Source organism: Pseudorhodoplanes sp. (assembly GCF_050250235.1).
Taxonomy (GTDB): domain Bacteria; phylum Pseudomonadota; class Alphaproteobacteria; order Rhizobiales; family Xanthobacteraceae; genus Pseudorhodoplanes.
The window spans coordinates 1-57671 of the sequence record NZ_JBFWPA010000003.1 but is presented as its reverse complement, the minus strand read 5'-3'; the positions used below and the strand labels follow the sequence as shown (position 1 = coordinate 57671).

The following is a 57671-nucleotide window of genomic DNA, read 5'->3' as shown; positions in this document are numbered from 1 at the left end:
CCATCGAAGGCAATTGTCCCGCAATCTTGTTGATCTCGGCAAGATAGTCGGGCGCCTGCCCGGGGGGCGTCATCTTTGCATTGAAGACGCGCGAGACCACAAAATACAGGCTCGCGAAGCTGTCGATCTCGACCAGCCTGAGGTGCTTCGGCAGTCCGGCAAGGAACGCTTCCTGGTCCAGATAATGATTGTGCCAATGATATGGAATCGGCGTGAGGCCGACCGCCCCGCGCATCGCGTTCAACCGGTCCTGACCCTGCCTGGTGGATTCCACCAGCACGAGACGCCCACCGGGATCAAGGATGGCATCAATGTTGCGGACCGCCTGGAGTTGATGTTCCAGCGTCGGCAGATTGATAAGGCAGCGCACGGTAAATATCTGCGAGAAATGCCCGAGCGGTGCCATGTCCTTCATGATGTCGCCGACATCGACGGTGACTCTCCTGCGGTCGGCTTCGTCAAGCTCGGAAACGGTCTTCCTCGCCGCCTCGATCATGTCCTCGGCATAGTCGATGCCGACGACGCGCCCCCGCAGATGATCGAGCAGGCGAAGAATATCGGTTCCGTTGCCGCAGCCAATTTCCAGCGTGTCGGGCGCCGGGTCGAGATGCCGTTTCAGCGCACCAATTTCGAGATCCTTTGCAATCGGATCCGGCGTCGTGGCAGCCAGTCCGGTGCCGTGTTTGCGGGCCTGCTCGTTCCAGAATCCCTTGACGGCCGTCATCTGCTCCGCCGGATCGGCCGGCGCGGGAGTTGAACCATTCGCCATTACTGATTCACCGCTCTCTGCCTCGGTTTCGCGATCGCTGCGACGGCCTTGACCGCACGGAACGCACCTTCTCCGTCGCACAATGCTGCTGCCCGTATGCTCATCGTCCGACGACGCTCACTATCATCAAAGAGCGCGGTCAACGCGAGCGCAATATCCCGCACATCCAGTGAGCTGAGCCGATCGACAGCTCCGGCTGCGACCAGCGCATTCGCGAAATCTGCCTGATTGCCGGCGGTGACTGCGATCAGACTGGGCAAACCCACGCAGCAGCGCTCGAAACTGGTCTGTCCCGCAGCGCCGATCGCAATGTCGCTCGCGCTCACCAACGAAGCCATATCGGCGGTATCGACATGAAGCGTGGCAGGGACCCGCAGTTCCGCGATCAACGCACGCACGGCGGCAAGATGCGGGGCAACGCCACCGAGCACGACATCGACCGCGAGTGGAAGTCGGCTCGCCGCAACGCTGCGCAACACACGGGCTGTAACGTTTTGCGGGTCCGTCATCCCCATGCTGACAAGAAGCCGTCGCGGCGCAACCGGCTTCTCACGTCGCGCGAGTGCGGCCGCACGCGCCTTCGCGAATTGCGGCCGCAACAGCGCGTAACGCGGCCCAATCAGCAGCCGGCAGGCAGACGGCACGGCGGCGCGATAGGCGGTGTCGTTCGGCCGCGGCGTTGCATCCAACAGGATATCCGCGTCATGCCGCCGGCGCGGCTGATCGTCGAGGACGAGAATCCAGTCTGCGAAATCCCGGCAGCGTGTCTCGAAACTCGCGCTGCGCTCGTAATGGTCCACGATCAGGAGATCGCAATTCGTGCCCAGACCGTGTTGAATTTCGGATGGCTCATCGTCGATGGGCCCGGACAGCGGCAACAATCCGTGCGAACCCGCCTTCAGCGCCGGCACGGCCTCCAGCGTGCCATCACGAAACGCGAAACTGCAGCTCCAACCTTCATTCGTAAAGGCATCGGCGAGCGTCAGGCAGCGCTGAATGTGCCCGCCGCCGATCGCCGGGCTCGCATCCGCGCGGAACACAGCATGCATCAGGAAACGCGCCCCACGACCTTCGCCAGAGCATCAACGACCCGGTTGACATCACTGTCGGACATGTCGGGGAACAGCGGCAACGACAGCTCCCGCGCGTAATACGCGTCGGCTCCGGGCAGATTCAGATCACCGTAGCGGCGGCGATAATAGGGCTGGCGATGCACCGGGATGTAGTGCACCTGCGTGCCTACGCCCTGCTCCCGCAGCAGCTGCATCACAGCGGCGCGATCGATCCCGATCGCTTCGAAGTCAATCAGCACCGCATAGAGGTGCAGTCCCGGATTGCAACTCGGCACATGGGGCACCGGCCGGACCACCGGCGCGAGCTGCTCGAGCGCGCTGTCGTAACGCTCGGCGAGCACGCGGCGACGCGCGACCAGGCGATCAAGCTTCTTCAGCTGGCTCAGCCCGAGCGCACAATGCACGTCACTCAGCCGGTAGTTCGGCGCCGGCTCATGCATCTCGTGGTACCAGGGATTGGGTCGGCCGCTTGCGTCGAATGCGGCGACGCGCTCCAGGAATTCCTCCGGCCTGTGGGTGATCCCGTGGCTCCGCAATCTCCTCAGCCTTGCTGCAAGATCGGAGTCGTTGGTCGTCACCGCTCCGCCCTCGGCGGAGGTGATGGTCTTGACCGGATGAAAGGAAAAAATCGCCATTTTCGACTGCGTGCAGGCGCCGACCGGCACGTTCCTGCCGTTCTCTGTCACCGTCGTGCCGATCGCGTGCGCGGCGTCTTCCAGAAGCGTGACGCCATGCTTCTCCGCGACCGCATTCAGAGCCTTCATGTCGCAGGCCCATCCATTCAACTGTACGGGTATAGCAACCTTGACCCGGCGGGATCCGGCACGCCGCAATGCTTCCTCGAGATTTTCAGCCTCCATCAACCCCGTCTTTGGGTGCACATCGGAAAAAATGACTTCGGCACCCGTGAGTCGCATCGCGCTCGCGGTACCCATGAATGTCATCGACGGCACCACCACGTTGTCTTCGGGCGAAAGGTCGAGTGCCATCGCCATCATGTGCAGCGCCGCGGTTCCGCTGCTGCAGACGACCGACTCGCGCGCCCCGGTTACATCGCAGAGCATTCGCTCGAAGGCTTCGACCGCCGGCCCGGTGGTGAGGAAATCACTCCTCAACACGTCAATGACCGCATCGATGTCGTCCTGGTCGATGCTCTGCCGTCCGTAGCGCAGCATGGGAAGCGACATGATCAGTGCCTGCCTTCCGCCGCGAGGACGTCGCGAATTGCCTCGATCGAAAGAAACTCGGGATTGTCGTCGCTGCCGTAGCGGAAACTTTCCGCAACCGGATGGAAGCCGTTCGCCGCATGGCCTTTCTGTCGCCAACCGGCCGCGAAGGCCGGTTCGATAATGTAGCGGTCGTCGGCCTCAACGGTTGAACGTGCGTCGTCCTCGGTGATCATCAACTCATGCAGCTTTTCGCCCGGACGAATTCCGACGACGCGGCGAGGCTTGTTTGGGGCCATCGCTTCGGCAAGATCGACAATCCGGATACTCGGAATTTTCGGGACGAAAATCTCGCCTCCTTCCGCCATCTCGAGCGTCGAAAGCACGAAATTGACGCCCTGCTGCAGGGTGATCGAAAACCGGGTCATGCGAGCATCGGTGATCGGAAGGTCCGCCACGCCTTCGCGGATCAACCTCTCGAACAACGGCACGACGCTGCCCCGGGAGCCGATGACGTTGCCGTAACGAACCACGGAAAAAATCGTTCGGCGCGCCCCGGACAGATTGTTGGCCGCGACGAAAATCTTGTCGGAAGCCAGCTTGCTCGCGCCGTACAGGTTGATCGGACTCGCCGCCTTGTCGGTCGACAGGGCGATTACTTTCTTCACCTCGCCGCGCAACGCTGCGCGCACCACATTTTCAGCGCCGTGCACATTGGTATTGATGCACTCGAACGGATTGTATTCGGCGGTCGGCACCTGTTTCAGCGCCGCGGCATGGATCACGATGTCGATGTCGCGAAACGCCATCTCCAGCCGTCCGAGGTCGCGTACGTCGCCAATGAAATAACGCAAAGCAGGAAATTCAGCAGGCGAGAATCGCTGCGCCATCTCGTACTGCTTCAGTTCGTCGCGTGACAGGACGACGAGCCTTCTCAGCTTGTAGCGTTCGAGCAGTGTACGAACCATCTGCTGGCCGAACGATCCCGTACCGCCGGTGATCAACACCGACGCATTGTCGAGATCGGCACCGCCGTTCTTGAAGTCGCGCAACATGAAAGCCTTTGCGTGGTGAGTGTTTTGGAAGGCGGCGGAGCAAGAGAGGGGCGGTTCAGCCGCCACTCGCTGCCAGGCTGGGGGACGGCGCAATCGGATCGACGCTGCCACGCTGGATATTGTGTGCGTCTGCGTACCAACCGCCGGCGGCTATCAGGTCTTCATGAGTCCCGGACGCAGCCAGTCTGCCCTGGTTGAGCACAACGATATGATCGGCATCGGCCACCGTCGAAAGCCTGTGGGCGATCACAATAATCGTCAGCCGGGTCTCCAGCCGCAGCTGCCGCAGCGCGTCCCGGAACGCGGATTCGGCCTCCGCGTCGAGCGCGCTGGTTGGCTCGTCCAGGATCAGGATCGGCGCCCTGCGGACCAGTGCACGAGCAATGTCCAGTCGCTGGCGCTGGCCGCCCGACAAGCGCTTTCCGCCATCACCAAGCAAGGTGTCGAAGCCCTGAGGCAGTTTCTCGATGAAGGACAACGCTCCGGCGAGCCTCGCCGCCTCCCTCACCTCGGCGTCTGTCGCGTCTTCCTTGCCGTATCGAATATGTTCGGCCGCCGTGATGTTGAAGATTTGAGGTTGCTGCGGAACGAAGGCGATGCCGCTACGGACGCTCGGGACGGAAAACTCCTCGATCGGCACGCCGTCGAACAGAATTTCGCCGGACGACGGATCGCGAACACGCGGCAACAGATCGATAAATGTCGACTTGCCGGCACCGGAAGGGCCTACCAGCGCAGTCATTCGGTGCGCCGGAACCACCACGCTTATGTCGTTGAGCGCGGGAGTATCGCTTGTCGCATAGGTGAAGGAAACGGAGCGCAGTTCGATGCGGTCGTTCAGGTCGTCGAGCAGGCGGCTGCCACCCTTCGGTTCCCGCCGCTGTTCAATCCGAACCAGGTACTTGCTCAGTCCTTCCGCGGACGGCCACTTGCCGATAATCGTGCTGTAATTGGTGATGATGCCCCGGACGACCGGCATCAGCCGGGTCAGCACGATGACAAAGAGCCCAAGCCGGTCGAGACCGAGGCCGAGTACCTGCCCGCCCACGAAAATGACGATATACGCAAAGCCGATCGCGATGGGCTCCGGGATCAGTGTAACCTTGGCGGAAATCAGCTCCTGACTGACGGTCTGGTTGGTATGCCTCTCGCTGATCTCACCGAATGCCCTGGCTTCGGCGCGCTCGGTTCCCGACAGTCGGATCAGGCGTGTGCGCTGCAATCGTTCGATCATGAAGGTGGTCAGATCGAGGTTGGTCTTGGAAATCTGCCTTCCCGTGGTCTTCACCGATGTGAGAAGCCCTCGCATGAAGTAGCCAACCATGCCGATCAGTGCGAGGCACAGCACCGTCATCGGCGCCGAAAGCAGGAACAGGCCGGCGACATACACCGCCATCTGCAGCAGGATTCCGATAACACGCACAGCCGAGAACAAGGTCGCAAGCGCACGATTGAGTTCGACCGTCAGATTGCTGGACATTGCGCCGGTCTTTGCCTTGTCCTGCAGAGACGTTTCGGTCCGCAGAAAACCGATGAATGCGCGCTGACGGATCTCGTTCGCAAGCTTTCGTCGCGCCACGCCGTAGCTGACCACCGACCAATAGCTGCAGAGCTGCCGCAGACAGATGAAGATGAAACTGACGCTCAGCAGCAATCCGAGCGTGATCGGAATTCCCGTCATTTCCGAAAACTGTCGAATCAGGCGCCAGTGCGACCCGGTAAGCTTTTCGAAATCGACCGTACCTCCGATCTGCAGGATTTCGAAAACCGGCGCCAGCATCAGGATTCCGGACGCCTCAAGCACGATGCTGACGAGATTGACACCGAGCAGATAGGCCATCAGCCGCTTCGAAAACCCGAGCGTTCGGGAAATCCGGAAGAATGATCTGATTTTTCCGATTACCATTTCTGTTCCATGCGCCGGAGACCGGGACTCAGGTCAAGCTGCGCGGTCGAGGGCTGCCGCCTGATCGTAGAGCGACATGCATTGTGCCTCTATTGCTGCGCGCTCGTCGGGGGAGAGAAGCGCCTCCCGCTTCAGTGGCGCTCCAGAGACACCCTTGTCGCTCACCTCGAAGCTGGAATTCGCCACCATATTGCGCCCGTTGAAGGTCGGCTGGAGAAGCGCCGGGTCCCACGGGATATCGAGCTGAGTTGCGAGCGAACGAAGCGCTCCCTCGGTATTTCCGACGAGATGCTCGAACCTCAGAACAATCACCTTGTCGCCATAGCGCGACTTGTTTTCGAGAATCGAATTTGCCGACGACATCCAGAGCGCGAGCAGGCCCTGAACGTCATCCGGGTCTGATCGCTTGAGATTGCTGTTGTGATGTTTCGCCGACGGGTACCAGGTTCTGGGATCTCGGACGATCTGGATGAGGCGGCCATCCGGGTAGCAGCGAAAAAATTCCGACACGCTCAGCTCCCGCTGGGCGAAACGGGGTGCAAAGGCAGTGATCCACTTCTTCTGCGACAAATCACCCTGATAGTTGAGCCATGCGTTGAAATAGGCCGTGAAATAAAGATCGATGATTTCCCGCTGGCTGCGCGGAGGATTCGCGGCGAAGCTCGTTGTAAAGATTCGGTGGTGAAGTGCGGGAACGTTGAAGAATGGCAGGCGTTCGACGCTACGCTCGCCCTTGACATATCCCTTCCGCACAAACCGGACGTCCCGCGGCTCATAGAGCATCAGGAAACATTTCTCGGCGCCCAGTTCGGGCTCAAGCGGAGGCCAGTCTTCCGGTGTTGGATGTCCGATCTTCAGCTCGTTGGGGTAGGCCGCCAGCGCCGGATGACCATCGAAGAGCTGGCTGAGCAACGACCCGCCGGAGCGATGCACTTGCGAGATCAGCGCCAGCGGCCCCCGAACCGGCACGACATGGGCGAGAATGAAATCGCCGATGTCGTCAAGATTGGAGGTCCGCCCGCGCAGCGCGGACGCGAGTTCATCGGCCGGGCGCTGACCGTTCAACAGCCGTGTCAGCCGATTGTGGCGCGACCACTCAATCAACTGCGAATACATCATCAACTCCGGATTTTATGCAGTTTGCCGAAGGCGCGCGTCAAATGGACGGCTTGGCCGCCAATACGCCGTGCATTCGGCAAATATTGACTCTACGCGGAGCCATGCTTCCAAATCCCAAGTCCCGCATCGGCAGATCCGGCGGCGATCAGAATTGAGAACGCGTTCCACAGCCGCGCGATGTCCTCGGCGGAATCAAAATTCATCGAAAAGGTCGTGTCGTATTCGCCGTCGATCATATAGCCGAGGCTCGCTTCATGAGCAGCCTGGTCCGCTACTGCTGGTCGCGACAGCGACTGCAGAATCATGGGCCCGAGTTGCCTTGGCGTTTCGACCCGTATCGGCAGCCCCACTCCGTCATAGAAGGTGCAGTCGAGCGTCAGTACGCGGCGGCCATAGAGCAGACCCTCCCAGCCGGAAGAGCCGTTTTCAGTAACGATCAGATCCGCGTTACGCAGATACTTGAACTGGGAATCCTCACCATCCACCAGAACGATATTCGGAAGCTTTGCAAGATCGCGGTAATAGCTCGCCGGGCGATAGCCAAAATTGGACCGGTGTTCACGGACGATCAGCTTGTAGCCTGCGGGCAGATGGCTCGCCAGCAGACCGGCGGTATGCCGCTGATCGAACCACGGCGACGCCTGGAAGATCAATGGAATGTCCGCTTCCTTGTGCAGGGGGAAATAGATGTATTTCATCTCGGCCAGTTCCGCCTCCTCAAGTCGGCGCAGATATCCGCGCTGCAGCGGACCTGAGATCAGCGGCCGGTTGTACCGCACGAGCGAATTCGAAAAGCCCTTGCTCATTCTCCTGGCGGGCTCCTTCACGGTCTTCTTCAGAAGCCGGTAGTGCAACGTGAACCAGTTGATCGAACTTCGCTTTGCCTTCTTGCGCTCCTGGTATTTCACAATTCGGGGACCGGCCAGGAACTGCTGAATATGCGCCTTAGCCGCCTCACTGATAGGAGTCCTGGCCTGCTGCCGTTCTTTGGACCGCTGCAGGCCAAGAACATTGTAAAGCAGACGATCAGTTGTAAAATAGAAATGGTCGGACCGCATCTTCGACTTGCGCAGTGCGATGCAGGGAATGCCCCGGCCTTGAGCCGCGAGCCAGAGCGCCGATCGAAACGGATCGATGGCATCCAGCGTATAGACGACATCGGCTCGTGACTTCGCGAGAACGTCGTCAGCGATCGCAAATAGCCGCTGAAATATCTTCAGTGCGAGTCCGGTGTCGTGAAGCACACGCCGGGCCGTATCGTTTTCGCGCAGGCGCAGCACCGGATAGGCAAATCCATGACCGACGGACAATTCTCCCGCCAGCAGCAATTGGCCGACCGGCACACCGGCCGCCAATTCGGCCTGCCACAGGCGCCGCTCGAGGTCGGCGACCGCGTCGGGATCCTTCTCCCACTCGCCCTCGGGCAGCGTCTCGATATCAGGGCGGCGGAAGATCAATCCGGCGGGTGCCGCCAGATCGGAATAGTCGTTCTTCTCGCCATGGGAGGCGATGTTGATCTGCCAGCCGAGTTGCGCCTTCGCATATTCGAGCGGAGCAAGCGCATAACGAAAGCCGGCGCGTTTGCTCGGCAGCAAGGCAAGCACCCGCAGCCCGTTGAGGCTCCCAAGCGAACATTCGCGTGGCGTTGCATTCAGCATAGTCTCTTCGATCTGTTCTCGGCGCATCAAGGCGCAAACTCTGTCCCCGGTCACGGGCCGCAATCGCGCGCCGGCTGGTGGCGGATATCTGTGGGATAGTCAGGCCTGGGCGCGGCGCTCAGCCTGCGGTGGTCTTACAGCGGATAGCCGTGATCCTTCAGCGGCAAATGATACTCGCTTGCCAGCCTGCGGTTGTCCGCGACGTAATGGTCCCTGATCCGATCCATCCAGCGCGCCGGCAATTCCACCCTGGCGCGCTTTCCGCCTTCCAGATAGCTTCGCCAGGCATCACGGATTGGCGCAGGCAACAGCGCTCCGAAAGAAACGCGCGGGAAAAGCGAACTGCGGAACTTCGCATAGGCCTGCGTGCGGCCGCTCTTGCGCACGTTCTCGTGCTGGTTCAGCAGCAGCGGCACGCCAATTCCGGCATCGATTCCAACAAAGTCACACAGACGCCTGCCGAAACTGGCGGTGTCCTTTACCATCTCCTCGAACATGAAGACGCCGACATTGTCCCGTCCGACCACCCTGCCCCACGCGTCGGCCACCTCGCCAAACCGGAAGCCGAAGGCAAACCAGTCGGGCTGGCTATCGAGCCATGCTTCGGTATCGAGGAAGTTTGCCGAATTCGCCTTCTGCAGATAGAGCGACTCGATCAGTCGCAGCTGATGGCGCACGATCAGCACGACCCGTACCGGCCCCGCCATGTCGACGATTGCGCGCGGCAGGCGTGTCGCATCCGGTTCGCCATAAAGATAATAGCGAACCAGTTCCTCGCGCGAGAAAACCGGCAAGCGTCCGTTGGCGCCGCCAATCGCGTTCTGCCAATTCGCACGCAGAGCCTCGCGGTCGAGCGGCGCTCCGTCTTGCTCGCGTGAGTCGCAGTGGTCGTGGATTGCGCTCACGGCCTTGAGCGCTGCCTCGACCGGCTCCGGCTTGCCAAGGCTCAGCACACCGGGATGGCGCGCAAACAATGCCTTCTGCAGGGTGGTCGAGCCGGCTTTATTGGCTCCGATGTGAAAGACCGGCAATCTATCGGACATCGCGGAAAACCAATCACCCCTTGCGGAACTGCGCGCCCGCCAGAACGAGCTTGCGCAATTCGTCTTTCGGTTCCGCGATCAGGTCGAATAGCGGACTGCGACGGTCGCGGGCCTTGTGCGGCAACAGGAACGAAACCGTCAGCATCTTGCGTTCGCCCAGCGATGTCCTGCTGCCGAAATGCAGGCAATTCGAGGTATCCGCAATCACACCGGTTCCCGCAGCGCCGCCGAGGACGACCTGATCGGTGGGAGAGCAGATTTCGAACACCTTGTCGTCTGCGATGCGCCCGTCGTCACGATAATAGATTGCCTCGTAGTTCGTCGCCCGCCGCACCTTGCTTGAAACATCCGCCGGCAGAATGGTCAGCGGACCGCTGCTCGCATCGTGGTCGTCCAAATTGATGAACAGCTTGAGCAGTTTTCCTTCAGGCTTGTCGAGATGATAGAGCTGGCTGCCGAACTGACGCGTCTGCGGCGGTGTCAGCCAGATGCCGATCTCCTTGATCTGAGGCACCATGCCGTAATAGTCGGTTGCCATGTGCAGCAATGCATCGCTGAGCGCGAACTCGACCAGTGCCGGGTGATTGAGAAGGTCTTCCGGACGCTCGCATTGAATGAACGGGTTGCTCTTCTTTGCCTTTGCACCCTGCTTGCGCCGCTCTTCGATTACCGCACGCGCCGCCTCCATGGCCGCCTTGGTACCGGGTAGCGTATCCTTTCCGATCAACGCATAGCCGCGCTCCTTCGGAATAGTGCCTTGCCAAGGAGAGTCCTTCAGCACCTGCTCGGCAACCCGGCGGCGCTTCCCGATGTCGGACGCATTCCGAATTTCATCCACCGCATTGGCGATGGAATTGACGGCATTATAGGGAATGCCCGCGCCGAGAGCGTAATAGTAGAGCCTCGTTTCCATAGTCATGTCAGTTCCCCGCGTACCTTGGTCCTTGACGGCAATGTCCGATCGCCGCGCGTCAGCCAGACCGATCCAATGCGACAGCCTCGTGGTAGAGCTCCAGACAATTGCGCTCGATATACTGGCGCTCGGCGTCCGTCAGCAATTTCTCCCGCTGCAGAGGCGCGGTGACGATCCCCGCACCTGCAACCGGAAAACTTGAATTCGCTGTCATTTTACCACCGTTGAAAGTGGGCTCAAGGAGGATCGGGTCGTAGTCGATACCCAGTTCGCGTGCAAGAAAGCGCATCGTTCGGTCCGGCTGCGCGACCAGATTCTCGAACCCAAGCAGGATCACCCGTCCGCCGTGACGCCCCTTGTTCCGCAACGCCGACCGCGTGGATGACGTCCACGCCGCGAGCAGCCCCGAAATATCATCCGGGTCGATACCGGCGCGCCCATGGTTCTTGGCTGACGGAAGCCAGCCATGCGGATCGCGCACGATCTGAATCAGCCTCCCGTCAGGATAGCAGGCGAAGAATGACTCCACGCTCGCTTCATTGTCAGCAAATCGCGGAGCAAATCCCGAAAGCCAGCGCTTCGCGCCGAGGTCGCCCTGATAATTGAGCCAGGCGCGGAAATAGGCGGTGAAGAAAATGTCCAGAATCTCCCGCTGCGTCGTTGGAGGATATGTCGTGCAGAGCTTTGCGAAGATCTGCCGCTGCAAACGCGGCACGTTGAAGCAAGCCTGGCCGTCGCTGTCCTGTTCGCCCTTGGTATATCCGCGCTTGAGAAAGCGAATGGTGCGCGGCTCGAACAGCATCTGGAAATTGGCGTCGGCAACGAGTGCGGGGTCGATCGGCGGCCAGTCTTCCGGGGTCGGGTGCCCGATCTTGAGCTCGTGCGGGTGTGCCGCAATCGCCGGATGTCCGTCCAGCAACTGGCTCAGCAACGTTCCGCCGGATCGCTGCACCTGCGAAATCAGCACAAGAGGCATGCGATATGGCACGGCCTTGGCAACAAGAAATGCCTCGATGTCGCTCAGATTTGCGGTGTCGCCGGCCAGCGCGGCTTTCACCGTACCCGCCCGCTTCGACCCGCCGAGTGCTCGCAAGAAGTTGCGGCGCTTCTGCGGCTCGACCCAATCGAAAGCGCGGCGCGCGATCGGATTGTGGCGGGACCACTCGATCAGTTGACGATACATGCGCCGGCCGTTGATGGACTTTGCGCTGGATCAAAACCCGTTCGTTTCGATCTGGAACCCATCCAGCCTCGACCTTCGAGTTGAGACGGAACGGTTTTTGACATAGGAATATCGGACGCTTTAGACATAACCAACTTCGTCCAAGCTTTCCGCTGCCGGGATCGGCACAAGACCATAAACAAGGAGCATAGCCTATGTCCGTCATGGCCCTGTCGCGACAGCCCGGCGTCGAGCGATTGATCGAGCGGGTCCGGCGCACGGCGCGGTCGTTCCGCATGCGAGACGAACAGGCGGAGCGCCGTCGGCTTGTTTCCCGCCTTCCGCGCAAGCCGGAACTGAGCAACGTGATGGACCAAAAATCCGGCTATGCGATCCTGCCTGCCGGCAGCCTGGACGGCGTCGAGACCGCAGCTGCCTTCGCGCGCCAGTATCGCGACGAGCATCGTAACGACGTTGCCAAGAAGAAGGCCGACTACAATCCGACCATCCTTGAGGTGAAGTGCTACGAGGATGCGCCGGCGATCGTTGATTTCGTGCTGTCCGACAACGTGCTTCAGGTCGCCGCCGATTACCTCGGCGAAATCCCCGTCCTGATGGGCATCAAGCTCTGGTGCACGCCGCCGAACCAGGAGGCCGGAAAGCTCAAGGGAAGCCAGATGTATCATCGCGACGGGCAGCGCTGGCTGTTGCGGCGCGTCAAATATCTGATCAACATGGACCAGGTCGATTCCGAATGCGGCCCCTTTACCTTCCTGCCCGCAGACATTTCGGAACGTCTGTCCAACTCCATCGGCAGCATCAAGGAACAGGGCCGGGTCAAGGACGACGTGGTGTTCCGCACCGCCAAACCGACTGACACAATCTCGTTGATCGGACCGGCCGGAACGGCGGCTGCCGTCGATTCGTCGCGCTGCTTCCATTGCGGGGCGCGTGTGCAGAAGGGTGAGCGGCTGCTGCTGCAGTTTCATTTTCTGCCGCGAGCCGATGCCCTGCATGGCGGTGCACTGCGCAGGACGCCAGCGTTCACCGCGCGCTACGGAGACGATCCGATCCGCAATCTGGTGATGCCGCGCAGAAGCGAGCATTTCGTGGAACATCCCGACGACTAGACCGGATAGCCGTATTTTTCGACCGGGATTCCCCAGTCGCGCGCAAGCTTGCGATTGTCGTCGCGAAAATAGTCCTCCATTTTCGCAACGAAGGTCGCCGGCAATTCGATCCGCGCCTCACGTCCGCCCGCAACGAATTCGTTGAAGCTTCGCCGCATCGCCTCAGGCATCATGCGACCGATCGGAATATAGAGCCCGAATGCCTTGCGGATCTTCGAATAGGCAAGATAGCGCTGACTGACCCGCTGATTGCGGCGCTCACCCGCGATCAGGTCGGCGCCGTGCTGCGAATCCACGCCGATGAAGTCGCAGATACGACGTGCGAAACTCTTCGCGTCCGTTTTCATGTCCTCGAACGGGAAAATCGCGACATTGTCCCGGCCGAACGCTGCGACGAAGGACTGCGCGACCGTATGAAAGCGATATTGGTGCATCTCTTCCTGTCGCGCGTCGAGCCATTGCTGCGCCGGCTCGACATGCACGCCCTTTGCATGAAACAGGTACAGTGACTCGATCAGCCTGATCTGGTGGCGTGTCACGATTACGATACGCGCGGGTCCGACCACCGCGCGCAAGCGCTCCGGCAGGTTCGGGTCATCGGGCGCCGCGTAAAATTCCGGTTGCGTCAACGATTCCTTGGAGAATACGGGCACCAGTCCCGGGGCCACATCGGAAAGCGCCTCCTGCCAGAGCGCGCGGCTGCGTTCCGGATCGAACCGGATGCGCTTTCGTTCTTCCACATAACAGGAATCGCGCACCAACCTGATTGCCTCGGTCGAGCGCGGCTCCTCGCGCGGCTCGCCGAGATAGTCAATCTGCGGGTGCCGGCCGAACAGCGCGGCCTGAAGCGTGGTCGAGCCACATTTGTGGAACCCGACATGAAGAACAGGCAGGGTTGAGGACATGGCCATCACGACTACGCTGACCGCAACCGCAACAGAGCGGGATCATCCAGGCGCGGCACATCTGCGTCGGAATCCGCTACAGGCCGCCGGCCGCGGCTTCGCGCTGCGAGTATGGCGAAGCGCGATTCCAGCATGTCGAGGCAAGACGGTATGCCGGTCGGGTTCATCAAGAAGGTGGTCTCGAATTCCGCATCGATCATCGATGCCAGCGCATGATCGTGACCGTCCATGTCCACGACCGCCGGCCTGGACAGGAGATCGAGTATGGTGGCGTTGAGCTGATCGGGATCCGTGACCACGGCTCCCTGGCCCGCACCCTGATAGAAAGTGTTCTCGGCCAGAATCAGCGTGCGCCGGGCCAGCAGCAACCCTTCCCATCCCGACGACCCGTTTTCAGTGACCACGAGATCGGCATTCCGCAGATACTTGAACTGCGAATCGAACGGATCGATCAGTGTGACGTTTGGCAATTGCGCCAGCTCCCGATACGAGCGGGTGCGGCGGCGCCCGAAATTCATGCGGTGTTCGCGGACCAGCAGGCGATAGCCGAATGGCAGCATGCTTGCGAGAATGCGAATGGTGTTGCGCTGATCGTGCCAGGTCGTCGCCTGGAATGTCTGCGCAAACTCCGCTTCCTTGTGCATCGGAAAATAGATGTACTTGGTGGCGGCGAGCGTATTCTCGTCCAGCGTCGCAAAAGCGTGCTGGTGATAATAGGTCAGGAACAGCGTGCGATAATAGCGCAGGAAGCGCGCGAGCTCGCCTTCGCGCGCGGACATGTCCTGACCACGGAATCGGTCCGGGATCTGCGAGAGCACGATGCGCGCATATTGCATATGCCACCGGACGAATCCGAGATTCATCCGGTTGCTCCACTTGCTCGCGATATACTTGATCATGCTCGGCTGATCGCGAAACGTTCGAATTTTCTGCTGTGCCGCCTCGCTGACCGGCGCATTCGTCCGCCGCTTCAGCCGGGCGCGCTCGAACGCGTCGACGTTCAGCAGGAACGGATCGCTGGTCCAGTAGGCGTGGTCGGACCGAAGCTTCGAGGGACGTAAGGCAATGCACGGGATACCGCGGCGATGCGCTGCGAGCCACACCAGCATGTTGAGCGGAATGAGCCAGTGAAAAAAGAAAACAAAATCCGGCTTGGTGCGATCGAGCAGGTCATCTGCGAAGCGGAAAAAGCGCCGGGCGATACGCAAGGGTTCTTCGTTGTCCTTCAGCACCCGCTGAATCATCGGATAGCGGTTGAAATGCTGGAACGGCAAGCTGTATGCCCGTCCGATGCTGTGGCCGGCGGCCAGGATCACGCGGCCGACCGGGAAACCGGTCCTGGTCTCGGCTTCGCGAATTCTGCGCTCGACTTCCGCCACGGATTTCGGATCGCGTTCCCATTCGGCCTCGCGCAGGAAATGCGGGGGCAGGACCACCTCGCCATCGGCTCCGGCCAATGCTTTGAAAGGCCTGGTGTCGACCGTGGGCGCCAGTACCGAGACGCTCCAGTCGAAACGTTGTTTTCCCGCCGCAAGCATGGCGACCAGATACTTGCCGAGGTCCTTGTGACCCAGCGGCGGCACCGCCAGTACGCGCTTGCCGTTCAGCCCGTGATCGGAGAGCGGTCCGTGATCGCGGGCGGTCACGATATCGCCTCCGGGCGCGGATGCGCGGCGTTACCAGCCTCCATGAAGCGGTCGAGGAACTGGCGGAGCAGTTCGGTCACCGCCGCATGGTCCTCCACTGGCGCCGTCGTCTCCCATTCTGCATCCAGTATCCAGCCGGTCCTGCTTTCGTCATCCGTATCCGCGGGCATGAGGGTCGGAGCCAGCAGATCGACGACGGTTGCCGACAATTGCTCGGGATCGCGCAGTCGGCGCGCAAGGCCGGCGCCCTCATAAAAACTGTCGGCAAGCGTGATTACGGGACGGCCGAGCAGCAATCCCTCCCATCCCGCCGGGCCATTCTCGGTCACGATCAGGGCGGCATTGGCGACATAGTGGACGCGGGGTTCGGTGCCGTCGATCATGACGATTCCGGGCAGGCGCGACAGGTCCTCGTAATATTGGTTGGGCCGTCTCCCGACATTGTTCGGGTGCTCATGGACCAGGAGCTTGTATCCCGCCGGAAGAGAGCCCGTAAGGAGCGCGGCGGTGTTGTACTGGTTGGCCCAGAACGGCGCTCGAAGGTTCAGCGATTCAGACGGGTCTTCCTGCATCGCAAAATAGAAATATCGAAGGCCGGAGAGCGCCTCGTTATCGAATCGATGGAAAAAGCGTCGCTGCCGCCACTCCCGGAACGCGTTGCTGCCCGATACGACCGCCGCTCGCTTCGCGCCGGCGCTCGAGCGGAATGATTCGACATAGTTCTGCGCGTCGGTGCTGACGAATTCGTTGTTCGCGCATTTCTCGGCTGCTCGCACCCGTGCCGGCAGATTGCTGTATGTCAGCGTGTCCGTCCAATAGCACCGCCCGATCCACATCGGCGAGGGCCGGATGGCGGCGCAGGCAATCGCGCGCTGCTTTGCCAGCAGATGGAACGCGAAGTTCAGCGGATCACCCCACCCGGCGGTCGCGACCAGATCAGGCTCCGTCCGCGCGAGGGTGTCGCGGGCGAAGGCAAACATCCGCCGCACGATGCGGAAGGGCTCGGCAACATCAGTGGCAACCCTGCGCGAGATGGCGTTGGGCTGCGCCTCGAAATGCAGTTTGGAAAAGCCGCGGCCGAGATCGCGCTCACCCGCCAGCAGGATGCGTCCCGCCGAAACCCCGCTCGCCATTTCGCAGTCGCGAATCAGCGCATCGAGTTCGGCCACCTGCGCGGGGTCGTCCTCCCACGGCTGGCGCTGGCAGAACTGTGCGGGATCGGCCCGCACAGTATCGACAATCATCCCGAACTCACGCTCCTCATGAGCAAATGGCGATCCGGCGAAGGCGTCGTCCCCATCGTGCGGCAGCCACAGCACGCGCAATATCTTCGGCCCTTCGGCGCCCGCGCCGGGGACAGCGTTTCGCACCTGTGTCGACAGGTTCACAGTCCGAGGGGCCGGAAATCAATGCCGGGATAGTAATCGGCGTGGCGCCGGATGCGCGCTATCTGGGCGGCGCTCAGTTCCAACATGCCGCGCCCGGGCTTGCCGATATTGTAGCGGGTCACCGCCGACTTCTCGACGCAATCCAGCGCAGTTCTGACGTCGGCCTCCGAAACGGTGCGTCCGAACCGGGCGCAGATTCGCCGGAAGAAGCCGGTCGGGTCGGACACCATATCCTCGTAAAACACGAATTCGGTATCCACGTCGCGACGCGAAATCGCCTGCACCCAGGACACGTAGAAAGTGATCATCCAGGGCACGGCGGTATCGATGATGTAATCGAGCTTGTCCTCGTCCGGAAGCGTATCGTACGCGTTTGGAATCAGGATCGAGGAGAAGTACTGATTTCCATTCATATGATCGCGCAGGCTGACAACCACATCGAACAGATTGCGCAGCAGAATGGCGATGGGCAGGCGGAAATGCTGCAACATCCGCAGGTTCGCGCCACTCGCAACGAGATGCACCTGCGAGATCGTCACCTTGTCGCGCACATTGACGATCCCGGCAACGGACAGGTCCTTCGGCGTGAACCGATCCTGCGTGACGATATCCTTGTAGACTTCGGCGTCCAGGATGCGCGCCAAGGCCTGCGTGGAATAGGTCGAGGAAGATTTCGGCAGCGCGACGAGAAGGTAGCTGGTCGAAAACCCGTCAATCGCCGTCCGCACTTCGGGACGTTCACATAGCGCATCGAGATCTGCGGCCTTGGTCAGAAGGATGCGCTCAAGCAGCGACCCCGCGGCCATTGCCTGCGGGCGTCCATCGTCAACGTATGATCTGAGAACCGACATCGCTGTCATCCGTGCCGCGTGGGTGAGAATCCGAACCGGCTTGTCAGACCCGCGCCATCGCGCGTGGCTGATCGGCTGCCAGCAACCCGGGCGCCGCTGTCCGCTCCAGAAGATCAAGCGCTTCCTCCAGGCCGGCCTCCCCCGCGGGAAAACTCCAATCGGTTTCCGAATCGAGCATGCGGCCAAGCCTCAGGTCGTGTTCGCTTTGGTCGGCGACGGCCGGCTGCGCAAGGACCGCCAGCATCGCCTCGTTCAGCGTCTCCGGATCCCAGACCTTGGTGCCGAGTCCGGCGCCGTCATAGAACGTGCTCGACAGCGTAATCAAGCGCCGCCCCATCACCAGCGCCTCCCATCCGGTCGAGCCGTTCTCGGTCACCACAAGATCGGCGTTCTGAATGTATTTGAACTGCGAATCGAACGGATTGATCAACGTTACATTCGGTAACGCCGCGAGATGCTTGTAGACCCGCGATGGCCGAACCGAATAGTTCATGCGGTGCTCGCGCACGAGCAGTCGGTAGCCCGCGGGCAACAGGCCCGCAAGCAGCCGGATCGTGTTGCGCTGGTCGTGCCAGGGCGCGGCTTGGTAGGTTTGCGCGAACTCCGCCTCCTTGTGCATTGGAAAATACACGTACTTCATGCTTCGCAACGCCTCATCGTCGAACGACTTGAGGAAGCGTTTCTGCGAATAAAACATGACGCGCCCGCGATAGTAGCGATACATCCGCGAAAAGCCCGGCTCGCGCAACGACAGGTCCTGCGCCTGGCCCTTTCTCGACATCTCGCGCAAGGTCGCGCGTACATAGTCGTAGTGCCACCGCAGAAACCCGCGCCGCTCGCGGTCCACCCAACGCGCAGAGATGTAGGCGACGACTTTCGGCCGGTTACGGAACTCTTGTATGAATTTCGCGGAATTCTCCGAAACCGGCTCGCCGGTCTGGTGCCGCGCCATCGCGTCGTCAATAGCCTTGGTATTCCAGAGCAGCCGATCGGTCGACCAGAAAAAACGCCCGGACCGAAGCTTCGAGTTGCGCAGCGTGATGCACGGAATGCCGCGCGACGTACCGACCATCCAGAATGCAGCATGCAACGGAATAGCCCAGTCGGTCGACAGCACGATATCGGGCTTGGCCTCGTCCAGCGCCTGTTCGGCAAAAACGAACAGCCGCCGCATGATCCGGAATGGCTCCTCGTTGTCGGCGGTCACTCGCTCGATCAGCGGATAGCGGTTGGAAAAACGCAGTGAAACGTTGAATCCCCGCCCGATGCTGTGCGCCGAGGCCAGGATGTGCCGCCCCATGGGGACCCCGGTCGTCCGCTCGGCGTCGCGGATGCGCTCCTGAACCGCCGCCAGTTGCGCCGGATCGCGCTCGAAATCCGCAACCTGCAGAAAAGGCGGTGGCGAGAACAGCTTTCCAGCGGGCGCCACCAACGGCTGGTAGGGTTCCCGATCCGTGATCTGGCAGACGCCGTCGATGGTCAGTTCCCAGCGTTTTTTTGCCGCCTCCAGAAGATCGAGAATGTAGCGCGAGCGCTCCTTGCGGCTGATCGGCAGCATTGACAGAACGCGGCGTCCGCGCAACGCGCCGCCGGCGACAATGTGGGAAGGCGCGTTCACTATCAGGCCGCCACCTTGCCGGTCAGCGTCTCGCCGATCGCCGATGCGAGGCTCTCGGCGTCGAGACCATGCGCGCGCAGAACTTCATCGTTCTGACCGCAGGCCGGCAATTCGGTCAGCCCGAAAGACCGCAGAATCGGCATGCGATCGAGCCCAAGTTCCGCGACCGCTGCGGCGATCATGCGGCCCTGCCCGCCTCTGACGAAGTGATTGTCTACCGTGAACAGCGCACGGCGGCCTTCCAGCATCTTGCGCAGCCACGCCGCGTTCACCCGATTCAGCCATGGCAGGTTCACCACTGCGACATCAAGCCCATGCCGCGCCTTCAGCAACTCGGCCGCCTGATAGGCCTGCGGCAGCATGACCGGGCCGTAACCGACGATGACCGCATCCTTGCCAGGCCGCAATTCGACGCCATGACCCGGCACAGCGCGATAGTCCGCCGGCAATTCGTAGGGAATGTCGCAGGGGATCGAGACAAGGCGCAGATAGCCGGAGCCTTTGTGGCCTTTCAGAAGATAATCGAGCAGGGGCGCCACCTCGGCGGCGCAGCACGGCTCCGCCATTTCCATCCCGGGAATTGCACTATGCAGCGCGATATCATTGACCGATTGATGCGAATGGCCGGGACCGCCGGGAACAAGGCCCGCCAGCGAGGCGACATAGATCACCTTGGTATGCTCGGAAGCATTGTTGAATATCTGTTCGGCCGGCCGCGGTGCGAGGAAACAGGCAAAGGAATGCACCAGCGGGACGAGTCCCTGCAGCGCCATGCCGCCAGCCTGCGAAACCATATCCATCTCGGCAATGCCACATTCAAGGAAGCGATCCGGAAATTTTTCACGGAACGGAATGAGCCCGGTATCGAGAATGAGATCTCCATCGAGCGCGACAATGCGCTTGTCCGCATCCGCCGCCGCGATCAGTGCCTCGGTATAGGCCGGAATAATGCGTTGCGGCGCCTGCGGGAGCGAGCGCGCCGGCCGCGCCTCGCCTTTCAACCTGAGCGGTTCGGCGCCGACCGTATCGAAGGCGTGGTTTGCGCGCAAAGTCAGTTCGTCAAGCGCGCGCGCATAATCTTCCGGCGAGGGCGCACCCGAATGGAAGCGGTATAATTCCCGGGGCGCAAGATTGCGGGATTCCATGAACGACACACCGCGGCCCTTGATGGTGTCGGCGATGATGATCTTCGGCTTCCCCTTGACCTTGCCAACATCGGCAAGCGCCGCCGAGAAGGCCGCGAAATCGTGTCCGTCGCAACGTGCGACATACCAGCCAAAGGCAGCGAACTTCGCTTCAAGATCGCCGAGATCGGAGGTTTCCCTCACGTAGATGTCGGACTGGAACTTGTTGTGGTCGACGATGACCGTGAGCTTGTCGAGCTTATGATTCGCCGCGGAGCCGAGCGATTCCCAGATTTGCCCTTCCTGCAGCTCGCCGTCCCCGGTCATGACGAAGATGCGTCGGTCGCGGCCGAGAAGCCGGTCGGCGAACAGCATTCCCTTCGCTTTAGAAATACCCATTCCAAGCGAACCGGTATTGGTCACGATCTGCGGAGTCGTGGCGATATCAGGATGACCGGGAAGTCCGCCAAGTCGGCGCAGCTTCAGAAGATTATCGGCTGGAAGCTTGCCGAGCGCGATCATCGCGGCATAGAGACCCGGTGCGTCGTGTCCCTTGGAGGAGAAATAGAGATCATCCGAACCGTCGGCCTCTCCGTCATCCGTCTTCATCTCGTTGAGAAACAGCCAGGTGACGATATCGAGCGAGGAGAAACTCGACCCGATATGTCCGGACCCCGCATAGGCGATCATCGAAAGTGTATTTAGCCGGCACAGGTCGGCATACAGCGCGGCGCGGTCGAGATCGGACATGTTCAGGCGCCGGACCCGGTCGAACTCGGTTACCGGAACAAACTGGATATCGGTCATGCGGTTTCTGCGGCCGGCCTTATGGTGGATTGTGTCTTGATAGATGGGTAGAGCTGCGCAAGCAGCATCAGCGTCTCGGCGTGATCGTCGGTTTCCACCGGAACGCTGCAATCCCATTCGGCATCCAGCGCAGCGCCGAGCGCCTGTCTGCGTTCCGGTCCATCCTCGATCGCGCCCGTCGCCAGCGCGAGGACATGTCCGGGAAGGTCCTCATGCACGCGAACCCGACGCGACAACGCGGCGCCGTCATAATACGTGTCTGCGAGCGTGATCACGGGACGCGCGAGCTGAATTCCCTCCCAGCCCACAGAACCGTTGTCGGTGACGATCAGCGACGCGTTGCGGATATACTTGAACTGGTCGTCATGAGCATCGATGAATTCTAGGCCCGGAAACGGCGCAAGGTCTTTGTAATATTGCGTCGGCCGGCGACCGGTATTGCTGCGGTGCTCGCGCACCAGCAGCCGGTAGCCATCCGGCAATGCGCCGCACAGGGTCGAGATCGTGTTGTATTGGCTCGCCCACACATAGGCCTGGAAATTGAGCGTCAGTTCCGGGTCCTTGTGCAGCGCGATCAGAACGTAACGCATGTCCTGCAACTGCTCGTCGGTGTAGCGGCGGAAGTAATGGGACTGCCTCATGCGCAGCCATTTCTTGCGGTAGATATCGAAGAACAGCCGCATCGCCGGCTTCGCGGGAGGCCCCCCGCCGCCGAGTCGGTGCCGCAGGCCGGCCGCAAGGATACGCGCGATCTCGGCATGGCTGCCGCGCCCGCCCTTCTTGTCGAGCGCGTTCCAGTTCTGCTGCACATAGCCGAGCGTCGAGGGTCGGTTGCGAAACTTGTCAAGCTTTTCGAGCGAACGCTCGCTGGCCGGTGCGCCGGTCGCGCGCCGCACTTCCGCCGCCGCGATCGAAGGCTCGTTCCACATCATCAGCGAGGGCGACCAGTAGCAGCGTCCGCTCCAGAGCTTGGAGAGGCGATTGACAACACAAGGGATGCCCATCTGCTGCGCCGCCATGTAGATCGCAAAGCAGACATGGTTCGCCCACTCCCCCGTCATCACGACGTCGGGACGCGAGGCTTCGAGCGTGGCCCTGGCGAACGCAAAAGTCCGCCGCACCACCCGCATCGGTTCCGCATTGTCGGCAAGCGCGCGACGCGCCGTCCTGTCGTGAAACCAGTGGAAGACCGGACGCGAGAAGCCGCGCCCGATATCGCGCTCGCCCGCAAGAATGATGCGGCTCACCGAGATGCCGGTCTTGCGCTCGCAGTCGGTTATGAACACGTCGAGTTCGGCTGACGCAGCCGGATCCTGCTCGAACGCCTGCGGCAGGTTGAAATCGGGCGTGCGGACAAACGCACCGCGCTCGCCCGTGACTTTGCTCCACACGCCCTCGGTGCCCTGGGGGCCGATCACCGTCACGGACCAGCCTAGTTCGCGATGACCCCTCTCCAGCAACGAGGAGAAATAGGGAGTGCGGCTGTTCTTCGGCAGGAACAGCACGCGCAAGTCCCGCAGTGGCTCGACGGCCTCCGCGCGGTGCAGGCTGGTCGCGTGCTCGTTCATAGGCAACGTGAGAGGCACAAGCTCTCGGAAATATCAGGCTGCCTTGGCGGCCTGCTTGAGATAGCCGAATTCGTCGAGCGCCTTGCGCACCTGCGCCTGCTCATCCTCGGTCAGTTCGGTGTAATACGAGGTCATGGTGGGCTGGCAGATGCCGCGCAGCGACAGGATGTATTTCTCATCGGCGCCGGTGAGAAAATTCCAGGCTTTGGCGCGCTTGGGCATGCGGCTCTGGAAGTCGTTGAACTTGCGCTGAGCGGCGAGCGCCTCGTCACGGCGGCCCTGCTGATAGAGATTGTAGATCTCAAGCAACGCTTCCGGCAGCGCACCGGCCTGGCTGGTGGTGCTGGCGGCAACGCCGATACCCAGCACCATGACGAATTGCGACGCGACGGCCGTGATGACCTGGAAGTCCCGCTCGGCGAGACCGATCACCTTGATCTGGTCCGTCGTGCGACTGCTCGAAAATTTTACGCCGGCGATATTCGGATGCGGCTTCAGCTTCTCGAAGAATTCCGGGGGGAAGGCGCGGCACCAGTTGGCGCTGGTGTACATCCACAGCGGCTTCGGCGCACGGTCGGCGATGTCCTTGTAGAATTTCTCCATGCCGTCGAGGCCCATTAGCGGATGGTACGGCATGACGTGATAGGCGTCGAATTGCAGATCCTTCGTCGCATCCATGAATGCGAGGATGTCGTCCATCGCGAAGAAGCTCGATCCCAGGATCAGCGGCAGCCGCCCGGCATTTGCCTTGGTGATCGTGCGCGCGACCGTCAGCCGTTTCTCGAAGGACAGGTTCATGTCCTCGGAGCCGGTGCCGAGCGCCCAGTAGCCGCCGATGCCGGTGCCGCCGAGAAACTCGATCAGCCGCGTCAGACCCTCGGTGTCGATCGCACCGTCGCGATGAACCGGGGTCTGCACCACCGGGATTACGCCTTTCAATTGCCTGCAGGCTTGCATTGCATGTGCCCCATCAAGATCAGGATGCCGACCGACTCGCGGCACCGTAGTCGCCGAACGGGTCGAGGCCGAGATAGTCGAAATAAGCTTCCGCAACCACCGCGTCGATCTTCTCGTCGATATCCGCGGAATGAAACCGGTCCATGACAAGCGGGACCGAGCGCTGTGCAACGAACGTGTTCTCGCGCAGAAAGAAATCACGTTTCATCGCATAGAGCGCTGCATTGTACAGGTAGCAGCCCTCGAAGTCCTTCGGGTCTTCCGCCGGATTGTACGGCTCGAGCACCCCATTGCGGATTGCCTTGATATAAGGATCGCGCTTCTTGATCGGGCCACGCACGCTCGCAAGCGTATCGAGCGGCGACGCCCAAAGCAGGTCCACCGCTTCATCGAGATGCGCGGAAGAACGGATCGGACAGGTCGGCTGCAGCAGCATGATGATATCGTAGCGCCGGCCGGTCTCCCTCTCGAGATACTCCATCGCATGGCGCATCACGCCATTGTTGCGATCGGCATCGCCCGAGAGAGCGGCCGGGCGGATAAACGGCACCGGTGCGCCGTATCGCCGTGCGGCTTCCGCAATTTCCTCGTCGTCGGTCGAGACCAGCCAGTCGGTCAGCCTGGTCGCGCCCTGGCAGGCCTTGATGGTATAGGCGATCAGCGGATGCCCGCGCAGCGGATAGATATTCTTGCGCGGAAAGCGCTTCGATCCGCCGCGCGCGGGAATGACAGCAAGAACGTTCGGAGAAGCCGTCATCTAGACACGCGCCGGAGTGATCGTCACATAGACGTTCTTGAGATTGGAATAGAAGTCGATGGCCTCGGGGCCAGGCTCGCGGCTGCCATTGCCGGACTGCTTGACGCCGCCGAACGGCATATGCGGCTCGCTGCCATAGGTCCCCGCATTGACCGAAACGGTGCCCGCCTCGACACGTCGAATGAACTCCGCCGCCCGGTCGAGGCTGCGGGTATGAATGCAGGCGGTCAGCCCGTAAGGCGAATTGTTGGCGAGTGTGACCGCCTCCTCGAACCCCGCGACGCGATACAGGCACGCCACCGGACCGAACAATTCCTTCACCGAGACTTCATCGTCGGCGCCGGCATTCTCGACAATGGTCGGCGCGAGATAGCAGCCGCGCGCGTGCGCCGGATCGGTCAGCCGCACACCGCCCGCGATGATCGTGGCGCGGCTGTCACGTACACGGTCGAGCGCCGCAACCATGGTCTTGATCTGGCGCTCGTTGATGACCGGGCCGAAATCGTCATCGTCGGCCGGACCGATCTTCAGCTTTTTCACGCGCTCCAGCAGCTTGTCCCGGAACACATCATAAACCTTTTCGAACACGATGATGCGGCTGCCCGACGCGCAGCGCTGACCCGCATTGCTGAACGCCGACAGCAATGTCCATTGCACCGCCTGGTCGAGGTCGGCGTCATCGCATACGACGAGGGGGTTCTTGCCGCCGAGTTCGAGCGAAATCTTCGCCAGCCGCTCACCGCCGATGCGTGCGATCTCGCGCCCGACCGCAGTCGAGCCCGTAAAGCTCAGCACCGCGACACGTGGATCGGCGACCAGCGGACGCCCGGCCTCCGCGCCGAGCCCCTGAACGATGTTCAGGACGCCGGCCGGCAGGCCGGCATCGCGCGCGATCTCGCCGAACAGCCAGGCGGTGGCCGGCGCATCTTCGGATGCCTTCAATACCGCGGCATTGCCGCAGATCAGCGCCGGAAACACCTTCCACGCGACATTCGCTATCGGGGTATTGGCGGCGATGATCAGGCCAGCGACGCCGAGCGGTGCGCGCACCACGCTCGCGTGCTTGTTGCCGGCGCCGCTCGTGGTGGTGCGGCCATAGAGCCGCATGCCCTCGCCGGCCATGAACAGGCCCTGCTGAACCGCGCCCTTGGTCTCGCCGAACGCGTCCTTGAACGACTTGCCGGTCTCAACCGAAACCACCCGCGCCATGTCCTCGGCGCGCGCCAGCAGCCCCATCGCTACGGCGTGCAGAATATCGCCCCGCTGCACCGCAGGAATCTGCGCCCAGGCCGGTTGCGCTACTATGGCAGCCGTCACCGCCGCCTCGACGTCGATCTCGCGCGAGCGTGCCGCTCGGCAAATCACGCGGCCGTCATGCGGCGAAATCTTTTCGAACACGTCGCCGGAAAAGGCGAAGCGCTCCTCGCCGCCGATCCAGTTGGCGACGCGGTCGGGAAACAGCCGCGGTTCCGCGGCCACGGCGCTACCAGGCTGTCCAGCCACCGTCGATCACCAGATTGGCGCCGGTCATGTAGGACGACGCATCGGACATCAGGAAGATCACGCCGCCATTCATTTCGTCTTCACGCGCCATGCGCCCCATCGGCGTGCGCCGCGCATAGCCCTCGAGGAAATCGCGCTCCTGGTTGGCAAACACGCCGCCCGGCGTCAGCGTATTCACCCGCACTCCCTGTTTGGCCCAATAGGTCGCGAGATAGCGCGTCAGATTGAGGATCGCGGATTTCGAGGCGGAATAGGTGACCGGCTTGAAGAAGGTCTCACCCCGGTCCCGCCGATAGTCATAAAGACTCTGGTCGGGCGATAACAGACCATAGGTCGAGCAGATGTTGACGATGGAGCCGCGCCCGGCCTTCGCCATCGCATCGCCGATTGCCTGGCAGCACAGCATCGTGCCCTTCACGTTGACCGCCATGATGCGGTCGAACGAAGCGGCAGGATAGGTCTCGAACGGGCCATTCTCCTCAGGCGGCGCATCCGGCGGTGCGTCGATCGCAGCCGCATTGATGAGGCCGTGCGGCGTACCCCACTCGGTCTCGACCCCGCGCAACGCCGCGAGTATCGAGTCGCGGTCGGTCACATCGACCTGAAAGCAGCGAAGCGGCGATCTTGCGTCCTGGTCAGCGTATCGGTCGCGAACCGCCGTGGCATCCGTCGCGTCCAGTACAGCGACCCTCGCACCGCGTGCGAGCAGCGCTCGCGCAAACTGCCCGCCCAGCTTGCCGCCACCACCGGTGACGACGATGGTGCGGTCAGCCAACGCGAAAAGCGGATCGGCAGTCATTGCCCGAACCGGACCGATATCTAGCTGTCGCGCGGCTTATTGCGCGCGCCCGCCCGCGGCCTGCCGTGGAACCGCGTTTTCCAGGATGTCGTAGGAGAAATTGCCGTCGGTTTTGAGCGGCGCGGTCAGCCGCATGCCGAGGATGTTGTCGTATTCGAATGGCGGCAATCCGTCATTTGGCGACTTGATTGCGATATCGGCGTCGGTCACCACGTGGCCGGCCGGCAGGTCGTGTGCCGCAACCAGCTTCTTCTGCATCTTGTAGAGCGGACCCTTCTCGCTCTCATAGCAGCGCTTGACGCCGTCGCCCATCGCCTGACGGGTGCGGCGCAGATCGCGCACCATGCGGCCAAGACCTTCCGGCGTCAGCGAAAAGGCGTGGTCGGTGCCCTTGGCCGCGCGGTTCAGCGTGAAATGCTTTTCCACGACGCTCGCACCCATTACATAGGCAACCGGCGACATCGCGATTCCGTTGTCATGCGACGACAATCCGACCACCACGTCCGGGAACCGTTCGCGGAAGGTCTGGATCACCTTCAGGTTCAGTTCGTTGAATTCTGCCGGATAGCCGGAAGTGCATTGCAGGATACAAAGCTGAGGGTTGATCGGCATGATCGCGCGATAGGCGCGCACCATGTCTTCCATCGTGCAGCCGCCCGACGAGATGATCATCGGCTTGCCGATTCTCGCGACATGGCGGAGCAGCGGGATGTTGATCGTATCGCCGGACGCGATCTTGTAGGCCGGCATGTCAAGATCGGCGAGGAAATCGGCGCTCGGGATGTCGAAGGCGGTGGAGAAGAACGTAATGCCGATCTTCTTTGCGTGTGCGATCAGCTCGAGATGCTGTTCCCTGGTGAATTCCAGTTTTTCCCGGTGTTCGCCGTAGGTCGGGGCGTAGCTGTTCCGGTGCAGATAAGGAGAGTCGTACATCTCCTTGGTGAACATGGTACGGTTGTCGCGCTTTTGCAGCTTCACGGCGTTGGCGCCGCACTGCTTGGCCACATCGAACATCTGCTTGCATTGCTCGATATCGCCCTGATGATTGTGACCGATCTCGGCGATCACATAGCAATCCGAGCCGTCGCTGATCTTGAAACCGTCGATGACGAGTTCGCGCGCCATGTTTACACCCCGTTTGCTGTCACAAAGACGATGGCGGTCGTGACGACACGATCGCGGCCCGTTCGGGCCGTGCCCATCATATCAGGACGAATGTTCCGATTTCGGCGAGCGGCAAGCCGCGGCCGCGACAAGACCACATTACAGCTACCGCAGTCCGGGTGACTTTGATACCCAGACAGGTCTAGCCTTTTGTCGGTCCGCTTGAGGTTGTCCGGCCCGAAATCAGCCGGTCCCCTCGCAATGGCTGGACTGTTCATGAATTGAACATCGATGTCAAGCTGGGCTAGATCAAAGCCTTGAGCTATCCAATCCGCCGGATGGACGAGCATTGTGCGCTTGAGCGCAACGATTTCCAGCGCCCAACCAACCACTGTCGCCCTTCACAGGCAGGACTACCGGAGCCTTGTTGTGAACCAGAATGTCAGTACGGCGGGGTCCGACACGACGGCTCAGTCCAAAGCACCAGTGCGCAGCGAGTTGACCGCAAGTGATGGCAGAACCAAGGCCATTGCCGACGATCCCGCGCTTTTGTCGATGATGGTTCAGGGCGCGCAGCAATCGGGACCACTCTGGATCGCCACCCCGTATTGGCAGGGCTATCGCGACCGTATCCTGCGCGAGATCGCCCGCACCGGGGTAAGGGGGATGCGGAACAACCAGATTCTGCTGAAGGGCTTCGCGTTCGGCGGCATGCCACGTCCCGAACTGCCCGCCACGCCCTTCAAACGTGCGGTCTGGCAGATGCTGGCCGCGTTCCCGGGCGTCCGGCGCATCCTGGCCGAGCATAATCGTGTTTTTGCTGCCGAATACGAGCGGCACAAGGCCGCCCGCCGAAATCTCGCACGCGTCGCGATGGACGAGGTCGCCAAGACCTTTCCCGATCTGAAGCCGCCGCCCGGCATCGCCAATGGCGGCGCCGACGATGCCTTCTCCTGGCGCGGCCATCTGCTCGTACCGGCTTACGCGATGTATTTGACCCGCATTGCCGATTTCTACGCACGCGTTCCGCCCGCCGAAGTGACGTCCATTCTCGAAATCGGTCCGGGGCTGGGATTGAGCACGCTTGCCCATATGACGCTCAACCCGCATCTGCGGGTGGTTGCCAATGTCGACATCGTGCCGGTGCTGTATCTGTCCACGCAGTTCCTGCGAACGATCGAAGCGGTCGATCTCGTCGATTACCGCGAGATGCGCGATCACGTCTCGATTTCCATCGAGGCACCCGAAGACGGTCTGCGCCTATACCAGATGGCGCCCTGGCAATTGCCCAAGCTCGAAGGTCAGATCGACTATTTTTTCAATGCGTTCTCATTCCAGGAGATGGAGGAAGAGATCGTGCGCAATTATGCGGCCGAGATTTTCCGGCTGGTCGACAAAGGCGCCCTGATCCACAGCATGGCCACCGGTCACAAGCCCGGCGCCGGCGGCCAGCGCGCGCCGGTGACTCTCGAATTCCTGACCGAGGTGTTCAGCGAGAAATGGCCGCGGGCGCGTCCGATTGATGGATTCTGGCCGCGACTCTATGGCGGCAGCGCCGATCTCACCCGCCTGATGACGAAATGAGGTCACGTCACCGGTGCGATAGCGTCCACCGGTAACTGCACATGTACCTCGCGTCCCAGCAGCGACAGCAGCGCATGGACGCGCAGTTCGTCGCGCTTGGTCTCGAAGATTGCAGTGTGACCAGCGAAAGGACCTGCGGCGATCGAAAATTTGTCGCCGCGCGAAAGATTGAGGTTGCTGCCGAGCACAACGAAGCCGCTCTCGTCTTCACGTGCACGGATTTCTGTGAGGATGAATTCCGGCACCGGCGCCGGATCAACACCATTCTTCACGAGCTCGATCACCCCGCGCGTTGAGCGGATCGCCTGCCAGCGCGCCGATTGCGGATCGAACGACACAAAAACATACCGCGGGAACAAAGGCGACGCGACCAGATCGATCTTGCCGGCATGGCTACGGCGCTTCTGATAGCGTGGGCAATAAGCGTCGAAACCCTGACGCGCGAGATGCTCCATTGCCAGCGCCTCGTTGCGAGGCTGGGTGTATGCGGCATACCAGCGGTTCATTCGGCGGCCCGAATTTCAGCGTCCTGCGTCTCGTCGTATTTGCGGGATGCAATTCCAAGCAGAGCCGGCACCAGCACCCGCTCGCGCCCAACTTCGACCTCCATTGCACGTACGATGGTCTCGGAGCCGGGAATACCGGTGACGATCACGGCATCGACCGCGCCCAGATCGGCTAGGCTCGCTGCGACCGACAACCCGCAGAACCGGCTGCCCGCCCTCGCCTCGTCGACGACGCCGGCGAGCTGGATCGGAAAATCATGCGCGCAGAGCGTGCCGACTTCCGCGAGTTCGGAGGCGCCGGCGAACGCGATGCGTTTCCATCCGTTGTCTGCGCATTGCGCCATCAATGCGGACATCTGTTCGCGCGCCTTGCGGAAAAACGTGAAGGAATACGAGAAATATTCCGCGGTCAGCCGGGTCTTCTCGGCGAACCCGTTCGGCGTCAGATAATAGGCATAGCGCCGCGGCGGAATCTGGCTGACCTTGATCCAGCCCTTGCCGACGCAGCGCTTCAAATACGCATTGGCAAGTCCGAGCGCGACGCCAAGCTCGCTCGAAATCGAGCGCTGCGAGGTGCGCGCATCCCGCTCGATCGCGGTCAGCACCCCGAGCAGGATTTCATCCTGGTCGGCGAAAGCGTCTGCGTTGTCGGATTTCTTCGGCGATCGGGCCATTGATCTGTTGGAAGGAGCTATTGCAGGCGTTTGTTGTTCATAGCATGAACGTCAGCTAAGATCAATCAAGGCGCCATCGCCCTTCTCAATCGGGATATCCATCGGTTCCATGTGCGGCATTGCCGGCCTGTTCGATTTGCATCGGTCGCCTCGCGAGGCGGAGCCCGCAGCGGCTGCTGAGCGCATGGCCGATACCATGGCGCATCGCGGCCCCGACGGCTTCGGCACCTGGGGCGATGCGAATGCAGGCATCGGGCTCGCGCATCGGCGTCTCGCCATCGTCGACCTGAGCATGACCGGCGCTCAGCCCATGCATTCGGCCGATGGCCGGTTCGTCATCACCTATAATGGCGAAGTCTACAACTTCGAGGATTTGCGCGCGGAACTTGTTGCGCTCGGACATGGCTTTCGCGGGACCTCGGATACCGAGGTGATGCTGGCTTCATTCGTGCAGTGGGGCGTGCAGGAAGCAGTCAGGCGCTTCGTCGGCATGTTCGCCTTCGCGATGTTCGACCGACGCGAGCGCAGCCTGCATCTGGTACGCGACCGCGTCGGCGTGAAGCCACTGTACTGGACCATCCAGGACGGCACGCTTCTGTTTGGCTCGGAGCTGCGCGCGCTGATGGCGCATCCCGCCTTCCGCCGCGACGTCGACCGCGATGCCCTGTCCGCGGTCGTCGCATACAGCTACGTTCCCGCGCCCGCGACCGTATTCCGTAATGTGCACAAGCTTCCCCCCGGCGCGATCCTGAGCGTCGCGGCCGGTGGCGAGCCAAGCATCGAGCATTACTGGCGCATCGAGGAGATCGCGGCAAAGCGCGGTTCGACCACGCTCGACCATGGAGAGGCGGTGGACGCGCTCGACGCGCTGCTGCGCGATTCCATCCGGCGCCGCATGGTCGCGGACGTTCCGGTCGGCGCGTTTCTTTCCGGTGGCATCGATTCTTCGATTGTGACCGCGCTGATGCAGGCCGAATCCAACACGCCTGTCCGTTCCTTTACTGTCGGATTCAGCGATACGGCCTACGACGAATCCGCAATCGCGCGGCAGGTCGCGCAACATCTGCGCACTGATCATACCGAGATCAGGCTCGACGCCTCCGACGCGCTCGATCTCGTGCCGAAGATTCCCGACTGGTTCGACGAACCCTTCGCCGATTCCTCGCAACTGCCGACATATCTCGTCGCGCAGGCCACCCGAAGGCACGTTACGGTCGCGCTCTCCGGCGATGGCGGGGACGAACTGTTCGCCGGCTATCCGAAATATGCCTGGCTCGACCAGGTCTGGCGCGCGGCGGGCCGGTTGCCGCGTCCGCTGCGCGCGCTGGCCGGTGGCGCGCTCTCGCACGCACCGGAGGCCGCGCTAAGACCGCTCGCTGCCGCGCTGCTCGATGCCGGCCGCGCCGAACGGATCGGCGAGAAATCACGACGGCTCGGCCTTGCACTCTCTGCATGCGATCCGGACCGCGCAAGCCTTGCGCTGGCGCGCGTGGGACTCGACAGAAACATTGTCACCGGCGCAAGCCACGGCTACCGGCTCACGCCGCTGCAGGGGCTCTCCTCGCATCTGCCCGATCTGGTGTCCCGCATGCAGGTCAACGACTTCGTCACCTACCTGCCCGACGATATCCTCACGAAGGTGGACCGCTGCACCATGGCGGTCTCGCTGGAGGCACGCGAGCCGCTGCTCGACCACAGGCTGATCGAATTCGTCTGGTCGCTGCCACGCGACGTGCATCAATCCGGCGGGCAGAAAGGGCTGTTGCGGGCAGTGCTCGGCCGCTACGTCCCGCAGGCCTGGACGGACCGCCCGAAGCGGGGCTTCTCGGTACCGCTTGCCGAGTGGCTGCGGGGGCAGTTGCGTGGCTGGGCCAGCGACCTGCTGGCACCGTCCCTTGTAAGGGCGGAAGGACTGCTGGACCCGGCGGCCGTCGACCGGGTCTGGCAACGCCACCTCAAAGGAACCGAAAGCAATGCGACCGGCCTGTGGAACATCCTGATGATCCGCGCCTGGTCCGAACGCTGGCTGAAGTGATGAATGTGGAAAGGCAGAGCAACGTCGACGCAAACGTCACCAAGGGATTCGGCGACGAATGGTCCACCTTTCGCCAGGGCGAGCAGGAGCTTTCCGCTGAACAGCGGCAGGCAATCTTCGACAATTACTTCGCGATTTTTCCCTGGGACGCGCTGCCGAAGAATGGCGGGATCGGACTCGACGTCGGCTGCGGCAGCGGACGCTGGTCAATGGGAGTTGCGCCGCGCGTCAACCATCTGCACGCGCTCGATGCCAGCGCGGATGCGCTCGCCGTCGCGCGTCAGAATCTCTCGCGCTTCGACAACGTCACTTTCCACCATGCGAGCGTGGGCAATATTCCCCTCCCGGATCGCTCATTGGACTTTGCATTCTCGCTCGGCGTTCTCCATCATGTGCCAGACACGAAGGCGGCGATTGAGGCTGTCGCCGCCAAGCTGAAGCCGGGAGCACCGTTCCTGGTCTATCTTTATTATGCTTTCGACAATCGTCCGGTTTGGTTCCGCGGCATTTGGGCGGCCAGCGATGTCGTGCGACAGGCCATGTCGCGCATGCCGCATCCGGTTCGCTTTGCGCTCAGTCAGGTCATTGCCGCAACCGTCTACTGGCCGCTGACGCGCCTTGCCCTCCTTGCCGGGAGACTCGGCCGGTCGCCCGATGCGATACCGCTCGCCTGGTATCGCGACAAGTCCTTCTACGTGATGCGGACCGATGCCTATGACCGCTTCTGCACGCGGCTGGAGCAACGCTTCACGCGTCCACAGATCACCGAAATGCTGGCCCACGCCGGGTTCCGCGATATCCGATTTTCGGACCGCGAACCCTATTGGTGTGCTGTGGGAATCAGGAATTAAGGCGGAAAGCGGCAATTTCAATCCGGAAGGGAATTTCGTATATCATGCGCCCTATTGGCAGCCGGGTAGCGTTCATGGTCGAGCCTCAGCCGAATATTCCGGACGAAGACGCAGCGTTCCGCGCGCGGATGATCGATTCCGCAGTCCGCACGCTGGAGGCCGAAGCGGAAGGAATCGCCGCTTTATCCGCCGCACTTCGCGACGGGCTCGGCCGCGCGCTGAATGCCGCAATCGAAATCGTCCGCGCCTCGCAAAAAGACGAAGCCGCCCGAGGACGGCTGATCGTGACCGGCATGGGCAAGTCCGGGCACGTAGCGCGCAAGCTTGCCGCCACCCTTGCCTCAACCGGAACGCCTGCCTTCTTCGTGCACCCGAGTGAAGCGAGCCACGGTGATCTCGGCATGATTCAGGGCGAGGACGTGATCTTCGCGCTGTCCTGGTCGGGCGAGACGGCCGAACTCAAGAATATCATCGACTATGCAAAGCGCCGCAGCATCCCTTTGATCGGTATGACGTCGGACGCAAATTCAACGCTGGGACGAGCAGCGGATGTGGTTCTGGCCCTTCCTCAGGCCCGCGAGGCCTGCCCTCATAATCTCGCTCCCACCACGTCCTCGCTGATGCAGCTTGCACTCGGCGACGCACTTGCCATCGCCCTGCTGGAGGGCCGGGGCTTTTCGGCGCACCAATTTCACGTCCTCCATCCGGGTGGCCGTCTCGGCGCGCTCCTGAAATTCGCACGCGACGTGATGCGCACTGGCGACGCCATCCCGCTCGCCCATTCGGGATCGCGCATGTCGGAAGCCGTGGTCGAAATGTCGGCCAAAGGAGTCGGCTGCGTCGGCATTGTCGACGCGCGAACGCAATTGTGCGGGATCATCACCGACGGCGACCTGCGCCGGCACATGCGCCCCGGACTGACGGAACAGACGGTCGACGAAGTGATGACAAAGAACCCGAAATCCTGCCGTCCGGACCAGCTCGTCAGCGAAGTGATCGAGATGCTCAACTCGTCCAAGATCACGGCGATGTACGTGGTCGAAAGCGGCCGGCCGGTCGGCATCGTGCATCTGCACGATCTCTTGCGCATTGGCGTCGCCTGACCCTTGATGGCTGCCATGCTCGAGCCATTCCGGCACTGGACCATGGCCGGGGTGACGATCATTGCCTGCGCTGCCGCGCTGACGGCAACATTGATTCTGTGGCTCAGGCCGTTTCTCATGCGCTACGCCTTGGCGCGGCCAAATGCGCGCTCGTCGCATCAGACGCCGACGCCGCAGGGCGGTGGCATTGCCGTGACAGCGGCGTTCATCTTGGTCGCGAGCGCGAGCATGGTCGCGACCGGCGCAGGGTCAGCTCAGATCGCAACCACAATGGTCGCGGTGTTCAGCGCCACCGTGCTGATCGCCGTGCTTGGCGCTGTCGATGACATCCGCTCGATCGCCGTCGCGCCGCGCCTCCTGATCCAGACGCTCTCCGTCGTCGTGGTAATCGCGACGCTCCCTGCCGACTTCCAGATGACGCCGTTTCTGCCCTGGTGGATCGAGCGCGTCCTGCTCGTGACTGCTGGCGTATGGTTCGTCAATCTCGTGAATTTCATGGACGGCCTCGACTGGATGACGGTCGCGGAATTCGTGCCGCTGACCGGAGGCCTGGTGCTGCTCGGAGCGATGGGCGCGGTGCCGCCCTACGCGGTCATCTGCGCGCTCGCGCTGCTCGGAGCGCTGATCGGATTTGCGCCCTTCAACCGCCCGGTCGCGCGCCTGTTCCTCGGTGATGTCGGCAGCCTGCCGCTCGGCCTGGTGGTGGGCTGGCTGCTCGCACTGCTCGCCAACAAGGGCCACCTCGCCGCCGCGATCCTGCTGCCGCTCTATTATCTGATGGATGCGACCATCACGCTGATCCGCCGTCTCGCGCGCGGCGAGCGGGTCTGGCAGGCGCATCGCACCCATTTTTACCAGCGCGCCACCGACAACGGATTTACCGTCCGGCAGGTCATCGCGCGTGTCGTCGCCGTGAATATCGCGCTGGTTGCACTTGCCGCCCTGTGCGTCCGGTTCGATACTCCAGCGACCGAGATCGCTGCGCTCCTTGCGGGCGCGGCGATGGTGGGGTTCCTGCTGATGCGCTTCTCACGAAAGCGGGCGTGATGCGTGTTCTCATCACTGGCGCCAGCGGCTTCGTCGGACGGGCGTTGACCAGAAGCCTGTCGGAGGCGGGCTTTCATGTGCGCGCAGCGGCACGAAACCGAGCACGGATTCCCGCTGCGGAATTCGTCGAACTGGTTCCGTTGCCAGACCTGTCGCGGCCGGTCGACTGGCGGCCATTGCTCGCGGACGTCGATGCGATCGTGCACCTTGCCGGCATCGCTCATGTCTCACGCGACATCCCTGACGCGCATTACGATCGCGTCAACCGGCTCGCAACCAAGGAACTTGCGCTGCAGGCTTCGCTGATGCCGAACATCCGGCGGCTCGTTTTCATATCGTCGATCCGCGCGCAAACTGGTCCGGGCGCCGTACATGTGCTGACCGAGGACGATCCGCCGGCTCCAAGCGATGCGTATGGTCGTTCCAAGCTTGCTGCCGAGGCTTTCGTGCGCGGCTACGGTGCGCCCTATACGATCCTGCGTCCGGTGGTGATCTACGGCAAGGAAGCGCGCGCCAATGTTGGACAGCTCGTCCGCCTCGCTCGCCTGCCCCTGCCGCTGCCTTTCGGTGCTTTCAACAAGAAGCGGTCGCTGCTCGCAATCGAAAATATGCTGTCGGCGATCCGCTTCGTGCTGGAACGCCCCGTAACCGCCGGGCAAAGCTACATCGTCGCCGATCCGCTGCCGGTCTCCCTTGCGGAGATGATCACCACCCTGAGACAGGCGCGCGGGCGTTCGCCGAAACTTGTATCGCTGCCGCAGGGACTCGTCGGCGCGACCCTGCGCGGAGTAGGCAGGACTGATGCCTGGGAGCGGATTGGAACCTCGCTCGTCGCCGACATTGCCAAGCTGCGTGAGGCGGGTTGGGTGCCGCCAACCGACACCAGAACCGCGCTTGCCAATATCGTCCGCAAGTAGACGGCGCGAAGAGGCTACGCCGCCTCGCCTTTGAAGTCGGGCACGGCATCGCGCAGCACTCGGTAGATGGTCGAACGGTCCTCCCGCGCCAGCCCCTGTTCCAGCGCTCCCATCCAGGCGCGCATCGTGTCGAGCGAGGGCGAAAGCGGACGCGCCGCCACCACACCCGCTATTCCAATCTCTGCGGTGGGCTCCTCGCGGGCGAACAGGATTTCGTGCATGCGTTCGCCCGGCCGGATGCCGGTGAAGGTGATGTCGATGTCACGGCCAGGCTCCAGCCCGGACAGCCGAACGATGCGTTCGGCAAGCTCAACGATCTTCACCGGCTGGCCCATGTTCAGGACGTAGACCGCGACGTCCGACCGCTCCGGGCCGACGGCGTGCGTGCCCGCCGTGACCACGAGATCGCAGGCCTCCCGGATGGTCATGAAATAGCGGACCATATCCGGATGCGTCACCGTAACCGGACCGCCCGCTTCGATCTGCGCCTTGAACTTCGGCACCACCGAACCGTTCGAGGCAAGCACATTGCCGAAGCGCACGGCGATCAATCGCATCGGCGGCTTGCCGCTCTCGGCCTTGCGCGCGAATTGCTGGTCGAGCGCCTGGCAATACATTTCGGCGAAGCGCTTGGTGGCGCCGAGCACGGAGACGGGCTCGATCGCCTTGTCGGTCGAGATCATCACCATCGCGGCCGCGCCCGAAGCGGCTGCAGCGTCGGCGACATTGACCGAGCCGAATACGTTTGTCTTCACGCCCTCGCCCCAATCCTGCTCGAGCAAAGGCACATGCTTGAGCGCCGCGGAGTGGAAGACGATGTCCGGGCTGAAATCCGCCATCAGGCGCGTGATCCGCTCGCGGTCGCGGATATCGGCAAGTCGCCCGGTGATCTTCGCATTGGAATTCTTGCTGCCGAGCGCCTCCAGCACTGCATGCAGGGCCGGTTCTGAATTCTCGATCACCAGCAGACGCGCAGCACCGAAGGTTATCACGCGGTCGCAGATTTCCGCGCCAATCGACCCACCGCCGCCGGTCACCACGATCGAACGGCCCTTGATGAAATTTTCCAGCCGCCGGTAATCGATCTTCACACTTGGCCGCAGCAGCAGGTCTTCCACATTGACCGGCGCGAGCCGCAGCGCCTCGACGCTGTCATCGAGCGACGGAAGGCGGCTGGTTCCGAGACCCAGCCGGCGCGCGCGCATCAACAGCGTGTCGGTTGCGATGCCCGGCTCGAAGGCTGACGGCGTCAGCACGACGCGCCGCACCAGCGCGCCGCGCTGAGCGAGATCGGAGACGACACGTTCGAGATCCTCGAAATTGCCGAGAACCTGAATGCCGCGGATCGATTGCCCGCGATCCGCGGGCGAATGCGACAGGATGCCGACCGGCCAGGTCTTTTTCACCGCACCGCTTTCGATTGCGCGGATCAGGACTTCGGCATCGGCGGCACGGCCGAGAATGAGGGTCGGCGCGGAATCGTTGCGGATCGCCTTGTTGCGCGCACGCGAATAACGGAAATAGCGGTACGCCACCCGGGGGCCGCCCAGGAAGAACATCTGGAGCACCCAGTAGATCAGGATGGTCGCCTTGCCGAAGAAGAAGCCACCATAGACGTTGGGCGCGACCAAAATGTAGTCGACCACCAGCAGCGTGATCGCGATCACGGTCGCCGAACGGAAAATGTTCCACAGGTCCGGCAGCGAGGCGAAACGCCACTTGGCGTCGTCGAGATGGAAAAAATGATAGACGATGCCGGCGTAAGCCAGGATGACCGGCAGCATCCACCAGAGCAGATCGATGCGCGCCGACAGCCGCTGTTCCTCGAAGCGGATGTAGAAAGCCACCAGCAGGGCGGCCGCCGTCACGACCAGATCGTGCAGGACGATCAGGGCCTTTTTCTTGGTCATGGTGCGGAATTTGGTCATCGGCGGCGGCTGTCCGGGGTCAGTGACTGAATAGCGGCGTTTGCGGCGCCGCGCCACCCTCGCTGCCGGCCGCAGCGCCAACGGCCAGGGCCGCATCCAGCGTGCGGATCACACTGTCCGCGGGCATTTGGTCAAGACAAAGACTGTGGCTGCGCACATTCCGCAGGCAGCCTTCCAGGCCGCACGGCATCCCCGGCAGGAGATTTTGCACCACGAATACGTTGCCGCGCCTCTGCACGGTCGCACGGACCTCGAAGCGCTCGCGCAGCCCCCCTACCGGCCAGGGCGCCCAGCGGCGCGGGTCGGTCGGTCCGAACAATGCCACGGTCGGGCAGCCGGTGGCCGCCGCGAGATGCGTTACCGAGGTGTCGGGACCCAGGAAAACCTTCGCCCCCGCAAGCAAGGCCGTCAGCTGCGGCCAGGACAGCGCGCCATCCAGCCGCTGGATGTCGACACCCGCCCACACCGAATCGAGATAACTGCGTTCCTCCGACGATGGCCCTCCGGTCGCAACAAGCGCGAGCCCGCGCGCGGCAAGGTGTGCCGCCGCCGCCTGCCATCCCTGCCTGTGCCATTGCTTGTAGCGGAAGAATGGTGCCGCATGCAGCACGGCGTAGGCTGTAGCCGGCGCCACCGTGACCGGTTCCGGGCGTGGTGCGACCACCTCTCCGATTGGCGCGATGCCGATCAGTTCCGCGAGTCGTAGCGTTTCCTCGACGCGATGCAGATCGGTGCGCATCGGCACATGCCGGTGCAGCAGCATGCTCTTGATCCGGCCGATCGCACGATCCTCGGTGACACCAACACGCCGCCGTCCGCCCGCAATCGCGAAGAAGGATGGCCGGTCGCCCGCCTGCGTGGTGATGGCAAGGTCGTAGCCCCGGAAGATCCGGCGCGTCACTGCCATTCCGTCAGCGATCGATGGCCGCGGGGGGCATTCGATCACCCTGTCGATGTCCGGATTGCCGGAAAGGATCGCGGCGGTATCCGAAAACACCAGAAAATCGATCCGCGCTGCCGGATACGCGCGGCGCAGGCTGCGGATCAGCGGCGTCGTCAGCAACACATCGCCAAGCCGCCGCAGCGCCACCACCAGGATGCGCGGCTCGGCCGGCAGATCGAATGGCGCAGTCACGTCCGGCCCGCGGCCTGCGGCGCCGGCAGCCGTGCCGCCTCCCGGCTGCGGGCCAGCATCACACCGCCGGCGACGCCAACTCCAAACATGTAGATCCAGGCCTGCGTGAAATCGAACAGATGGTTGTTGAACAGCGAGCCGATGATGTTCTGCGCGACCACCGCAAGCCCGACCCATCCGGCGATCCCGCCATCACGGAACAGCAGCGCATGCGACAGCCACATCGCATAGAGCAGCAAGGCTCCGAGGAGGCCGAGCTGAATCGCAACCGTCAGCGTCTGGTTATGCGGGTTGGTAGTCGGCGACTTTTGCGAGCCGCGTTCCGCGGCCGCGCGAACGAACGCCTCGCGCACCGAGCCGGTGCCGTGTCCGATGACGGGTGCCTTCGCGATCAGCCAGATCGAGGTCGTCCAGAAATCCACACGCTCTCCGGCCGACGTCGCCAGCTGCCGGTTCCGGTAATCCTGAATTTCGGAAACGATGCCAAGCATCCGCCCCTGAATCTTAGGAGAGTTGAAAAAGGCGATCGTCGCGGCAGCAAGGATCGCACAGCCGATTGCAACCGACACCGCGAGCCGGCAATGAACCATCACCAGGATCAACATCAGAACCGGGACGGTGACCAGTCCGGTGCGACTCGGCGCCACGAACAGGACATTCATCAGAAACATCAGCGCGAGTACCGTCAGCGCGCCTGCCATCAGCCAGCGCCTTTCGCGCATCTGCAGGAACACCGCATAGATCAGGCCAACGGCGCACAGGATGAATTCCTGGCTTTGCACGATATAGTCGCGCACCGGCACCCCATAGCTTGTCGACGCGCCGGTGATCGGCTTCATACCGGTCACCACCATGGTCCATGACACCAGCAGCACCAGCGAACAGGAGACGAGAAACGAAACGAACACACGGTTCGCGTTCGGCGAAGTGCGAAACTGAACGAACAAGGCCGGGATCACGAGCAGTTTGGCGAAGGACGAAAACCCGTTCAGGCGATCCGACCAGCCGACACCGCTCGCCCATGCCATGCCGACGAACGAAACCGCGACCAATGCAACAGGCACATAGGCGGCAGGATGTCCCAGAACCTCGCGCCACTCGTCGGGCTCGGTGGTCGGAATCAGAACGAGAAGCCAGGCGACGATCAGGATATAGGCAAGCGACGTCGACCACGGGATTGCCGCAACAGTTGCCACAGCAAGCCAGTCCGCGATCGCGCGCCATTGTGCACGGTCATAACGCGCCGTCATGCGCGAACCCGCAAGGGCTCGATTGCGGCACCCATTGTAGACAAGCCGTGCAGCGCCGTCGCGCGTCTGCCCGACCGGACCTCGTCGAGTTTGCAGTCGTTGTCCGGAAGAAAGGCGCGATCCGCGGCGGGATGCCACAGATGCAGCACGCCGGTCGCAAACACCCCATCCTTGCGCTTCACGCCCGCGTGCAGGAGCCGTACCAGAAGATCGGAATCCTCGCGCCCCCAGCCCTGATAGGCGCAATCGAAGCCATCCACGCGGTCGAGATCGCTGCGCCAGATTCCGAGATTGCAGGATCGCGCCCCGCGCCAGGCGCGGAATCGAAGCTTGCGCAGCGGCCCGAGCGGGAGGCGCATCAGGGGCACCGTTCGGTTGATGCCACCCCGACCCCGCTCCCTGACCCATTCGCGATAGGACCAGTGTTCCGGGTCGAGCCTTTCGCGCAATACCTTCGCGGTCAGCGTTTCCGACATCAGGATGCGGTTTCCGGTCACGAACCAGCCGGGCTCTGCGAGGGCTCGATGCACAGCGACGAAGTCTGGCCGGGCCACGCAGTCGCCGTCAAGGAACACGCAATACGAACCCTGGCTCACCCGGATCGCGTGATTGCGGATCTCCGCCGCACGGAATCCGCGATGCTCCTGCCAGACATGCTTGAGTGGCCTGCCGAGTCTCGGAACCCAGTCGGCGATCAGACTTGCCGTCGCTTCGCCCGAACCGTCATCGGCAATGACGACCTCGAAATCGCGATCGGACTGCGCGGCAAGCGATCGAAGCACGGCGTCGAGCGCGTCCTCCCGGTTCCAGGTCGTGACGATCAGGGAGATCAGATCAGACACGGTCCCGCCCCTTCAGCCACGCCTTCATGTAGCGATAATAGGTACCCTCGGCATTAGCCACCGCCAGCAGGAATCCCTCGCGCCCATCAAGAAAGCCGAGCCGGATAAAGTAGGTCTGAAAAAAAGTCCACCAGCCGCGCAGGATACCGGTGAAGAACGAGACACGGCGTCCGGAACTGACGATCATCTCGGCGCGCGCGCTCGAATAGCGGTCCATGCGGGAAAGCGCATCCTCCAGTCGCAGTACCGGGTGATGCGTCAACGGCTGCTTGAGGCGCCCGACCTCGCCATCGCAGATCACGCGCTCATGCACCAGGTCGTCGGAGAAGCGTGCGCGATCCCGCCGGAACAGCCGCAGCACGTAGTCCGGATACCAGCCGGAATGTCGCATCTCCCGTCCGCAGAAGGTGGACAGCCGCGGCATCTCGTAGGCTTCCGCCAAGCCTTCCGTGATGGCGCGGCGGATTTCAACGGCGAGTTCGTCGCTCACCCGCTCGTCCGCATCTACGGAAAGCACCCAGTCGCCAGACGCGAGCGACAGCGCAAAATTCTTCTGAGGGCCAAAGCCGCGCCATTCCTTCGCGATCGTAACGCTTGCCCCCTTCCCTCTTGCAAGCCTCACCGTGTCATCGCCGCTGTCACCATCCACGACGATGCACTGATCGCAGAAGGCAAGGCTGTCGAGACAGGCTTCGATATTGCGCGCTTCATTCCTGGCGATCACGATGGCAGAGAGACGCACGGTCATCGTGACGCATCCTGGTGCCGGAAGCGGATGCGATCGCGCAGCCGGCGCCTGGCGTCGCGAACCATCCGGAACGGCAGCGCGAGATAGTATTTCCGGAAAATCTGCCAGCGCCCGAGCAGGTCCATCGGCGGCGCTTCGCCGCGCGGAACGTACCAGCCATTGAGCCCGGTTCGCCGCATGAGCGCATAACCGACGTTGCTCATGAAACGGTGCTTGTTCAGATTGCTCACGTGATCCTCGAGCAGCACCAGCCGCGGCTTCCAGCGCGAAAAATCAAAGCCGCTCAGGACTTCCAGCTCATGGCCTTCGACATCGACCGACATCAGGTCGATCGGCGCCGAGGCATTGCCCTGGCTCAGCACGTCGTCAAGCGTGCGAACTTTCACATCAATGATGCGATCGGCGCGCATCCCCGTCACCGCGAGATCGGGGTCGAATGACGAGAAGGCGCCTGCCACATGCAACTGCATGATCTGACCTGCACGATCGGGCGAGGAGCAGGCGACCTCGAAAACCTGAGCCTTGCGTTGCCGCCGCAACTCGGCTGCCAGATCCGGCAACGGCTCGATCAGAATGCCGGTCCAGCCTGCCTCCTCCAGGTGAAATGACTGCGAGTCCCTCCTTGGGTCGTTGGCACCGACCTCGACGAAAAAGCCGAGCGGCTGATCACGAAAGAAATCACGCACCAGCGCGGCTTCCAGTTCGGGCTTGAACACGGCGGGCACGGCTCGATCCATCCAGCAGCGTCAGCTCTTCGCCGCTGAGCGCGAGCGTTTGACGATCTCGGTGGTCGAATGCCCAGGCAGCAGGCCGACCAGCAGCACCTCGCCGCCATACGCTTCGACGATCTCGTGCCCGACCACCTGCTCACGCGTATAATCGGCACCCTTGATCAGCGCATTGGGACGCACCCGGTCGATCAGCCTGCGTGGAGTGTCCTCCTCGAACACCACGACGAGGTCGACGGCTTCCAGTGCGGCAAGCACCTCCGCCCGTGCCTGCACCTTTTGCACCGGCCGGTCCGGCCCCTTGAGCCGTGAGACCGAAGCATCGCTGTTGAGGCCGACCACCAGCCGATCGCAAGCCGCACGCGCCTGCGCCATCAGCTTGACGTGCCCTGGATGAAGGATGTCGAAGCAACCGTTGGTGAAACCGATCCGCATTCCTTGCCGGCGCCAAAGATCGAGCCGCGCATCGAGTTCCTGCCAGTCGAACAGTATCTTGTCCTCGGCCGCGAGCGAGGCCGCCGGCAAGATGCGATGGCGCAATTCCCCGATCGACACGGTGGCGGTGCCGCGCTTGCCGACCACCACCGCAGCAGCGGCGTTTGCCGCGCGCATCGCGGATTCGTAGTCCGCTTTCAGACCGAGCATGGCAGCGAGAACCGCAACGACGGTGTCACCAGCGCCGGAGACATCACTGATCTTGACGGCATAGGCCGGGACGTGAACCGGCGTGGCATCGCGGGTGACCAGCGTCATGCCTTCGTCGCTGCGTGTCACCAGCACGGCTTCGCAATCCAGCGACTGCCGCAACGCGTCCGCGGCAGCCGCGACCTCGGCATCCCCGCTTGCATGACGCCGCACCGCCTCGGCCAGTTCCTTGCGGTTTGGTGTCACCATCGTGGCGCCGCGATACTCGCTGTAATCGTTGCCCTTGGGATCGACGATGACCGGCTTGCCCGCGGCGCGCGCCGCATCGATCAGACGCCGGATCAGCGCGGGTGTCAGCACGCCCTTAGCGTAATCCGACAATACAACCGCATCGGCGGTCGGCAGCGCGGCGAGCGCGGCATCGAGCAGCGACTTTTCCGTCTTTGCATCCGCCGGACGCGCTTCTTCCCAGTCGGCCCGCAACAGATGCGTCGAATAATGTTCCGACACGAACCGCACCTTGCGAGTGGTCGGTCGCGATCCATCGACAACAAGCGACGCCGAGATGCGCGGCTCGGCCGCAAGCGCCGCCTTCAGCGTGCGGCCGGCATCATCTTCTCCGACCAGACCGACAAATACGCAATGCCCGCCGAGATTTGCCACGTTGCGCGCAACATTGCCGGCGCCGCCGATCACCATCTCGCTGCGCCTGACGGCGATTACCGGCGCCGGCGCCTCCGGCGAGATGCGAGCGACTTCACCATACACGAAGTCGTCGAGCATCAGATCGCCGACACACAGCACCGTGACACCGGACAATCGCGACAGATTCTGGTCGAAATCGAACATCAGCGATACCGGTCTTCGCAATCGAGATAGTGCGTGACATAGCGGGAAACAGCGTCTTCAAGCGGCGTGAAGCCGGCATTGTAGCCGGCCGCGCGCAGCCGTCCGACCTCGCTTTGCGTAAAATACTGATACTGGCCGCGGATGGATTCCGGCATGTCGACATATTCGATTTTGGGCGGACGCTTGAGAGCCGCGAACATCGCCTCGATCATCTCGCGAAAGCTGCGCGCCTGCCCGGTCCCGACATTGAACAGGCCGGAAATGCGGGGCGTGTCGAGAAGCCAGCGTACGACGGCAACAGCATCGTCGACATGGATGAAGTCGCGCCGCTGGTCACCATCGGCGATGCCCGCCTTGTGCGACTTGAAAAGCCGCACGGTCTGGCCGGCCCGGGCTTCGTCGAAAATGCGCGCCAGCACGCTCGCCATCTTGCCCTTGTGATACTCGTTCGGTCCGAACACGTTGAAGAATTTCAGGCCGGCCCATTGCGGCGGCAGCTTTTCGCCGCGCTGCTTGCGGGCGATCAGCGCCTGGTCGAACAGATGCTTGCTCCAGCCGTAGAGATTCATCGGCCGCAACGATCGCAGATGCTCGGACCGATCATCATCAGAGAATCCATGCTCTCCGTTGCCGTAGGTCGCGGCCGAGGACGCATAGATGAAGGGAGTCTGGGTTTGCGTGCACCAGTCCAGCAGCATCAGCGACAGCCGGAAATTGGACTGCATGACCAGATCGCCATCGGCCACGGTGGTGTCGGAAATCGCACCCATGTGGATCACGGCATCGAGCCGGCGCCCATCGAGCCAGCCCGCGAGGTCCTGCGGCTGCACGAAATCGGCGATCTGGCGCTTGGCCAGATTGCGCCAGCGGCCGTCGATCCCGAGGCTGTCATTCACAACGATATCCGAGCGGCCGGCCTCGTTGAGGCTGGCAACGATATTCGATCCGATAAAACCGGCTCCGCCGGTCACCAAAAGCATCGCTGGCGCGCTCCGCCGTCCCGGCTCCAACGCGTTCCTTTGCCCCACAAGGCGAAAGCGCGCAACTTGGGTTAAGGAATGCGGTGAATGGCCCGGCTGCTTGCTTGGCGTCGGCAGTCGACCGAGGCACAAACCGCAGTTTACGTTGGGAGTGTAGAGAAGAAAAAATCCCGGATTGGACAACGGTTCTCGAACCAGGGTACTTGCGAGGCGGTCCGACTACGTAAAAATGAACACGTATTCAATTCAATAAGAATGAGTCGAAATTCACATCATCTGACCGATTCCGACCCGGCCGATCGGCCCGAGAACCCGATTCTGATCGTGCCCTATATGTGGATCGGAGATTTCGTGCGGGTGCACTCGGTCATCCGCCTCCTCAAACAGCGCTGGCCGAGCCGGCCCATCGATCTGGTGACCAGCAGCCTCTGCGCACCCATCCTCGACTACCTGCCCGGGGTGAGGAAGGGAATTGTCGCCGACCTTCCGCGCCGAAGATTGCCCTATTCGCAATATTCCGCGCTCGCGAAGCGGCTCGCTTCCGAACATTACGGTACCGCGCTGATCATGCCGCGAACCTGGAAATCGGCGCTTGCCCCGCTGCTCGCTGGAATCCCGGAACGCACCGGATTCACAGGTGAATTTCGATTCTTCCTGATCAACGACCTGCGTCTCGGCGAACGCCGGCTGGAGCGGATGATCGATTGCTTTGCAACCTTGGCCTTGCCAAAAAACGCTGTACTTCCAGAAGCTTACCCCCTGCCCCGCATTGAAGTTCCGGCCGCCGAGCTGGACGACTGGTTGTCCCGCCATGGCTTGAAGACATCCGGAAGGCCGGTGGTGGCATTGGCACCGGGCGCGGTCGGCCCCGGAAAGGCATGGCCCCCGGAAAAATATGCCGAACTGGCGGGCCTACTGGCAGACCAGGGCGCCGATATCTGGGTGCTCGGGGGGCCGGCGGAAAAGACGATCGCCACCGGAATCGCCCAGGCGGGAGGCGCAAGTGTTTCTGATCTCACGGGAAATGACCTCCGTAACGCGATCCTGGCTTTGGCCGCCGCCGACCTCGCGGTCACCAACGATTCCGGCCTGATGCACATCTCCGCCGCGATTGGTACGGCGACGGTTGCGATCTTCGGTCCGACTTCTCCGCGTCTATGGGCCCCGCTCAACCCTTTGTCGGCGATTATCGAGCCGCCCGGCACCTTCGCCAATATCAAGGACCGCGGCACCGGCGGGGTGAGCGTCGACCGGGTGCTTGCCGCCGTGCGCGAACACCTGCCGCATCCTTCTACCGCCGCGGCCACCCGTCCATGATCCTAGAAGCCGCTATGCTCGCAGCCCGAAGACGCCCGAGCACCGCGGTACAGCACCTGAAACTCCATTCCTCGCCGGACCGATAGTCGATGACCCGCAAGCCCGCCGCCTTTCTCGACCGCGACGGCGTCATCAACCGCGACGACGGCTATATCGGCACGATCGAGCGCTTCCACTTCATCGACGGCGCGGCGCAGGCGGTCCGCCGGCTGAATGCGGCCGGCTATCATGTTTTCGTCATCTCCAACCAGTCCGGCGTCGCGCGCGGGATGTTCACCGAGGACGATGTGGCGCGCCTGCATGAATGGATGCGCGGGGAGCTTGCGCGGCGTGGCGCGCATATCGACGACATCCGCTATTGTCCGTTTCATCCCGATGCGCCGCTTGCGGCCTACCGGATCGATTCCGACTGGCGCAAGCCGAAGCCCGGCATGCTGCTCGACCTGATGGACAAGTGGCCGGTCGAAAAGGCCGGCAGCTTCCTGATCGGCGACAAGGACACCGACCTGCGCGCCGCGGACGCGGTCGGCATCGCCGGTCATCTGTTCACGGGCGGCAACCTGGCGGGCTTCGTGGAGCGGGTGCTCACAGACACGTGACATCGCCAGCCATAATCGCTGGTTGGCCGCTCGGCATGGACCTATGATGGCTCGCTCGACCGCGAAGCATATTCCGGTGCTCAGGAGGACGCCCATGCAGCGCTGGCTGCCGATCGTGCTGGTCTCCTGCAGCCTCCTTGCCGCCTGTCTTGCGCCGGCCACGGCGCAGCAGGACGATCTCAACGCGATCCAGAATCGCTTCAAGGAACAATACGCGGCGCGAAACTACCCGGCCGCGCTGGTCGAAGCGCAAAGGCTGGAGGCCGGCGTCAGGGCACGGTTCGGAGCCGATCATGTCACATACGCAATCGTCCTCATCAACTTCGCCATTCTCGATCGAGCCCAGGCCCGCCCGGCCCAGGCGGAAGCGCACTATCAGCGCGCGCTCGCGATCCGCGAAGCGAAGCTCGGCCGGGACCATTTCGATGTCGCAGTTATCCTTTTCGACCTGGCCGCCGTATCCCAGGCGCAAGAGAAATTCGCGCAGGCTGAGACGCATTATCAACGCGCGCTGCCGCTGTTCGAGTCGAAGCTGGGTCGGGACCACCCAGACGTAGCCAGAATCCTCAGCAACCTGGCCCTCGTGTCCCATGCGCAAGGCAATTCCGCGCAAGCGGAGACACACCTGCGGCGCTCGTTGACGATCCTTGAGGCGAAACACGGTCTGGACCACTTTGAGGTTGAGCAAACTCACAGTTACCTCGGCTTCGTTTCGCGGGAGCAGGGAAAGATCGCGCAGGCAGAACTGCATTATCAGCGCTCGCTGGCGATCCTTGAGGCGAAGCTGGGCCGGGATCATCCCGCCGTCGCTGAAGCCCTCAGCAAACTGGCCGTAGCGTACGAAGCGCAGGGCAAATATGCGCAAGCGGAGACACTTTTGCGGCGCGCCGTTGCGATCTTGGAGGCAAAACTTGGCAGTGACGACCCCAAGGTCGCGGATACAGTCCACGACCTTGGCCTCGTATCACGCGCCCAGGGAAAATACGCGGAGGCAGCGGCGCTTTTTCAACGTGCATTGGCGATCTCCGAAGCGCAGCACGGCCGCGATCACCTCGATGTTGCAAGCGCCCTAAACAATCTGGCCGTCGCATATTTCGAGCAAGCGAAGCATGCGCAGGCCGAGCCCCTCTTTCACCGTGCACTTGCGATCCGCGAAGCGAAGCTCGGAAGAGATCACCTCGACGTAGCGGCGACCCTCAACAATCTTGGGGTGCTGTTCGAGACTCAGGGAAAGTACGCGCAGTCCGAAGTACACCATCAGCGCGCGTTGGCAATCATCGAGGCGAAGCTCGGCAAGGATGATCCGGAGGTCGCGAAAAGTCTGACCAATCTCGCGATGGCACTCCAGGGACAGGCCAAATATGCGCAGGCAGAGTCGCTTTATCGGCGTTCGCTTGCTATCCGCGAGGCGAAGCTCGGCCGTGACCACGCCGATGTGGCGCAGACGCTGAACAATTTCGGAACCCTGTTACAGGCGCAGGGACGGTTCGCACAGGCCGAGCCGCACTATCAGCGCGCGCTCGTGATCCGGGAAGCAAAGCTCGGCAAGGACCACCGCGAAACGGTCCAGACCCTCATCAATCTGGGCGTCGTCCACCAGTCACAAGGACAATATTCAAAAGCGGAGACTTATTACCAGCGTGCGCTCGCGGCACGGCAAACGAACGTTGGTCCGGACCATCCCGATGTCGCGCTCGCTCTTCACAATCTGGGCCACCTCTATGAGATGCAAGGAAAATACGCACAGGCGGAACCTATCTATCAACGTGCGATCACGATCCTGCAAACGAAGCTCGGAGCCGATCACCCCGCCATGGCCCAAACGGTCAACAACCTGGCAAATCTCTACCGGCTGGAAGGAAAATACGCGCAGGCGGAAGCGCTCTATCAGCAGACGCTGGTCATCAGGGAGACAAAGCTCGGCAACGACCATCCCAACGTGGCGCAAAGCCTCTTGAACCTCGCCAACATTTACAATGTGCAGGGACGATCCGCACAGGCGGCGGCGTATATCCTGCGTGCGCTCGCTATTCAGGAGGCGAAGCTCGGCCGTGACCACCCCGATGTCGCATTGACGCTCAACAACCTCGCGACGCTATTCCTGCAGCAGCGACGATATGCGGAGGCGGACAAATATTTCGCGGGAGCGCTGGCGATCCAGGAGGCCAAGCTCGGCCGCGACCATCCCAATCTGGCGCTACCACTCAACAACATGGCCATCATGTACTACGAACAGGGGAAGCATGCGCCTGCCCAAGCACATCTCCAACGGTCGCTTGCGATCCAGGAGGCGAAGCTTGGTCGCGACCACCCCGAGCTTGCGAGAGTGCTTGGGAACCTCGCCGCGGTGCATCGAGACCAAGGGCGGTCTGCTGAAGCGGAAGCACACCTTCGTCGCGCTCTGACGCTTCGGGAAACAGGACTCGGCCGCGAGCATCCCGATGTGGCGAGCACGCTCTTCAACCTCGCTACCTTGCATCGGGACAACGGCAAAATCCGCGAGGCGCTGGACTTCGCGCGCCGAACCTCGAATGTCGTTATCGGGCATGCTGCAACCCAATCTGACGGTGCCAAGCCGAGGGACGGCGTCCGCGAACTGGTCGAGCAGAAATCCAATTATTTCCGCGCCCATGTCACTGTGCTGCATGCCGCCTCAGCCCAGCGCATCGAGCCGGACGCCGCGCTCGCGCGCGAGGGCTTCGAGATCGCACAATGGGCCGAACAATCCGCGGCCGCGGTCGCGCTCGAGCAAATGGCGGCACGGCAGGCAAAGGGCGCCGGCCCGCTCGCGCAGGCCGCACGCGAGCGTCAGGATTTCGAACGGCAATGGCGCGAGCTCGACCGCCGCCTGATTGAAGCGGTCGGCAAGGGTGATTCGACGCTCGCCACGGCGTTGCGCGGTGAACTCAGCGGCGTGAGCGGAAAGATCATTGCCATCGATACGCGACTGGCGCGCGAATTTCCCGATTATGCCGCGCTGGTTCAGTCGAAACCGCTGTCCATCGCCGCCGCGCAGGCGCTGCTCGGCACCGACGAGGCGCTGTTCTTCTCCACCGGCACCTCCAAAGGAAGTTTTGCCTGGCTCGTCACCCGAACCGACGCGCGCTGGGTCAAGCTCGCGCTCACCGAAAGGGAGATCGCGGCTCAAGTGCAGACGTTGCGATGCGGGCTGGACCGCGACGGCGAGTGGAGCCTGTCCGGCGACAACCGGTGGACGGCCAAGAAGGAAGCCTGCAGGAAACTCGCGCCAGCCGGGGGCCTTGCTGCCGATGCGTCGCCGCCATTCGACATCACAACGGCGCACGCGCTCTATGACGGACTGTTTGGTCCCTTCAAGGACATGATCCAGGGCAGGCATCTCCTGGTCGTGCCGACGGGCGCCCTCGCGAGCCTGCCACTGCAGGTGCTTGTGGCGGAGAAGCCGGCCGCCCCGGTGGAAGCGAGCGCAAACTACTCTGCCATCGCATGGCTGGGGTCACGTCACGCCCTGACAATGCTTCCTTCGGTTGCGAGCCTGAAGGCGCTGCGCCAGCACGCCAAAGGCACCGCGGCGCCGAAGCCCTATGCCGGCATCGGCAATCCGCTGCTGCTCGGCCAAGACGGCAACGATGTCAGTGCCGCGAGCAAGCAGACATGCGCCACGGGTCGCACCACTCCGTTGAAGGTCGCCACACGCACCGCGCTCGGCGCCGATGCAGACAAGCTTTCCGCCGGCGGGCGTGTCGACCTGGCGCTGCTCCGCAACCAGGCGCCGCTGCCCGAAACCGCCGACGAACTTTGCGACGTGGGGCGCAGCCTCGCGGCCGATCCCGCCGACATCCTGCTTGGCGCCAGGGCGACCGAACGCGCGCTCAAATCGCTGAGCGCGAGCGGCGCGCTTGCCAGCTATCGCGTCCTGCATTTCGCGACCCACGGATTGCTGCCGCAGGAAACGGCAAGCTTCGCCGCGGGCCTCACCGAGGCGGCATTGCTGCTCACGCCGCCGGACAAGGCGGGCGATGAGGATGATGGCCTGCTCACCGCCTCGGAAGTGACGCTGCTCAAGCTCAACGCCGACTGGGTGATCATGTCGGCCTGCAACACCGGCGGCGGCGACAAGTCGGGTGAAGCATTGTCCGGCCTCGCGCGGGCATTCTTCTATGCCGGTGCGCGTGCGCTGCTCGTGTCGCACTGGTACGTGGACTCGGCCGCGGCCGTCGCATTGACGACCAGAACCTTCGACGAAATGAAACGCGAGAGAAAGCTCGGCCGCGCGGAGGCATTGCGCCGCTCGATGCAGGTTCTCATTGCATCAGGCGGGCGGTTCGCGCATCCCGCCTACTGGGCGCCATTTGTGGTGGTCGGCGAAGGCGCGGCGCGGTAGGCATAGCGGGTCATCTGTTCACTGGCGGCAACCTCGCGGAGCTTATTGAGCGGGTGCTGGCTGAAAAGATGTGACAGCCGTTCGCGCTGACCGCGATGGTTAGCGAAAATGCTCCCGCCTGATCTCAGTTTTCTTCGACTGCCTGGGCTTGAATTCTGCCTTGCAGGCCGGCGACAGCTCGTTGAGTCTGCGTTCGAGACAGGACTCAATTCTGGATACATCCGGAATATCGCTGGTGCAGAAGCGGAACGCATCACCCATGCACGCAGACCGTTCCTGCGCGGTGCCTTGCGCTGCAGCAGACGCGATAGCGAGCAGGAGGCCAGCGGAGGCGGCAGCCGTCCGCGCGATCAACAGCCCAAACATCGTGTCTCTCCACATTCTCCGGGAAGATTTGAGTGCCGGATGGATGTAACAGTTTTTCCGGCAACCGGAAGGCCTTCGCACGGGATCTAGTGAACAGATACTTGAGCGCATTCGTTCATTCACCGCTTTGCATACAGCCGCAGCTCTGTCGCTTGCGACAGCGCACAATCTGGCAACAGAAGCGAAAAGCACAAAGCCGCCTGCAGCATGAACGCCGGCCGACAACCTGCGGCGATCACCCTGATGTACCGTCTTGCCACTTCATACCACCCAGAAACGACCGGACCTGGCTTCGTCAGCCGCGCGCGACGCCGACACGAGCGGCGCCACCCGCGCGCACAGCAGGACTTGACTCCTCTCGCCAGCATTCAACTTGCCTGAGCGCAATCAATTCTCATGCGGATATGCGCGCCCTGAGGCAACGGGGTCGCAGTCCGGCGACGGAGCAGCCGGATCACAACACAAGTCTGTGATAACCGGGGCCACTTGGTTACGATGCACCGGCGTTTGCGGCAACCGCCCTCGATCGAAGCAGTTCCCGCCAACTCGTCGTCGAAGGAGAGCACCTTTGCGCATACTCATCATGGGATCGGGCGGAGTCGGCGGCGTGTTCGGCGCGCGGCTCGCCAGGGGCGGCGCCGATGTCATTTTCGTCGCGCGCGGCGCGCATCTGGCCGCGATGCGAAAAAGCGGGCTGCGCATCGAGGGCGGCGCAGACCCGATAGCGCTCCCGGAAGCGAACGCCACCGACGATCCGGCAACCGCGGGCCGCGTCGACATGATCCTGTTCGCGGTAAAGCTCGGGGATACCGAAAGCGCGGCGCGCATGCTGCTGCCGTGCATCGGGCCGGAGACTGGACTGATCTCGTTCCAGAATGGCGTACGGAAGGACGACATGCTGCGGCCGATCGTGGGCGATGCGGCGCTCGTCGGCGGCACGAGCTATGTTTCGGCCGCGATCACGGCGCCGGGCGTGATCACCCAGACCGGCACGATGCAGGGACTGGCATTCGGCGAGTTCGACGGACGACGCTCGAAGCGCGTCGAGGACTTCCATGAAGCGTGCCTCGCCGGCGGCATCCAGTCCGAAATCAGCCCCGACATCAATCTCGTCATCTGGGAGAAATTCGCATTCCTCGCCTCGGTCGCCGGCACGACCACGTCGATGCGCGCGCCCGTTGGAGCCATTCGTGAAAATCCGATGACGCGGCAATTCCTGCAGGACCTGATGCAGGAGATCGTCGATGTCGGCCGGGCGCGCGGTGTGACATTCGCACCGGACTTTGTCGAAAAGCGCATGTCGTTCGCCGACACGCTGCCGGCCAGCATGATCGCGTCGATGTATCACGACCTGCAGAGCGGCAAGCCGCTGGAGCTTCGCTGGCTGAACGGGAGCGTCGTCGATCTCGGCGCGGAGACGGGCGTGCCGACGCCGCTCAATCGCGCGGTACGCGACATCCTGATCCTGCATGCCAAGGGACGGATGTCGGTGTGACCGAGAAGCGTATCCCGCGCTTTGTGCCAAACCGCCGATGGGTCTGGAAGACCGCGATTGCCGGACTGTGCGGCATGGCCGCGCACTGGACGCTGATGTATTTCAAGTCGCGATCGGGGTTGCTCCCGACCTTCAATCCGTATGCCAGCTTCCAGGGCATGCTCAGCCGCGCGACTGGCGAGGCGGTCGGCCCGCTTGTGCCCTGGGCGCTCTCCTTCCTGAACGGCTTCATCGTCATCAGCCTTGTATTCAGGCTCGTCTACCGACGGCTTCCGGGCGGCAACGGTGGGATCAAGGGCATCGTCTACGGCTTTCTCGGATGGGGGATGATGAACGTGATCTTCTTTCCCCTGCTCGGCCTCGGCGTATTCGCGACGAATACCGGTCTCGGTGTCTGGCCCGCCCTGTTCTCGCTGGCGATGGTTCAGACCTACAGCATCGTCATGGGTCTCGTGTACGACGCGCTCAACGAACGCTTCGGCTGAACATCTGCCGTCGGCCTGGCACTGAAAACAACGCGCCGTCAGAGTTCCCGCGTCTTGTGCAGACGCGTCCCGGCCGACAATCAGGGAACGCGCGCGAAGCGCTTCGCGTCATTGCCAAGTGAGTCTCTTGTCCCGATTTTTCTTCGTACATAAGGTGCTGCCGCCATCAGGCTTGGGAGCTGTGACATGCTGCGGCGGAACTTTCTCGGTTTGGTCGGCGCAGCGTTCGCTTTGCCTCTTGCAGCCCGCGCACAATCCGGCAAGTCGGCGACGATTGGTTTCCTGGGCGCCAATACGGCGTCGATACAGCAGCGTTACACGGCTGCCCTGGTCCAGCGGCTAGGCGAACTCGGCTGGATCGAGGGTCGGAATCTGCGCATCGAATATCGCTGGGCCGAAGGACGCTACGATCGTTCGCCCGGTCTCATTGCAGAACTTGTCGAAAGCAAGGTGGATGTCATCGTCACGCATGCTCCACCAAATGTTCTCGCTGCAAAGAGGGTCACATCCGACATTCCGATCGTGTTCGCGGCGGTGGGAGACCCGGTCGGCATAGGTTTGGTGAACTCGCTCGCGCGGCCGGGCGGCAATGTCACCGGTCTCTCGCTGCAATCGGCCGACCTTTCCGGCAAGAGGCTCCAGCTGGTTCGCGAGCTTTTGCCGCAGGCTCGCAGGTTGGCCGTGGTCGGCAATGCGAGCAGTTCGAATAACGTGATGGAGCGCGGAGAAATTCAGAAAGCCGCGCAAAGCCTGGGCTTCGAACTGGTCATTCCCGAAATCAGGACGCTGCAGGATATTGCGCCCGTCATGGAAACGCTTAAGGAGCGCGCGGACGCCTTGTTCGTGCAGACCGACCCTCTGACGAACACCAACCGCGTCCAGATCAACGCGCTCGCCCTCGGATTGCGGTTGCCGACCAATTACGGGGTTCGCGAGTTTGCCGAAGCGGGCGGGCTGATGTCGTACGGCCCGAGCTTTGCGGACCTGTTCCGGCGTTCAGCAGATTTTGTCGACCGGATCCTCCGTGGCGCGAAGCCCGGCGACATTCCTGTCGAACAGCCGACCAAATTCGAACTGATCATCAATCTGAAAACCGCCAAGACGCTGAGCCTCCCGATCCCGCCCACGCTGCTCGCGCGCGCCGACGAAGTGATCGAATAGCCAGCGCCGCAGCCACGGAGCGGCAGACGAATGCCGGTTCGGATTGCCGCGCGGTCGACGTGCTTGAGCGCCGCGCGATGACGGGGCCCGGCTGGCTTACCCCTCCGCGGTCTTGCGCCAGCCGCCGGGGGCGTAAGCCTTGCGCACCACTTCGACATAGGGCGACGGGCTGACCACCGCGCGCATCTGGGTCTGCATGTGGCGCTCGACCGTGGGTTTCCGCGAGCCGCCATTCGGCTCGCCCCAGAAATACATGACCTCGGTCCCCGGCTCGGCGAATTCCTCATCCATCACCGCGAGCGTCAGCATCTTGCCCTCGTTCGAGGAATAGCCGATCCAGGTGGAGATACCGACGGTCTTGCCGTCGACCATCACGCGGTCGAACGGATGCATGCAATAGACCGCCGACGGCCAGTCCATGAACTTGGCGCGATTGTGCTTCTGGAACTGGGTGCCGAGCACGCGCGTGACATCTTCGTTCTCAAGCGCGAGCGTCACCTTCTTGCGGTGCGGGCCCTTCGCCTTCTTCTCCAGCGCCTCGCGGCCGATGAAGTCGTGGTCGAACTTCATGAAGCCGCCATAGGCCATGTCCCAGGGCGTGAAGTAATAGTCTTCGATGTTGTTCGAGTCGAAGCTGCCGCCGATCGAGGCGCCGGCTTCATAGCCGGTGGCCGGCAGCCACTGGCGATAGGCCCTGGTGCCCTCGCCGGTATAGATCGCCGGCAAAGGCGAGGGAATCCACCCGGACTCCAGCGCGTTGGATGAATAGGCGCGGCCGCCGACCAGGCGCATGCCGTAATCTTCGCCCGCCTTGATCAGGGCCTGCCGCACGTCCTCGCCCTCTTCCCAGGGACCGAACAATTCCCAGCCCGGCTGGCCGGCCATGCCGTGACGCAGCGCGCGGACCTTCTTTCCGCCGATGGTCAGTTCGGTCATGTTGAAGAATTTCAGTTCGCCGGGCGCCTTGCCGATCGCCTTCTCGATCACCTTCATGGCGTTCGGGCCCTGGACCTGGAAGCGATAGGACTTGCGCTTGCCGTCGGTGCGGAGCGCCGAGCGCTGGTCGAGTTCGACCTTGACGTCGTATTTGCCGGTCGCGGCGTGGAACATGACCCAGTTCAGCGCCGGCGCGCGGCCGACCAGATTGAATGTGTTCGGGGCGAGATAGAACAGGATGACGTCGCCGATGACGTACCCTTCGGGCGTGACCGGCACGAACTGCTTCGCCTTGTTGGGTTCGAAGCCCTTGTAGCTGTTCATCGACAGATACGAGAGCAGCTTCAGCGCATCCGGTCCTTCGACCGCGAGATCGGCCATGTGATAGGACTGGTTGAACAATACGCAGGTGTTCTGCCAGGCCTGCTGCTCGTCGCGCCAGTTGGTGTATTCGGCCGGCACGCCCGGATAGACGTTCGGGCCGGTCTGCTGATTGCGCAGCAGGTCGACCGGATTTTTCACGCTGTTCAGCACGTCTTCCAGAGTCTTGGCGGCCATCGATCTCTCCCAGAGCCGGCGTTTGACGCCGCTGTCTAATTTTCCGGGACTTCAATGGTCCAAGACGAAAACGAATGCAACCGCGTTTGCCTTGGGCAAACGCCCACGGCGCTTGCTCGCGTGCGATGTGAGCGATCAAGGCCGGGACGCGCGCGTGGGCGCCGCCCCGGCTCGTCAGACAATGTCAGGCGGCGAGCGGCGGCGCCATCTCCGGGCCTTCTCCGGTGCAGAAGAACACCAGCGTCTCGAACACATATCCGCAGTCGCTGCAATTCCAGAGGTGCCGAACCTGGCGCGCATCGACAGGCTCCGACCAGACCGGACGCTTGAGCGCGGTCCCGCATTGCGCACAGGGCAAGGAGCCGGCAATGGAAAGATGCATGCTTGTCGTCGCTGTCATGGGCCTCTCCTCCTCGATTTCTTGGTGGGCGCTGCTGTTGTGCGCCTCTTGTCGAGCTGCGCTTTTCGGTTATTCGGATCGCTTGTCAATTTTGTGAGTGCGACTGGGTGATCGCGTGACTTGGTGTGCGCGATGCAACTCATCTGGC

General features: G+C 62.4%; 47 protein-coding genes (1 of these 47 running past the window's edge). 13 read left to right on the top strand and 34 right to left on the bottom strand.

The window, feature by feature from the left end:
• The 10 genes from AB7F49_RS02535 to AB7F49_RS02490 all read right to left on the bottom strand — a co-directional run.
• Positions 1 to 724, bottom strand: the 5' portion of a protein-coding gene (locus AB7F49_RS02535) for a class I SAM-dependent methyltransferase (protein WP_428519989.1). Its footprint begins 53 nt before the window's first position; 724 of the gene's 777 nt are visible here — the first part of the coding sequence; the start codon lies at positions 722 to 724; the stop codon falls past the left edge of the window.
• A gap of 44 nt (positions 725 to 768) precedes the next feature.
• A complete protein-coding gene (gene pseG, locus AB7F49_RS02530) occupies positions 769 to 1818 on the bottom strand; it encodes a UDP-2,4-diacetamido-2,4,6-trideoxy-beta-L-altropyranose hydrolase (RefSeq protein WP_428519987.1) in 1050 nt (349 codons plus the stop codon).
• Positions 1818 to 3029 (bottom strand): UDP-4-amino-4,6-dideoxy-N-acetyl-beta-L-altrosamine transaminase, encoded by a 1212-nt coding sequence (gene pseC, locus AB7F49_RS02525; RefSeq protein ID WP_428519985.1) that lies wholly within the window; start codon positions 3027 to 3029, stop codon positions 1818 to 1820. Before pseC ends, pseG begins: the two co-directional genes overlap by 1 nt.
• Before the next feature lie 2 nt (positions 3030 to 3031).
• Positions 3032 to 4063, bottom strand: coding sequence for a UDP-N-acetylglucosamine 4,6-dehydratase (inverting) (pseB, locus tag AB7F49_RS02520; RefSeq protein ID WP_428519983.1), 1032 nt, complete (start codon positions 4061 to 4063; stop codon positions 3032 to 3034).
• A 55-nt stretch (positions 4064 to 4118) separates the two neighbouring features.
• A complete protein-coding gene (locus tag AB7F49_RS02515) occupies positions 4119 to 5969 on the bottom strand; it encodes an ABC transporter ATP-binding protein (protein ID WP_428519981.1) in 1851 nt (616 codons plus the stop codon).
• Positions 5970 to 6002: 33 nt separating this feature from the next.
• Positions 6003 to 7085 (bottom strand): sulfotransferase, encoded by a 1083-nt coding sequence (locus AB7F49_RS02510; protein ID WP_428519979.1) that lies wholly within the window; start codon positions 7083 to 7085, stop codon positions 6003 to 6005.
• 92 nt (positions 7086 to 7177) lie between these two features.
• Positions 7178 to 8746, bottom strand: a complete 1569-nt coding sequence (locus tag AB7F49_RS02505; RefSeq protein ID WP_428519977.1) for a hypothetical protein — start codon at positions 8744 to 8746, stop codon at positions 7178 to 7180.
• 134 nt (positions 8747 to 8880) lie between these two features.
• Complete coding sequence (locus AB7F49_RS02500; RefSeq protein ID WP_428519975.1) at positions 8881 to 9789, bottom strand: sulfotransferase; 909 nt, start codon at positions 9787 to 9789, stop codon at positions 8881 to 8883.
• Between the two features lie 13 nt (positions 9790 to 9802).
• Positions 9803 to 10708 (bottom strand): hypothetical protein, encoded by a 906-nt coding sequence (locus AB7F49_RS02495; RefSeq protein WP_428519973.1) that lies wholly within the window; start codon positions 10706 to 10708, stop codon positions 9803 to 9805.
• A gap of 52 nt (positions 10709 to 10760) precedes the next feature.
• The gene (locus AB7F49_RS02490; RefSeq protein ID WP_428519971.1) at positions 10761 to 11885 is read right to left on the bottom strand and encodes a sulfotransferase; all 1125 of its coding nucleotides are present in this window, start codon (positions 11883 to 11885) and stop codon (positions 10761 to 10763) included.
• A gap of 194 nt (positions 11886 to 12079) precedes the next feature.
• Between AB7F49_RS02490 and AB7F49_RS02485 the strand changes: the two genes are divergently transcribed.
• Positions 12080 to 12994: a hypothetical protein gene (locus tag AB7F49_RS02485; RefSeq protein ID WP_428519969.1), complete on the top strand. Its 915-nt coding sequence runs from the start codon at positions 12080 to 12082 to the stop codon at positions 12992 to 12994.
• On the opposite strand, the gene AB7F49_RS02480 is transcribed toward AB7F49_RS02485, so the two are convergent.
• The 12 genes from AB7F49_RS02480 to AB7F49_RS02425 are packed head-to-tail and all read right to left on the bottom strand — an operon-like array spanning position 12991 to position 28042.
• Entirely contained in the window at positions 12991 to 13899 is a 909-nt protein-coding gene (locus AB7F49_RS02480) for a sulfotransferase (RefSeq protein ID WP_428519967.1), read from the bottom strand. The two genes, AB7F49_RS02485 and AB7F49_RS02480, sit on opposite strands and share 4 nt — an antisense overlap.
• Positions 13900 to 13910: 11 nt before the next feature.
• Positions 13911 to 15545 carry a hypothetical protein gene (locus AB7F49_RS02475; protein WP_428519965.1) on the bottom strand — a complete coding sequence of 545 codons (1635 nt, stop codon included), beginning with the start codon at positions 15543 to 15545 and terminating at the stop codon, positions 13911 to 13913.
• Complete coding sequence (locus AB7F49_RS02470; RefSeq protein WP_428519963.1) at positions 15542 to 16915, bottom strand: hypothetical protein; 1374 nt, start codon at positions 16913 to 16915, stop codon at positions 15542 to 15544. Before AB7F49_RS02470 ends, AB7F49_RS02475 begins: the two co-directional genes overlap by 4 nt.
• 14 nt (positions 16916 to 16929) lie before the next feature.
• Positions 16930 to 17784 carry a hypothetical protein gene (locus tag AB7F49_RS02465; RefSeq protein WP_428519961.1) on the bottom strand — a complete coding sequence of 285 codons (855 nt, stop codon included), beginning with the start codon at positions 17782 to 17784 and terminating at the stop codon, positions 16930 to 16932.
• 43 nt (positions 17785 to 17827) lie between these two features.
• Positions 17828 to 19402, bottom strand: coding sequence for a hypothetical protein (locus AB7F49_RS02460; RefSeq protein ID WP_428519960.1), 1575 nt, complete (start codon positions 19400 to 19402; stop codon positions 17828 to 17830).
• A 2-nt stretch (positions 19403 to 19404) separates the two neighbouring features.
• Entirely contained in the window at positions 19405 to 21333 is a 1929-nt protein-coding gene (locus AB7F49_RS02455) for a transketolase C-terminal domain-containing protein (RefSeq protein ID WP_428519958.1), read from the bottom strand.
• A complete protein-coding gene (locus AB7F49_RS02450; RefSeq protein ID WP_428519956.1) occupies positions 21330 to 22901 on the bottom strand; it encodes a hypothetical protein in 1572 nt (523 codons plus the stop codon). Before AB7F49_RS02450 ends, AB7F49_RS02455 begins: the two co-directional genes overlap by 4 nt.
• A gap of 33 nt (positions 22902 to 22934) precedes the next feature.
• Positions 22935 to 23858, bottom strand: coding sequence for a dihydrodipicolinate synthase family protein (locus AB7F49_RS02445; RefSeq protein WP_428519954.1), 924 nt, complete (start codon positions 23856 to 23858; stop codon positions 22935 to 22937).
• Positions 23859 to 23877: 19 nt separating this feature from the next.
• The gene (locus AB7F49_RS02440; protein WP_428519952.1) at positions 23878 to 24615 is read right to left on the bottom strand and encodes a cytidylyltransferase domain-containing protein; all 738 of its coding nucleotides are present in this window, start codon (positions 24613 to 24615) and stop codon (positions 23878 to 23880) included.
• Entirely contained in the window at positions 24616 to 26094 is a 1479-nt protein-coding gene (locus AB7F49_RS02435; protein WP_428519951.1) for an aldehyde dehydrogenase family protein, read from the bottom strand. It lies immediately after the preceding gene.
• A 4-nt stretch (positions 26095 to 26098) separates the two neighbouring features.
• The gene (locus AB7F49_RS02430; protein ID WP_428519949.1) at positions 26099 to 26917 is read right to left on the bottom strand and encodes an SDR family oxidoreductase; all 819 of its coding nucleotides are present in this window, start codon (positions 26915 to 26917) and stop codon (positions 26099 to 26101) included.
• Positions 26918 to 26953: 36 nt separating this feature from the next.
• Positions 26954 to 28042 (bottom strand): N-acetylneuraminate synthase family protein, encoded by a 1089-nt coding sequence (locus AB7F49_RS02425; RefSeq protein WP_428519947.1) that lies wholly within the window; start codon positions 28040 to 28042, stop codon positions 26954 to 26956.
• Positions 28043 to 28450: 408 nt separating this feature from the next.
• Between AB7F49_RS02425 and AB7F49_RS02420 the strand changes: the two genes are divergently transcribed.
• Positions 28451 to 29605, top strand: a complete 1155-nt coding sequence (locus tag AB7F49_RS02420) for a putative sugar O-methyltransferase (RefSeq protein WP_428519945.1) — start codon at positions 28451 to 28453, stop codon at positions 29603 to 29605.
• A gap of 2 nt (positions 29606 to 29607) precedes the next feature.
• Here AB7F49_RS02420 and nusG read toward each other — a convergent pair whose 3' ends face one another.
• Together nusG and AB7F49_RS02410 are read right to left on the bottom strand one after the other, a co-directional pair.
• Positions 29608 to 30111 (bottom strand): transcription termination/antitermination protein NusG, encoded by a 504-nt coding sequence (gene nusG, locus AB7F49_RS02415; protein WP_428519944.1) that lies wholly within the window; start codon positions 30109 to 30111, stop codon positions 29608 to 29610.
• Positions 30108 to 30785: a winged helix-turn-helix transcriptional regulator gene (locus AB7F49_RS02410; RefSeq protein WP_428519943.1), complete on the bottom strand. Its 678-nt coding sequence runs from the start codon at positions 30783 to 30785 to the stop codon at positions 30108 to 30110. Before AB7F49_RS02410 ends, nusG begins: the two co-directional genes overlap by 4 nt.
• 109 nt (positions 30786 to 30894) lie before the next feature.
• Here AB7F49_RS02410 and asnB point away from each other — a divergent pair, with 109 nt between their 5' ends.
• The 5 genes from asnB to AB7F49_RS02385 all read left to right on the top strand — a co-directional run bounded on the left by asnB (position 30895) and on the right by AB7F49_RS02385 (position 36738).
• Positions 30895 to 32820, top strand: a complete 1926-nt coding sequence (gene asnB / locus AB7F49_RS02405) for an asparagine synthase (glutamine-hydrolyzing) (RefSeq protein WP_428519942.1) — start codon at positions 30895 to 30897, stop codon at positions 32818 to 32820.
• Positions 32820 to 33671 carry a class I SAM-dependent methyltransferase gene (locus AB7F49_RS02400; protein WP_428519940.1) on the top strand — a complete coding sequence of 284 codons (852 nt, stop codon included), beginning with the start codon at positions 32820 to 32822 and terminating at the stop codon, positions 33669 to 33671. Before asnB ends, AB7F49_RS02400 begins: the two co-directional genes overlap by 1 nt.
• A 74-nt stretch (positions 33672 to 33745) precedes the next feature.
• Entirely contained in the window at positions 33746 to 34774 is a 1029-nt protein-coding gene (locus tag AB7F49_RS02395; protein WP_428519938.1) for a KpsF/GutQ family sugar-phosphate isomerase, read from the top strand.
• Positions 34775 to 34789: 15 nt separating this feature from the next.
• Complete coding sequence (locus AB7F49_RS02390; RefSeq protein ID WP_428519936.1) at positions 34790 to 35821, top strand: MraY family glycosyltransferase; 1032 nt, start codon at positions 34790 to 34792, stop codon at positions 35819 to 35821.
• The gene (locus AB7F49_RS02385) at positions 35821 to 36738 is read left to right on the top strand and encodes an NAD-dependent epimerase/dehydratase family protein (RefSeq protein ID WP_428519934.1); all 918 of its coding nucleotides are present in this window, start codon (positions 35821 to 35823) and stop codon (positions 36736 to 36738) included. Before AB7F49_RS02390 ends, AB7F49_RS02385 begins: the two co-directional genes overlap by 1 nt.
• Positions 36739 to 36752: 14 nt before the next feature.
• Here AB7F49_RS02385 and AB7F49_RS02380 read toward each other — a convergent pair whose 3' ends face one another.
• Genes AB7F49_RS02380 through rfaD form a run of 8 tightly spaced genes read right to left on the bottom strand, consistent with a single transcriptional unit; the run spans position 36753 to position 45843 of the window.
• Positions 36753 to 38666, bottom strand: a complete 1914-nt coding sequence (locus AB7F49_RS02380; RefSeq protein ID WP_428519932.1) for an SDR family NAD(P)-dependent oxidoreductase — start codon at positions 38664 to 38666, stop codon at positions 36753 to 36755.
• A 19-nt stretch (positions 38667 to 38685) separates the two neighbouring features.
• Positions 38686 to 39801, bottom strand: coding sequence for a glycosyltransferase family 9 protein (locus AB7F49_RS02375; RefSeq protein ID WP_428519930.1), 1116 nt, complete (start codon positions 39799 to 39801; stop codon positions 38686 to 38688).
• Positions 39798 to 41051 carry an O-antigen ligase family protein gene (locus AB7F49_RS02370; RefSeq protein WP_428519928.1) on the bottom strand — a complete coding sequence of 418 codons (1254 nt, stop codon included), beginning with the start codon at positions 41049 to 41051 and terminating at the stop codon, positions 39798 to 39800. The genes AB7F49_RS02375 and AB7F49_RS02370 overlap by 4 nt, the downstream gene beginning before the upstream one ends.
• Complete coding sequence (locus tag AB7F49_RS02365; protein WP_428519926.1) at positions 41048 to 41893, bottom strand: glycosyltransferase family 2 protein; 846 nt, start codon at positions 41891 to 41893, stop codon at positions 41048 to 41050. Before AB7F49_RS02365 ends, AB7F49_RS02370 begins: the two co-directional genes overlap by 4 nt.
• Entirely contained in the window at positions 41886 to 42641 is a 756-nt protein-coding gene (locus tag AB7F49_RS02360; protein ID WP_428519924.1) for a glycosyltransferase family 2 protein, read from the bottom strand. Before AB7F49_RS02360 ends, AB7F49_RS02365 begins: the two co-directional genes overlap by 8 nt.
• Positions 42638 to 43366 (bottom strand): FkbM family methyltransferase, encoded by a 729-nt coding sequence (locus AB7F49_RS02355; protein WP_428519922.1) that lies wholly within the window; start codon positions 43364 to 43366, stop codon positions 42638 to 42640. Before AB7F49_RS02355 ends, AB7F49_RS02360 begins: the two co-directional genes overlap by 4 nt.
• A gap of 21 nt (positions 43367 to 43387) precedes the next feature.
• Positions 43388 to 44863, bottom strand: a complete 1476-nt coding sequence (gene rfaE1, locus AB7F49_RS02350) for a D-glycero-beta-D-manno-heptose-7-phosphate kinase (protein ID WP_428519920.1) — start codon at positions 44861 to 44863, stop codon at positions 43388 to 43390.
• Positions 44863 to 45843 carry an ADP-glyceromanno-heptose 6-epimerase gene (rfaD, locus tag AB7F49_RS02345; protein WP_428519918.1) on the bottom strand — a complete coding sequence of 327 codons (981 nt, stop codon included), beginning with the start codon at positions 45841 to 45843 and terminating at the stop codon, positions 44863 to 44865. The genes rfaE1 and rfaD overlap by 1 nt, the downstream gene beginning before the upstream one ends.
• Before the next feature lie 255 nt (positions 45844 to 46098).
• Here rfaD and waaF point away from each other — a divergent pair, with 255 nt between their 5' ends.
• The 6 genes from waaF (at position 46099) to AB7F49_RS02315 (ending at position 55629) form a co-directional block, all read left to right on the top strand.
• Positions 46099 to 47160, top strand: coding sequence for a lipopolysaccharide heptosyltransferase II (gene waaF / locus AB7F49_RS02340; protein ID WP_428520208.1), 1062 nt, complete (start codon positions 46099 to 46101; stop codon positions 47158 to 47160).
• Between the two features lie 89 nt (positions 47161 to 47249).
• Positions 47250 to 47759, top strand: coding sequence for a D-glycero-alpha-D-manno-heptose-1,7-bisphosphate 7-phosphatase (locus AB7F49_RS02335; protein WP_428519916.1), 510 nt, complete (start codon positions 47250 to 47252; stop codon positions 47757 to 47759).
• A 94-nt stretch (positions 47760 to 47853) separates the two neighbouring features.
• Positions 47854 to 52122: a tetratricopeptide repeat protein gene (locus tag AB7F49_RS02330; protein ID WP_428519914.1), complete on the top strand. Its 4269-nt coding sequence runs from the start codon at positions 47854 to 47856 to the stop codon at positions 52120 to 52122.
• Positions 52123 to 53056: 934 nt separating this feature from the next.
• Positions 53057 to 53983 (top strand): ketopantoate reductase family protein, encoded by a 927-nt coding sequence (locus AB7F49_RS02325; RefSeq protein ID WP_428519912.1) that lies wholly within the window; start codon positions 53057 to 53059, stop codon positions 53981 to 53983.
• The gene (locus AB7F49_RS02320; RefSeq protein WP_428519910.1) at positions 53980 to 54468 is read left to right on the top strand and encodes a DUF6789 family protein; all 489 of its coding nucleotides are present in this window, start codon (positions 53980 to 53982) and stop codon (positions 54466 to 54468) included. The genes AB7F49_RS02325 and AB7F49_RS02320 overlap by 4 nt, the downstream gene beginning before the upstream one ends.
• 186 nt (positions 54469 to 54654) lie before the next feature.
• The gene (locus tag AB7F49_RS02315) at positions 54655 to 55629 is read left to right on the top strand and encodes an ABC transporter substrate-binding protein (protein WP_428519908.1); all 975 of its coding nucleotides are present in this window, start codon (positions 54655 to 54657) and stop codon (positions 55627 to 55629) included.
• A gap of 96 nt (positions 55630 to 55725) precedes the next feature.
• On the opposite strand, the gene desA is transcribed toward AB7F49_RS02315, so the two are convergent.
• Positions 55726 to 57123 (bottom strand): syringate O-demethylase, encoded by a 1398-nt coding sequence (gene desA / locus AB7F49_RS02310; protein ID WP_428519906.1) that lies wholly within the window; start codon positions 57121 to 57123, stop codon positions 55726 to 55728.
• A 184-nt stretch (positions 57124 to 57307) separates the two neighbouring features.
• Positions 57308 to 57523, bottom strand: coding sequence for a hypothetical protein (locus AB7F49_RS02305; RefSeq protein WP_428519904.1), 216 nt, complete (start codon positions 57521 to 57523; stop codon positions 57308 to 57310).
• Positions 57524 to 57671: the final 148 nt, after the last annotated feature.

Bases quoted from the DNA above. Each gene is read 5' to 3' on its own strand.
- nusG (WP_428519944.1), bottom strand. From the start codon at position 30,111: ATGAACCGCTGGTATGCCGCATACACCCAGCCTCGCAACGAGGCGCTG.
- AB7F49_RS02480 (WP_428519967.1), bottom strand. From the start codon at position 13,899: ATGTCCTCAACCCTGCCTGTTCTTCATGTCGGGTTCCACAAATGTGGC.
- AB7F49_RS02490 (WP_428519971.1), bottom strand. From the start codon at position 11,885: ATGTATCGTCAACTGATCGAGTGGTCCCGCCACAATCCGATCGCGCGC.
- AB7F49_RS02370 (WP_428519928.1), bottom strand. From the start codon at position 41,051: ATGACGGCGCGTTATGACCGTGCACAATGGCGCGCGATCGCGGACTGG.
- rfaD (WP_428519918.1), bottom strand. From the start codon at position 45,843: ATGCTTTTGGTGACCGGCGGAGCCGGTTTTATCGGATCGAATATCGTT.
- rfaE1 (WP_428519920.1), bottom strand. From the start codon at position 44,863: ATGTTCGATTTCGACCAGAATCTGTCGCGATTGTCCGGTGTCACGGTG.
- AB7F49_RS02515 (WP_428519981.1), bottom strand. From the start codon at position 5,969: ATGGTAATCGGAAAAATCAGATCATTCTTCCGGATTTCCCGAACGCTC.
- AB7F49_RS02450 (WP_428519956.1), bottom strand. From the start codon at position 22,901: ATGAACGAGCACGCGACCAGCCTGCACCGCGCGGAGGCCGTCGAGCCA.
- asnB (WP_428519942.1), top strand. From the start codon at position 30,895: ATGTGCGGCATTGCCGGCCTGTTCGATTTGCATCGGTCGCCTCGCGAG.
- AB7F49_RS02510 (WP_428519979.1), bottom strand. From the start codon at position 7,085: ATGTATTCGCAGTTGATTGAGTGGTCGCGCCACAATCGGCTGACACGG.
- AB7F49_RS02440 (WP_428519952.1), bottom strand. From the start codon at position 24,615: ATGACGGCTTCTCCGAACGTTCTTGCTGTCATTCCCGCGCGCGGCGGA.
- AB7F49_RS02430 (WP_428519949.1), bottom strand. From the start codon at position 26,917: ATGACTGCCGATCCGCTTTTCGCGTTGGCTGACCGCACCATCGTCGTC.
- AB7F49_RS02315 (WP_428519908.1), top strand. From the start codon at position 54,655: ATGCTGCGGCGGAACTTTCTCGGTTTGGTCGGCGCAGCGTTCGCTTTG.
- AB7F49_RS02305 (WP_428519904.1), bottom strand. From the start codon at position 57,523: ATGACAGCGACGACAAGCATGCATCTTTCCATTGCCGGCTCCTTGCCC.
- pseB (WP_428519983.1), bottom strand. From the start codon at position 4,063: ATGTTGCGCGACTTCAAGAACGGCGGTGCCGATCTCGACAATGCGTCG.
- AB7F49_RS02505 (WP_428519977.1), bottom strand. From the start codon at position 8,746: ATGCTGAATGCAACGCCACGCGAATGTTCGCTTGGGAGCCTCAACGGG.
- AB7F49_RS02465 (WP_428519961.1), bottom strand. From the start codon at position 17,784: ATGTCGGTTCTCAGATCATACGTTGACGATGGACGCCCGCAGGCAATG.
- AB7F49_RS02330 (WP_428519914.1), top strand. From the start codon at position 47,854: ATGCAGCGCTGGCTGCCGATCGTGCTGGTCTCCTGCAGCCTCCTTGCC.
- AB7F49_RS02390 (WP_428519936.1), top strand. From the start codon at position 34,790: ATGCTCGAGCCATTCCGGCACTGGACCATGGCCGGGGTGACGATCATT.
- AB7F49_RS02495 (WP_428519973.1), bottom strand. From the start codon at position 10,708: ATGACTATGGAAACGAGGCTCTACTATTACGCTCTCGGCGCGGGCATT.
- AB7F49_RS02335 (WP_428519916.1), top strand. From the start codon at position 47,250: ATGACCCGCAAGCCCGCCGCCTTTCTCGACCGCGACGGCGTCATCAAC.
- AB7F49_RS02360 (WP_428519924.1), bottom strand. From the start codon at position 42,641: ATGACCGTGCGTCTCTCTGCCATCGTGATCGCCAGGAATGAAGCGCGC.
- AB7F49_RS02455 (WP_428519958.1), bottom strand. From the start codon at position 21,333: ATGACCGATATCCAGTTTGTTCCGGTAACCGAGTTCGACCGGGTCCGG.
- desA (WP_428519906.1), bottom strand. From the start codon at position 57,123: ATGGCCGCCAAGACTCTGGAAGACGTGCTGAACAGCGTGAAAAATCCG.
- pseG (WP_428519987.1), bottom strand. From the start codon at position 1,818: ATGCATGCTGTGTTCCGCGCGGATGCGAGCCCGGCGATCGGCGGCGGG.
- pseC (WP_428519985.1), bottom strand. From the start codon at position 3,029: ATGTCGCTTCCCATGCTGCGCTACGGACGGCAGAGCATCGACCAGGAC.
- AB7F49_RS02385 (WP_428519934.1), top strand. From the start codon at position 35,821: ATGCGTGTTCTCATCACTGGCGCCAGCGGCTTCGTCGGACGGGCGTTG.
- AB7F49_RS02400 (WP_428519940.1), top strand. From the start codon at position 32,820: ATGAATGTGGAAAGGCAGAGCAACGTCGACGCAAACGTCACCAAGGGA.
- AB7F49_RS02485 (WP_428519969.1), top strand. From the start codon at position 12,080: ATGTCCGTCATGGCCCTGTCGCGACAGCCCGGCGTCGAGCGATTGATC.
- AB7F49_RS02425 (WP_428519947.1), bottom strand. From the start codon at position 28,042: ATGGCGCGCGAACTCGTCATCGACGGTTTCAAGATCAGCGACGGCTCG.
- AB7F49_RS02380 (WP_428519932.1), bottom strand. From the start codon at position 38,666: ATGACCAAATTCCGCACCATGACCAAGAAAAAGGCCCTGATCGTCCTG.
- AB7F49_RS02395 (WP_428519938.1), top strand. From the start codon at position 33,746: ATGGTCGAGCCTCAGCCGAATATTCCGGACGAAGACGCAGCGTTCCGC.
- AB7F49_RS02445 (WP_428519954.1), bottom strand. From the start codon at position 23,858: ATGCAAGCCTGCAGGCAATTGAAAGGCGTAATCCCGGTGGTGCAGACC.
- waaF (WP_428520208.1), top strand. From the start codon at position 46,099: ATGAGTCGAAATTCACATCATCTGACCGATTCCGACCCGGCCGATCGG.
- AB7F49_RS02410 (WP_428519943.1), bottom strand. From the start codon at position 30,785: ATGGCCCGATCGCCGAAGAAATCCGACAACGCAGACGCTTTCGCCGAC.
- AB7F49_RS02500 (WP_428519975.1), bottom strand. From the start codon at position 9,789: ATGTCCGATAGATTGCCGGTCTTTCACATCGGAGCCAATAAAGCCGGC.